We start from the raw sequence: 56,256 nt of genomic DNA, 5'->3' as shown, positions 1-56,256 counted from the left end.
CAGCGAAATCGGTCAAAAGCGCTGCGAAATGGGTCTCATCAAAATCCGGCCACATCACGTCGAGAAAAGACAATTCGGCGTAGGCCGATTCCCAGAGCAGAAAATTGGAGAGGCGCCGCTCGCCACTGGTGCGCACAATGAGATCTGGGTCAGGAAAGGTCGATGTCTGCAGGTGATCCCTGAAATCCTGCTCTGTAAGCGATGCGGGATCGATTTCCCCCCGGACCGAGGCCAGCGCAAGACGCTGCGCCGCAGCAAGCATGTCATGCCGGGCGCCGTAGGAAAGCGCCAGAATGAGTGTCAGGCGCCCATTGCGGGCGGTAAGATTTCTGGCGCGCTCAATCTCCGCCCGCAGCCCGGCATCGAACCGGGACAGATCGCCGATGAATTCGAGCCGGACATTCTGCTCATGCAACTCGGCAACCTTATGGCGCAGATAGAACCTCAGCAGGGAGGTCAGGTCAGAGACCTCTTCTGTCGTCCGCTGCCAGTTCTCGGAAGAAAACGCGTAAAGCGTCAGATAGCGTACACCCGAGAGGATGGCGGCCTTCACGCAACGTTTGACGGCTTCAGCCCCAGCACGATGGCCAGCCATCACCGGCTTACCACGTGCGCGTGCCCAGCGCCCGTTGCCATCCATGATGACAGCAACGTGACGCGGCACAATGCCGGGCGCAGGGTCCGCTGCTGCGGCAGGAAGGGTGCGTGAGGAGGACACGGCGCCTGATCAGACTTGCTTGATTTCGCGTTCCTTGTCCGCGAGCATGTCATCGACCTTCTTGACGTATTGATCCGTCAGCTTCTGCACGCCATCGGACCAGACCTTCATGTCATCCTGGCTGATTTCGCTTTTTTTCTCATGGGTCTTGATCTGATCCATGCCATCGCGGCGCACGTTACGCACGGCGATCTTGCCGTTCTCGGCATAACGACCGGCAGCGCGCGCCAGCTCATTACGACGCTCTTCGGTCAGCTGGGGAATCGGCACACGTACCGTCTGCCCGTCTGCCGCAGGGTTGAGGCCCAGACCGGAATCACGAATGGCGCGCTCAACGGCACCAACGAGCCCGCGATCCCAGACCGACACCGTCAGCATACGGGCTTCGGGAACCGCAATCGACCCGACCTGAGACAGCGGCACATCGCTGCCATAGGCCTCGACACGAACCGGCTCGAGCAGGTTCGGGCTCGCACGGCCCGAACGCAGACCGGACAGGTCGCGGCGCAGGCTTTCCATGGCGCCATCCATACGGCGGGTCAGATCTTCGAGCAGGTCGTTCAGCTCAGCAGGCATTGTTCTCTCCTTTACGGATATTCAAAAGGGGGGCGTCTGATGGCGCCCAGTTCAAGCCGTTTCGATAATCCGGGTGAAACGCCCTTCGCCGCGCATCACGCTGGCAAAGGCTCCCGGTGCATGAATATTGAATACGATAATTGGCAGACGATTCTCGCGAGCGAGCGAAATGGCCGTCGCATCCATCACGCTCAGATCGCGCGAGAGCACATCCATATAGGACAGTTCATCATAGCGCTCGGCATCGGGCACGCGGCGCGGATCGGCAGAATAGACGCCATCGACCTGGGTGCCCTTGAGCAAGACGTCGCATTCCATCTCGTTGGCACGCAACGCTGCCGCCGTGTCTGTTGTGAAGAACGGATTGCCGGTTCCGGCTGCAAAGATGACCACGCGCCCCTTTTCCATATGGCGCACGGCACGACGACGGATATAGGGCTCGGCGATCGAGGACATCTGAATGGCCGACATGACGCGCGTATCGATCCCGGCTTTTTCGAGCGCGTTCTGCATCATCAATGCATTGATGACCGTCGCCAGCATGCCGGCATAGTCGCCCTGGGCACGATCCATGCCCTTGGCCGCCGCTGCGACACCGCGGAAGATATTGCCGCCGCCGATAACAAGACAGACCTGCACGCCACTACGCGAGACCAGGGCAACATCATTCGCGATCTCTTCGACGATCTGCGGCTCGATGCCGAAAGAGCCCTTGCCCATGAGGGCCTCGCCCGAAACCTTGAGAAGAACGCGCTTGTAGCGTGCAGGAGTTTCGGTCATCGCATCCTCTTTCGTTGCAGCCTTATGAAGGCCATTTTACAACCCGCGCCCCTCTTATAGGGCGCGGCCTGTCCTCACAAGAACTTCTCAGGCGTCATCCAGACCGATAGCCCGCAGTCTGGCCTTTTCCTCATCCCAGCCGGCGCGCTCGCGCACGTTGAGGAAAAGATGGCAGGGCCTTTCAAGCAGACGCCCCAGATCAAGACGCGCCCGCTCGCCGATGCTGCGAATCTTGCGACCGCCCTCGCCAATGAGAATGGCCTTGTGCCCCGGACGCGACACGTAGATCGTTGCATCGATACGCACTGAGCCGTCGGGCCGCTCCTTGAAGCTCTCGGTCTCGACCGTTGCCTGATAGGGAATTTCCTCATGCGTCTGCATGAAGATCTGTTCACGCACCAGTTCGGCCGCCAGCAGACGGTCGGGCAGATCAGTCAGATCATCTTCAGGATAGAGATAGGGCCCCTCGGGCAGTTCTGCCGCCAGATGGTCAAGCAGATCGTCCACACCATCGCCGGATCGTGCACTGAGCATGAAGACATGCTCAACCGCCAGCTGATCTGTGATGGCCTTGGTGAGAGGCAGAAGCTGCTGGGCACCAATCAGGTCGGTCTTGTTCAGCACCAGCCAGACGCGGCGCTTCTGCTTGGCGAGGGTCTCAATGACAGCCTGCGATTCTTCGCGAATACCCGCCTTCGCATCGATCAGCAGGAGCGAAATATCGGCGTCCTGTGAGCCGGTCCAGGCTGCGGCGACCATCGCACGATCCAGCTTGCGCCTTGGCTTGAAAATGCCAGGTGTGTCGACAAGCAGAATCTGCGTTGTCTGGCGCATCAAAATACCGAGAACCCTGAAGCGCGTTGTCTGCGCCTTCGGGCTCACGATCGACAGCTTCGTGCCGGTCATGCGGTTGATCAGGGTTGATTTTCCGGCATTCGGTGCCCCCACAAGGGCGACGAAACCACAACGTGTCGTCATTTCTTATCCTTCGTGCCTTTACGGCTACGGTTCAATCGCCGGAGGAGGGCTGTCGCCGCTTCGCTCTCGGCCTGGCGTTTGCTTCCTGCAACACCCTCACCTGCCTCACCCATAGCAGAAACCGCAACGGTAAAGCGCGGCGCATGCGATGGGCCTTCCATCGACAGGGTCTCGTATTCCGGCAAGGCGGAGCCGCGCGCAAGCACAAATTCCTGCAAGGCCGTCTTTGGGTCCTTGGGCGGGGTTATCTGCGACAGGAGCAGATCTTTCCATTTTTCGCGCACGAGACGGCGTGCGGGTTCGAGCCCGCCATCAAGATAGATGGCGCCCAGCAGGGCCTCCATCGCGTCGGCCTGCACATTGGCAAGGCTGCGGATATTGGCCTGCTCCTCGTGTTCGGCAATGCGCAACGCCCCGGCCACACCGATACTCTCGGCAATAGGAGCCAGCGCGTTACGGGACACGAGAGACGCATGACGCGGCCCCAGTGCCCCTTCGGGCTCATTGGGGAATTGCTCAAGCAGCCACTCGGCCATAAGCAACCCGAGAACGCGGTCACCCATAAATTCGAGCCGCTCATTCGAAATGGCGTCGACCGGCTTGGTTCCGCCGCGAGGCGCGCGCCGTCCCTGTCGCGACGATACGGCAGAGCGGTGGGTCAGGGCCTGACGCAGCAGGCCTTGATCAGCAAAGCGATGACCGAGAGCCTTCTGCAACGCGTCGAGAGTGTCGTCATGACCCGTCATGACAGAGCCTCAATGCATGGTCGCAAAAAGATGGCTCCACCGTATCTCGAACGGCCATTGCCAGAACTGCCAGAGCGGATGCACGGCCTCATAAGAGAAAAACACGAAACGCGCCTTTCCGACGAGATTGACCATCGGCACGTACCCAAGATCCTGCCCGTTATCGCGCTGGAAGCGGCTGTCGCCGCTATTGTCCCGATTGTCGCCCATCGCGAAGAAATATCCCTCGGGCACGACATATTCGCGGGTATCGTTCTGCTCACCCTCATCGGTCTGCTTCAGGATCTGATGGGTCACGGTCGCCGCGCCACCGCTGCCGGGCAGGGATTCGAGATAGCGTATGCCCGTCTGGGGCATGCGATTTTCATCCATGACCGAATAGGGACCAAGCGACTGGCGCGGCACCAGAGTGCCGTTCAGATAAAGCTCACCCGCGCGCATCTGAATGTGATCGCCAGGCAGACCGATAATGCGCTTGATATAGTCGATCGAATTGTTCTGGGTGTAGCGAAACACCGCCACATCGCCGCGATGCGGTGTCGTACCCCAGATACGGCCATCGAAAAGATGCGGCGAGAACGGCATCGAAAAACGTGACCAGCCATAATCGAACTTCGTAACGATAATATAGTCACCGACCTGAAGGGTCGGAATCATCGACGCGCTCGGAATATTGAAGGGCTCGACCAGCACCGTTCGTATCACCATCAACACGATGATCCAGATCGCGACGAAGCGAACGATTTCCAGAGGGGTGTCTTCTTTTCGCTTGGAGGGCGAAGCCTCCGGATTCATTTCGGTCATTTCCGGTTCTTAGCGCAGATATGGGGGATTTGGCGACAGCCTATCACAAATGCTGCGAGACTGACTGCACGATCACATAGGCAATTGCATAAGGGGTCTCGTCACTGAGACTCACCTGAATATCGGCACGCTCGCCCGGCAGGGCCATCGCATTCAGGCAGTCAGCTGCCTTGCCGGTAAGATGCAGCAGCGGCTTGCCGAGCGGATCGTTGCGCACCTCGATATCGGTAAAGTGCAGACCATCACGAAATCCGGTCCCGAGAGCCTTTGCGCAGGCTTCCTTGGCTGCCCAGCGTTTGGCCAGAATGCCCAGACGCCCGTCGCCCTTGCGTGTATTGGCATAGGCGATCTCGGCAGGTGTAAAGCTGCGCTCCAGAAAGCGATCTCCCGAACGCTCCAGCGCGCGGGCAATACGCCGCATGTCGCAAAGATCCGTGCCGATACCGCGTATCATGAGGTCAGGTCAGTTCTTCGTACGCTCGACCTGCATGACCCCCTGCGCTGAACGCAGCGCGGCGATCATTGCAGAAAGATGCCGCACATCGCGCACTTCCAGATCGACGAGGATTTCCATGAAATCGAGCTGCCGGTTGAGAATGCGCAGATTGACCACGCTGCCATTATGCTTCGAGGCCGTGTTGGTGAGGGTTGTCAGCACAGAGGATTCATTGGCGGCGATGACACTCACACGTCCGATATGCGGTGCGCCACGTTCGCCCTGCGCCAGGGCCTCGTAGTCCCAGTCGACCTCGAGGAACCGCTCAGGCGTAGACGAGAACGCACTGAGATTCTGGCAATGACGCTGATGGATGGTCACGCCCTTGCCCTGCGCGATGATCCCGACAATGGGGTCGCCCGGCAGCGGGTGACAGCACCCGGCGAAATGTGTCGCGATGCCCGAGCCAACGCCATTGATGATCGAACCGCTCTTTGCCCCGTAGCGCGCGGGCGTACCCAGACCGCCGCCGAGGCGACCCGACAGGCCCGGCACCATGCGCGGCGCACGATGGGTCTGACGCAACTCGGGGTAAGCCGCATTGACGACGTCACGGGGGCCGATCTGCCCCGTACCAACGGCAACGTATAGATCCTCGATGCTAGGCTGGCGCAGATCGCGCAGCAGGGTCTCGAGCACTTTTTCGCTGCCATCGGCACCTTCCTGACGGAAAGCCTTGGCCAGGGCAGTCCGCCCCGTGTCGAGATTGACCTGGCGCTGTTGCAAGGCAACATAGCGGCGAATACGCGCGCGCGCCTTGCCAGTAACGACAAAGCGTTCCCACGAGGCCGACGGCGTGCCACCACGCGCGGTCATGATCTCGACCTGATCGCCGTTCTGCAATTCATGCCGCAGCGGCATCAGGCGACCATTGATCTTCGCCCCCACGCAGGCATCACCGACCTGGCTATGCACAGCATAGGCAAAATCGACCGGCGTCGCGCGGCGTGGCAGGGAAATGAGCTGCCCCTTGGGGGTGAAGCAGAAAACCTGGTCCTGATAAAGCTCGAGCTTCGTGTTCTCGAGAAACTCGTCCGGCGCCTCGGAATCCTCGAGAATTTCGAGAAGATCCTGCACCCAGCGCAGCTTGTTGAGTCCCAGCGCTGCAACTTCGCTGTTCGAGGCCTGCGCAGCGTCACGTTCCTTGTACGCCCAGTGAGCGGCCACACCGTTTTCGGCGAAGTCATGCATATCAGCGGTGCGGATCTGGACTTCGATCTTCTGATTGCGCGGCTGACGAAGCGTGACCCCGGTATGGAGGCTCTGATATCCGTTCGCCTTGGGCGTCGAGATGTAATCCTTGAACCGCCCGGCAATCATGGGATAGGCGCCATGAATGGCACCCAGGGCGGCATAGCAGGCATCACGTGTCGGCACGATCACGCGAAATGCCATGATGTCGGAAAGCTGCTCAAAAGCGACATTGCGCTTTTGCATTTTCGCCCAGATCGAAAAAGGCGATTTCTCACGCCCTGTCACATCGACATGCTCAAGGCCGACTTCTGCACAAAGCTCTTTCAGCTCGGTACGGATCTGCTCGATGATATCGGCGCCATGGCCACGCAGAAAGTTCAGACGTGCCCTGATCGTGGCGTCGGCTTCGGGCTCGAGTTGCTCAAAGGAGAGATTCTGCAGTTCCGTCTTGACCCGGTCCATACCGATGCGCTCGGCAAGCGGCGCGTAGATGTCCATGGTCTCGCGCGCGATACGCAAGCGGCGGTCCTGCCGCTGGACATAATGCAGCGTGCGCATGTTGTGGAGACGGTCGGCCAGCTTGACGATCAGCACGCGGATGTCGCGTGACATTGCCAGAACAAGCTTGCGGAAATTCTCGGCCTGCTTGGTGCGATCTGACTGAAGCTCAAGCCTCGTCAGCTTGGTCACGCCATCAACAAGGCTTGCGACCGTCTCGCCGAAGCGCTCTTTCAGAAAAGCTTGGGTGATGCCGGTATCTTCGACCGTATCATGCAGCAGCCCCACCATGATCGAAGGCACATCCATGCGGAAACCCGCAAGGATATTGGCCACTGCAATCGGATGGATGATGTAGGGCTCGCCATTATCGCGCTTTTGCTCGCGATGCGCCTTTTCGGCGACGGCATAGGCTTCTTCGACGCGGGCTAGATCCGCATGGGGGTCATAGCCTGCAATGCGGCGCAAGAGACCGGAGATCGAGGGGACCGAAGCTGCCATTTCGGCGCCGGGGAGAAGGGTGTCAGACATGCCGGTACTCTCTCCCAATCCTGATCACATCCGGGCCCCATCAGACCCGGAGACAATACCGGACCACATAAAGGTCCGGCATCGCAAGAGATTAGCGGCGACCGCGTCCTCCAAATTCCGCCTCGAAGGAAGCCTCGAGCTCGGCAGGAGACATCGTTTCAGCCATGTGGGCGTGTTCTTCTTCGGTGGAGACGTCCTGCAGACCGAAGATATTCTGATCGGTCGGGATAAGATCCATGACTTCTTCGTCAACAGGCTCGGGCTCGGGAGCGCGGGCGAGAGAACGAACGATACCGTCCTTGAGCGCGCTCAGATTGACCTTTTCTTCAGCAATCTCGCGCAGGGCAACGACGGGATTCTTGTCGTTATCGCGATCAAGGGTCATTTCCTCACCGCGCGAGAGGCCGCGGGCGCGCTGGGCAGCAAGGAGAACGAGGTCGAAGCGGTTCGGAACCTTTTCGATGCAATCTTCAACGGTTACGCGTGCCATAGACTCTTCCCAACCAATATCCGCAAATCCACGAGAATTGGATCGGCTAGCACAAATGCCCTCCCCGGGCAAACATTCCTTCGTACCAGCACTATCCCAGATATCGCTGCTGCGAGCGGGCTGAAGCAGCATCACAAATGCAATGAACGCAGCAATATGATGAGAAATGGCTATAAAGCAATGATATCACTATATTCTGAATTCAGAATTCGTTAAACCACAGTTTGAGATTATTCCTGCTGCGACATCGTAAAGTGTTGCAGTTTTTCTGAAATGGGTAAGAGATGCTCGATGAAAACGAGAGAACTGCCGTATTTATAGATGGTTCGAGCCTCTATTATACCGCGAAGACCATCGGCTTCGAAGTAGATTACAGAAGGCTCCTACGGTATTTTAAAAGCAATACAAAACTCTTGCGCGCCCACTATTACGCCGCAATACCAGAGACTGAAGAGTATTCGCCGCTCAAGCCGCTCACCGACTGGCTTGCTTATAATGGCTTCATGCTTGTCACCAAAAATGCGCGCGAATTCACTGATCAGTCCGGGCGGCGCCGTCTCAAGGGTAACATGGATGTCGAGCTTGCCGTCGACCTGCTGGAACTGGCTGACCGCATCGACCATGCCATTATCTTCAGCGGAGATGCCGATCTGCGACGCGCCGTCGAGGCAATACAGAGACGCGGCGTAAGGGTAACAGCCGTATCCTCGCTGCGCTCTTCTCCCTCTCTTATCGGCGACGATCTGCGCCGCCAGGTCGATCAGTTCATCGAACTGGCCGATATCGCGGGCGAATTCACCCGACGCCAGGGAGACGCTCCGGTCCGGACACGCTCGGCACCCGTCAGACATCCGGCCGATATCGTCTCTGATGACGATCTCGACGACTGATACGATGACAGAGGCTTGATGACCTTCTCGACATGGCCAGAAAATTTTCTCCCTCCCAGGATGCCTGCATCCTTATTGTCAGTCTCGCGCCCTTCGCAGCCGATCAGCGCCTGGCGGTTGAAGAGCGCCTGCATGACGAGATACCCGAGACGATAGGGGCGAGCTTGGCCTTCCACCATCTGGGCGGGACAGATCTGCACCACGCAGATCCCTCCCCCATGCAGCCGACAAATGTCGCTGTTCTGGCCGAACTGCTCGGCATACTCACCAACCTTAAGCTGGTCATCACCTTCGGGGTCGCGGCCCATCTGTCGACAATCGATGCTTACGGCATGGGCTGGGCCCGGGTGCCTTTCCGCCCCGGCCAGATCACCGCCCTACCCGACGGATTGGCCCTGGCGAACTTCCACGCCAGTTGCGGCAGGCATATTGAGACCATAGCACCACTTCTCACCCAGACAGTTCCGGCCCTTACTGCAGATCGGACAAGCTAGGCATCGGGAGCGCAACCGGTGTCATGCCAGTGCTTTAATCAGGTACATCATGCGCATAGAGGATGTAACAGGAATGACTCAACAGACGATCGGCTTTGTAGGCTATGGCGCCATGGGCGCACTCATGGGGCAAAATCTCAGAAAAGCCGGCTATGGCGTCAGTGCCTACACACCGTCGGGTAAACAGCAGGATGCTGACACCCCCGTCGTGAAAACGGCCTCTGCGCTCGCCGCGCTGTCCGACATTCTGGTTCTCTGCGTACCCAATGATTCTGCTGTCTTCGCCTCTGCCGAAGGTGCGGAAGGGTTTCTGGCCGGAGCCCGAGCCGGTACCATCATCATCAATACGAGCACGATCTCGCCCGAGGCCACGGAGAAGCTTCACGATCTCGCCAACGCAAAGGGGCTGCGTTTTGTCGATGCGCCCATGTCGGGCAGCACACCCGAGGCCGAAAAAGGCGAACTCGTCATGCTGGTGGGGGCGTCACATGACGACCTAGAAGCCGCGCGCCCTGTGCTCAGCGCCATCGGCAAGCTCAGCATCCATGCAGGTCCCGTCGGGGCCGGAACGCGCCTGAAGCTCGTGATCAACGGCATCATGGGTGCCACACTCAACGTCATTGCAGAAGCTGTCGGCTATGGCCTGTCGAGCGGACTCGATCGCTCTATGCTCTACGAAGCCCTCGGTCAGGTGGCGGTAATTTCCCCGCATCACAAGCGCAAGCTCGCTTATGCCGAACGTGGTGATTTCAGCGCGCAGTTTCCGACGCGCCTGATGTCCAAGGATATGGGATTGCTCATTTCCGCAGCACGCAGCACCCACAGCTTCTGCCCGGCCATTGCCATCGCTGATCAGGCCCTCGCCCTCGCCAACAAGCGCCACGCGAATGATGATTATTCTGCGCTGCTCTCTGCCATTGAAAAGAGCGTCGTCCATTCGCCGGAGCCGTCAGAAAAAGCCTGAGCTCACAAAAAGGCCGACGGGTTGACGAAACCCGTCCGGCACCATAGCTGCCTTGGAAGACCAAGCAGCTCCGCTTTGTCCTCACCATGATAGTCCAGGAGACGCACCATGGCTTTCGAACTGCCGTCCCTTCCCTACCAGACCAGCGCGCTCGCCGCTTCGGGCATGTGCCAGGAAACTCTCGAGCTGCACCACGGCAAGCATCATCAGGCCTATGTCACGGCGCTGAATGGCTTTGTCGAAGCCAAGCCGGAGCTTCAGGGCAAGAGCCTTGAGGAAATCATTTTCGCCGTTAAGGGCGACGCTGCCCAGGCGCCCGTTTTCAACAATGCTGGCCAGCACTGGAATCATATCCTGTTCTGGAAGAACCTTGCCCCGAATGGCGGTCAGGTGCCTTCAAAGCTCGCTGCCAAGATCGACTCCGATCTCGGTGGTCTCGATGCCTTCAAGGCCGCCTTCAAGCAGGCAGCTATCTCGCAGTTCGGTTCGGGCTGGGCATGGCTGGTTCTGGGCACCGATGGCAAGCTCGCCGTGACCAAGACCGCCAATGGCTCCAACCCGCTGGCAGAGGGCCAGGGTCGCGCCCTTCTGGGTCTGGATGTGTGGGAACACGCCTATTACCTGGACTTCCGCAACCGTCGTCCGGACTACATCACGAACTATCTCGACAAGCTCGCCAACTACGAGTTTGCCGAAGCAGAGCTGCTCTCTGCCTGATCACTGTCAGGTCGAACAAAAAAACCGGCTTCCTCACGGGAGCCGGTTTTTTTATGTCCAGTTTTCAAGCCGGATTTACTTGGCGGGCTTGGCGCCGTCATTGGCAGGCTTGGCAGAGCTGGTCAGCACCTGCGACACGTTTTCACGCATCAGCTGGACCTTCACGCCGGGAGCGATCTCGACTTCGACTTCCTTGGTTCCTTCGCGTGCGAGCTGTACCGTGCCGATGATACCACCACTGGTCACGATACGATCACCACGACGCAGCGCGTTGAGCTGGGCCTTGAGCTCCTTCTGGCGCGCCTGCTGCGGGCGAATGAGCACAAAATAGAACACGACGAACACGAGGATCATCGGGAGGAGTGAGATAATCCCGCTGTTGGCGAGCATGCGTTTCTTCCATATGTCGATAGGTCAGGGAACGGACGCGCCCGAAAGCCAGCCCGATTGGCCCGGACCATAATAGGTCGCGCCCGCTCGTCAAGCATAGCCACGGAGCAAGGGACATACCCATGGACGCCGTTCTGATCGAAAAACTCGAACGCATTGCCAGTGCGCTCGAGCGCCTCTCACCCGCTCCGGCCAGCCCGGCAACACTCGAAGACAGCGATGCCTTCATGTGGCAGGGAAGCTCTGCGACACTGCGCGCCGTAGCCCGCGTTCAGGGCGTCGATCTGTCCCTGCTGCGCGGCATAGACCGCCAGACGCGCCTCGTGCTGGAAAACACACGTCATTTCGCCCAAGGTCGCAGCGGCAATAATGTCATGCTCTGGGGCGCGCGCGGAATGGGGAAATCCTCATTGGTCAAGGCCTGCTTTGCCGAGGCCAATCGCGATCTTCCTCATGCTCTCGTGCTGATCGAAATACAGCGCGACGACCTCTCCACCCTGCCCCGCCTTCTCGATATCCTGCGTGCCCAGCCAAGACGCTGCATCGTGTTCTGTGACGATCTCTCCTTTGAGACACAGGATGCAGACTATAAATCGCTCAAATCGGTGCTCGATGGCGGCATCATGGGCCGACCGGAGAATGTGCTGTTCTACGCCACGTCGAACCGTCGCCATCTGATGCCGCGCGACATGGTGGAAAACGAGAGCGGCAGCGCCATCAATCCTCAGGAAGCGGTCGAAGAGAAGGTCTCGCTCTCAGACCGCTTCGGCCTCTGGATCGGCGTTCATGGCTGCAACCAGGAAACCTATCTGGCCATCGTCGATGGCTATGCGACGCACCGCAAGCTGGAAATCTCGAAAGAGACCCTGCACCGTCATGCGCTCGAATGGGCCATGGAGCGCGGTGGTCGCTCGGGGCGTGTCGCCGCCCAGTTCATTGATCATTTGAGTGCGACGCTCGGCTGAAGCATGGCAGACAAAAAAACCTGACTGACAAAATGTCAGTCAGGCCTGGAAAAGTATTCTGAAACGATAGCGTCATACGGGGTCCGGTCAGTGGGCCCCGCATGTCAGGCACGGATCAGAAGGTCGCGTTCAGGCGACCGTAGTAATAGGCGCCGTAGATCGGAATACCGGAGGAATCGGTGTCGTAGATCTTCGGTCCCAGATAGTTGGTGATCGGATTCACGTGACGCGGACGCTGGTTGAAGATGTTGTTGGCACCAATAGCGAAGTGCCAATGTTCGGTGAAGCGATACCCCACTTCAAGATCGGTCAGCCATGCCGGGGTATTCTTGAACTCGGCCCATTCGGTGTTGGAATACTTGATTGCAGTCGGCGCCAGATCTTCATAGGTGAGCAGCGACTTCGTCTCGCCATAGCGGGTCTGACGCAGGTTCACATCCCACTGGTGATATGTCCAGTACGCATTCAGGATCAGCTTGCTGCGCGGTGAACCCGTGGTGAGGTAGCCCACCGTCTGCGCATTGGCCGCGGGGTCGCCAAACGCATTGGTGTTGATATGGCTGATGCGGGTCCGATTAAGGTTGAGCATTGCGCTCAGGTTGAGCGTGCCAAAGCGATGCAGATGCAACAGGTAATCGGATTGCAGGTCGAGACCCTGCGTACGCGTGCTGGCCACGTTTGCGAAGTAATTGGCGGTCACGTTGTCCAGTTCAATCCCGCTCGGCAGGTTCACGCCCGTTAGAGCGATAGCATCAAGCGCCTGCTGACCATTGACTGTCGCCGAGCCAATGATTCTGTCACGGATGTTGATCTGATAGACGTCAACCGAGACGTGCCAGTCCTTAAGCGGCTCGGCGATGATGCCACCTTCAGCGCTGGTCGATCTCTCAGGCTTCAGACGTTGCGCACCAATGGTCTTGCCAGCAGCGCCAACCGTCTGGAGCAGCCCCGAAGCACCGGTCGGCGACACGTTAAGCGCCGAGTAATATTGCTCGGGCATGGTCGGCGCACGGAAACCGTTGCTGATCGTGCCTCGGATCGCCAGCTTGCTGGTGATGTCATAGCGCGTCGTAACCTTGCCGTTTTCGGTGTTACCCATATCGGTGTAGTGCTCGAAGCGTCCGGCGAAATCGAGATCCCAATGCGGCAGTGGGTGGAAATCGCCATCCAGATAGCCTGCCCAGATATTACGCTGCCACTGGCCCGCGTTCTGAGGTGTCAGACCGGCGAAGCCCTGCGTACCGCCCAGCTCATACGAAGCCGGCTCGCCCGCCTTGATCTTGTACATCTCCAGACGATGCTCCGCACCAAATGCCAACGTCATCGGCACGACATCGGCAATGCGGAAATTGCGTCGCGCGTCAAAATTGCTGGTCCACTGCGCAAGTGAATAGCTCTGCGCGCGCACGGTGGTAGGCGAGAAGCCATACGCCTTGTAGTAATTCGGGTTGAAGGTGTTCTTGTTCCCGATATCGTCGTCATCCTGACCGTAGAGCGTGCTCAGATCCCAGCTGAAGCCGAAAAGATTATCGCCCTTGATGCCGAGATTCGCCTGAAAATCATTCTCTTCAATGGTCTCGAGCGGCGAGAACCCGTAAGGAAAGGCGCTCGGTGCGACGGTGGGGGTACGGTAGTTCTCGTAGGCCTCGGAGTGACGATGGGCATAGGTGATCAGACCATAGGTCTCGATGCCCTCGGTGATGCCCTTACCCCATTCGATGGAGAGGTTTTCGCGGGTTTCCTCGGGGTTGGAGAGGATCTTGTTGGAGTTTGCGGGCCAGCTTGAGGTCGGGGTCCAGCGATGATCGTTGGTGCTTTTGAGATTCGAGACCCAGTGATCGGTGTGATAGACCTGACCACTCAGATGGACGAAGCCGTCATTACCCCATTTAAGGCCGCCATCGGCGCCAATCAGATACTGCCAGCCATCGCCATTATAGGCATTGGCGCCGGTCTGGGCGACAGTATTGATGCCATGACTGGTCTTCTTGGTGATGATGTTCACGACGCCCGCAATGGCATCCGAGCCATAAAGCGCGGCCGCGCCATCACGCAGGATTTCGATGTGATCGATGGCCCCTGCCGGGATCATGTTCAGATCGACGGGCGTCGAGCCCTGCTGCGGACCGTTATCGGCATAGATATTGGCAGTCGTGTTACGACGCTTGCCGTCGACGAGCACCAGCACTTCGTTCGGGTTGAGACCACGCATACGGATGGCTGAGGTCAACGCACCGGCATCGGCACCATTGGCCGTAACCGTGATGGACGGATCAACGCGGGTGATGGCGTCTGCAAGATTGAGCTGACCGGAACGACGCAGGGTCGCCGATGAAACGACTGTTACCGGCACCGCGCTGTCACGCGCCTTGCGATTGAAGGCGTGCGTGCCGGTCACAATGACAGATTCACCGCTGTCGCCGCTCGCATCGCGGGCCTTGCGCGTGCGGATTTTAGGGACGGAGGCAAGCGCCTGCGTCGAGCCGATCGACGTCCTGCTATGGACAGAGGCGGCTTTTTTCGCTTTGGGCGCGGTCTGTGCAGCTGGCTGGGTGGCAGCCTGAGCATAGGTGAACCCGAAAGGAAAGGAGAGAAGGGTCGCTGCCGCAAGTATTCTTCGTTTTGTGAACATCGTTCGAGCTGTCTCTCCATGGGAACTTCAACAGGAGACAGTCTATGCAGTAATGAAAAATCGTTACAACAGCGGAAAGGATTTTTCTTTCGGTATCGGATTGAATGCGACAAAAAAAACACAGTTTGTTGCACAAGGCCAGCGCAAAACGCCTCGAAAACGCAAGATTCTTTCTCTCGAATCTCGACGCACGCATGAAACTTACCCTCGCACGACCTGCGCCAGAAAGGCGCTGTTCCCCTATACGACAAGCCTGCTAGTGTCTGGCTGCGCATCATCATGCTCAATCTCAGGACCCAGACTTTCGAGGGCATGTCCTTCTGAAGTCACCGGTCAGGAGGAGGTCACGACAGGAATACCCATGACGGAAAGCCTTACTCTCGACACCGCCCCCCACAAACTGGCCGAACAACGCTGTTCGGACGCCATGCGCCTTGGCAAGGACACGGTCGATCTGAGGCGGGTCAAATGCGATCCGAATTACTGGTACCCTGTCGCCTGGTCACATGAACTCAAGAAGGGCAAGACCATCGCCACCCGCTTTGCGGGTCAGCCCATTGCCCTCGTCCGCCCGCAGGAAGGCAGTGTTTTCGCGCTTGAAGATCGCTGCGCCCACCGTCAGGTGCCACTCAGCAAGGGTCGCGTCGAAGGCGAGGCCGTGCAGTGCTGCTATCATGGCTGGGCCTATGGCCGCTCGGGACGCTGCATCGACGTGCCCTATCTCGGCAAGGGCAAACTGCCCAATGGCGTGCGCACCTATCCCTGCCGTGAAGTCGAGGGGCTGATTTTCGTCTTCCCCGGCGATGCCGAAAAAGCAGAGACCACCCCCTTCCCCAAGCTCGGTTCAGTGGCCGATCCGGCTTACAAGACACGGCGCTTCGGCGAGAAGGTGAAATGCCATTACAGCTTCATGCATGAGAATCTGATGGATATGAATCATCAGTTCATGCACTCGAAGCAGATGGGCAAGATGAAGCCCCGCTATCTGGGCGGCGAAAACGAACCCCGCATGGTTGAGGCGCGCTACAGCTTTGCGCGTGTTGGCGGCAAGCAACCCTGGGGTGAGGCGCTGATCTTCGGCGAGCGTCGTGATGCGAGTGCCAAATTCGCCCACCGCGATGTCATGACCATCCGGACCGTCTACCCCTACCAGACACTGCATATCCGCACCGAAGACGAGCCGCCGGTCATGGATCTCTGGATCGTCTACGTGCCCCAGGATGAGGATCACCTCACCTGCCGCGTATTCGGCCTGCTCTCGATTCGTCGCCCGAAGCTGAAGGGAGCGCTCGAACTTGCCTGGCCGCTTCTGGTCGGCTTCACGAACCGCATCTTCGCCGAAGACCGCGAAATTGTGGAACTCGAACAGAATGCCTGGCGCGAACTGGGCGGTGACCGCAATCAGGAAGTCTTTCCGGTCATCAATGCACTGCGCGACCTTCTGCGGCGCGCGGGCATCCAGCCGGACAGCGCAGCAGCGGAGTGACGCTCCGAATGAGTCTTTCGCTCGACGTCGCCCCCTATACGCTTCGCCCCCTCTGCACTGGTGACGGTGCAGCGGTGCATCGTCTGGTCAATGACTGGAGCGTGGTGCGCATGCTCAGCCACCTCCCTTTTCCCTACCCGAGGGAGTTGGCCGATCAATGGATTCTAAGCACGATTGATCGCCAGACAGCGGGCACAGCTTGGCATTTCGCGATCTGCGAGGGCGAAATGCTGATTGGCTGCATCGGCCTCTCTCTTGGCCATCCCAATCAGGGCGCCAAGATCGGCTACTGGGTCGGGCGCCCCTATTGGCAGAAAGGCGTCGCAACAGCCTGCGTGCGCCCGGTTGTGGAATGGGCCTTCGAGACCCTGCCCATCTCCCGTATCCTAGCGGATGTCGCTGACGACAATCTGGCATCAATCGCCTTGCTGGAAAAGATGGATTTCCAGCGCTCTGGCACGACGCATGTGCCATTTCTTTCACGGGGCCCGGATCCATATCCCGTACTGACCTATTGCAGGGAACGCGACACCAGTATGGATACTACCCGGACCGATAAAGCTGCCTCACGCATTCTGCTTGTCGTTGCTGGCGTCCTGATAGACGGCGAAGGTCGCATCCTTCTGGCGCAACGCCCACCGGGCAAACCCCTTGCGGGGCTCTGGGAGTTTCCCGGCGGAAAGGTCGAGCCGCATGAGGCACCGGAACAGGCGCTGATTCGTGAAATGCATGAAGAACTCGGCATCGACATCGCGTCTGGCTGCCTTGCGCCTTTCACCTTCGTCTCGGAGAATATTGGCTCGCGCCATCTCCTTATGCCACTCTACGTGTGCCGACGCTGGCGTGGCCAGCCCGTCGGCAAAGAAGGACAGGCGCTGGCCTGGGTTACCGCAGACCAGCTTGATGCCTACCCGATGCCAGCTCCTGACCGGCCACTCATTCCTTTGCTCAAGGAACTTATTCTAGGCTGACAGGGCGATACGATGCTGCGGCAAGCCCGCCTTGTCAGAACGGAAGGTGAAAAGGCTGCCCGATTGCGGCTGGGCAGCAAGCGCCTCTTCTGAAACATCCTTGCGGGCAGTCGTCACATAAGCTGTCTTGCGATCATCGCCACCAAAACAGACCTTTGTCACATTGGCTGCGGGAATACGGATGGAGAAACGCTCTGCACCTTCCGGTGTGAAACAGCGCACATGCCCTCCGCTCCATGTCGAGCACCACACATTCCCCTCGCAATCGGCCACTACGCCATCGGGATAACCTTCCTCTTCGGGAAGACGAAGGAAGACCTGCTTGTTCTCAAGCTCACCCTCGTCCGTGATATCGAAGCGATAGATGACGCCATTCGGCGTATCGCAGGCGTAGAGATGCTTGCCGTCAGGTGAGACGGTGGGGCCATTCGATACCACATAGCCCGTATCGTGTTTTCTGAGCACGAATCCGCCAACCTCATGCGTCACGCTGTAAAGCGAGCCTAAGGGCGCCTCTTCAGAATCATCCATCGTCCCGAACCAGCCTCGCCCGTGCAGATCGACGCAGCCATCGTTCAGACGATTGCCTGGCAATTCAGCCTCGACCTCCAGTGCTTTCACAAAGCTTCCGTCTGTAGGGTCGAAGCGATAGAGCCCGTCCGGGAGCCCCGCGAGAAAGCTGCCATCATCAACCGGCATGAGAAACGCAACCTTGCCCGGCGCTGCCCAATGACAGGCCTCGCCCTGAGCCGGGCTGAACCGATGCACCTTACAGTCGTTGATATCGACGAAATACACGGCGTTTTCGCCGGAGATCCAGACGGGGCCTTCACCGAGTTCGGCACGCACGTCGTAAGCGCATGACGCGCAAGCCTCGACATTGGGTTCGGCCATTTCTGTTCTCCCGCGAAAAAGTCATCGATTACTCGAGGTTTAACGCAAAACAACACTGTATGGTTGTCGATGTTTCCATTCCTCGTCACTCAGAGGGACCCAGTCATGACTCCTACCGCCTGCCTCCTGGTTATCGGCAACGAGATTCTCTCAGGCCGCACGCAGGACGCCAATATCCGCTTTATAGCAACCGGCCTCGCTCAGGCCGGGATCGCCCTTGAGGAAGTGCGCGTCATCCCCGATAAAGCCAGAAAAATCGTCGAAACTGTTGCGACTTGTCGCGTCCAGTTCGATCACGTCTTCACGACGGGGGGCATCGGCCCGACCCATGACGACATCACGGCCGGATGCGTCGCTGAGGCCGTCGGCGTTCCGCTCGAATGCCATGAAGAAAGCTATCGTGAACTCGAGGCCTATCTCGGCAAGGAGAAATTCAACAAGGCCCGCCAGCGTATGGCGTGGCTGCCACGAGGGGCCGTTCCGATACGCAATACGGTGTCGATCGCACCGGGCTTCAGCATCGCCAATGTTCATGTCATGGCCGGTGTCCCCTCGATCATGCAATCGATGTTCACCGCGTTGCTCCCCACACTAGAAGGTGGCGCGCCGCTCTGCTCGGTCGCCTGGCATGCCGATCTGCGCGAGGGGACGCTGGCCGAGGGGCTGGAAGCCATACAGCACGATTTCCCCGAGCTCGATCTCGGCTCCTATCCTTTCGAAAGACCCGACGGGCGCAGGGGCGTGTCTCTTGTGGCCAAGGGATATGACAAGGAAAAAGTCGAAGCCGCCGGTGAGAGTATCAAGGCGCTGATCGAATCGCTGGGCGTCACTCCGATCCCCGGTGAACCCGCCCCCTGAAACGACAAAACGCCCGACCTCTCGGTCGGGCGTCTGTATGCTTTATCTTAATGCGTGGATTGCTTCGCTCGCGCGCGCCTAGAGCGCCTCGCGCCCCATGGCGAGAAACTTCTCGCGACGTTTGGCAACCAGGTTTTCGCTTTCAAACGGCAGAAGCTCGCCAAGCATATCGCCGATAGCATCACCCACCGACGCAATTGCCTCATCCGGGAAGCGCTGGGCACCGCCGATCGGCTCGGGGATGATCCGGTCGATAAGACGCAGCTTCAGCAGATCCTGAGCCGTCAGCTTGAGGGCCTCGGCAGCAGTCGAAGCCTGCTTCGGGTCGCGCCAGAGAATCGACGCTGCACCTTCAGGGGCAATGACCGAATAGATCGAATGCTCGAGCATGAGCACGCGATCGCCCGCGCCCAGAGCCACAGCACCGCCGGAACCACCTTCACCGATGATGATGGCAATAAGCGGCACAGGGGCACGCAGACAGCAATCGGTCGAACGGGCAATCGCCTGGGCCTGACCGCGCTCTTCGGCATCGATACCCGGCCAGGCGCCAGACGTGTCGATAAAGGTCAGAATCGGCAGCCCGAAACGTCCGGCCATTTCGACAAGGCGCTGTGCCTTGCGATAGCCTTCAGGCTTGGGCATGCCAAAATTGTGACGCAGGCGCGACTCCATGTCGAAGCCACGTTCGGTGCCGATCACCATCACGGCCTGACCGCGGAAACGGGCCAGACCGCCGACGATGGCCTGATCGTCATGGCCGAGGCGATCACCGGCAAGCGGCGTATATTCCTCAAGCAGCCCCTTAAAGTAATCGAGGGCGCGAGGACGCTGCGCATGACGCGCGACCATCACCTTCTGCCAAGGCGTCAGCTTGGTATAAGCTGCCCGAAGCTGCTTTTCCGCCTTGTCGGAGAGCTTGCCGATTTCGTCGGCAATGTTGATGCCTTCGCCGTCCTTCGCCATCTGACGAAGTTCGGCAATCTTGTTTTCAAGCTCGGCAACCGGCTTTTCGAAATCGAGATACTGACGCATGACCCGCCGATAGCACGGCTTCCATCCCGACAACAATCCGTTGCGTCACGAGACCGTCTCATCAGAGAGCGGATGATGCTGGGTAAGCACCTGCCTGAGCCGTTCCTGCATCACATGGGTATAGATCTGGGTCGTGCCGATATCGGCATGACCGAGCAGCATCTGCAGCGCCCGCAGATCGGCGCCGCGCTCGAGCAGATGGGTCGCAAAGGAATGACGGAGCACATGCGGCGAGACCAGATCGGGGTCAATGCCAGCCCTGAGCGCAACCTGCAGAAGAATCTTGTCGAATCCCTGACGTGTCAGGGGCTTTGAAGGGTTTCGCCCGGGGAAGAGATAAGGGCTGTCGATGTCCCGGTCGTGATGCAGCAGGGCGAGCGCAGCCTCTCGTGCCGCATGAGACACAGGAATGAGCCGTTCACGCCCCCCTTTGCCTCTGATCAGCACCATGGGGGCGTCGCGCATGAACACCCTCCCCGGCAAGCCGAGTAGCTCGGAAATGCGCAGCCCGGTTGTATAGAGCAGTTCAAGCGCGGCGCGGCTCACAAGGTCACGCCTCGGATCGTCATGTCCGTTGCAGCCCAGATCGATCAGGGCTGTCACCTGATTTTGCGAGAGCAATCTGGGCAAGGCACTCTTGTGCCGTGGCATGGCGACTGTCTCGGTGGGGTCGACAACACACCACCCCTCCCTCAACGCAAAGCGAAAGAACTGCCTGAGGCAGGAGAGCCGACGCGCCGTGGTGCGGGACGAAAGCCCCGCCTTGCCCTGCACAGCCGCATAGGCCGCTATCGCCGCACGATCGGCATTCAGAAGGGCGCCACCCGGTGAGGCATGACGCAGAAAGGCCACGAAATCTTCCAGATCCGCCGCATAGGCCTGACGCGTACGCGAAGCGGCGTTGCGCTCTGCGAGAAGCATTTCGAGAAAGGCCTCGGCCGCTGGCGGCAAGGCGCTCTCCCGTTTCGTATGAGAGCGGGGCTTCAGTGCTGGAGCGTCGGCGCGGCGACCGGCTCGGGCATGGCAGGCAGCGGCTGGCCAGCCTGGGGCATCGCCTGTGTCTGTGTCACCGCGAATTGTGTACCTGGAAGCTCTTTATGCACGATCGTCTGAACCGGCAGCGGCGGGTTCATGCCCAGCTTCAGAAAGGCGCCGCCCAGACCCAGAACGAGCAGAACGAGAAGGGCGAGGGCGATCCTCGGAAAGCTCAACGTAGACATGAGGGCTCCTGAACATAGGCGCGAAAACGGGATTTTCGACACGTCGCGCAACCCACACAGGGTCAGGTCGGTGGCGAGCGGCTTTCCTGTATGTTAGCCTTGCATGAATGTCACGCCCCACCTTTTTTTCTGATCGAAACCGAACGATGACCGACCTGCCTGATCCCGTCCCGGGATCGGTCTCCTCCCTGACCGCCTCCTCGCACGGAATTATTGTTCTTGTCGGGTTGATGGGGGCAGGAAAGACGACAATCGGTCGGCGCCTCGCCTCTCGACTCGGTCTCGATTTTGTCGATGCCGATCACGAAATCGAACGGGCTGCGGGGTGCACGATTGCTGAAATTTTCGCGCGCCATGGTGAACCTGCTTTCCGCGATGGCGAGCGACGGGTGATCCAGCGCCTGTTGCAAGGTGCGCCCAAGGTGCTGGCGACGGGCGGTGGCGCCTTCATTGACGCCCAGACGCGTGGACTCGTTAAAAAACACGCCCGCTCGATCTGGTTGCGCTGCCCCCTGCCCATTCTGGTCAAGCGCGTTTCAGGACGCACCGGGCGCCCCCTTCTCGACAAGGGCAATGTGGAGACAACTCTGGCGACGCTTCAGGCACAGCGTCACCCTATTTATGCAGAGGCCGATATCATCGTGGATTGTGGAGATGACAGCGTCGATCACGGCGCCCAACGTATAATCGAAGCCCTTGATTCCTATGCGCATCCCCTCAAGGTGCCAGTCACGCTGGAATCCCATCATTATGAAGTGCTCATCGGGTCGGATCTGATCAGCCGCGCGGGCGCTTACCTGGCACCGATCCTGCCGCAGAAGCGCGCTGTTGTGGTGACAGACGAAAATGTTGCCGTGCTGCATCTTCCCCGATTGATGGCGGCGCTCGCCGAAACCGGCATCGAGGCAAAATCCTTTGTCGTGCCAGTGGGTGAGGAATCGAAGTCGCTCACGCGTTATGCGCAGCTCATCAACGACATTCTCGACCACGGCATGGAACGCCGCACGGCAGTCATCGGCCTCGGCGGCGGTGTGGTTGGCGATCTCTCCGGTTTCGTTGCTTCAAGCATTCTGCGCGGTGTCCCTTTCGTCCAGATTCCGACCACCCTTCTGTCGCAGGTCGATAGTTCCGTTGGCGGCAAGACGGGGCTAAACGCTCGCGCAGGCAAAAATCTCGTTGGCGCCTTCTATCAGCCACAGATCGTACTGGCTGACAGCTCTGCGCTGGCAACCCTCTCACGACGCGAACGGGTCGCGGGCTATGCCGAAATCGTCAAGGCCGGGCTTATTGCCGACCCTGAACTGTTTGCCTGGTGCGAGACCCATGGGGCCGATATCTTGGATGGCGACCCTGCAGCACTTGCCGAGGCCGTGCAGCGCGCCTGCAGTTTCAAGGCGCGTGTCGTCATGGAGGACGAAAAAGAAACTGCAGCCCAGGATGGACGCGCCCTGCTCAATCTGGGCCACTCTTTCGGCCACGCCCTTGAGGCCCATTACAAGTATGACGGCCGCCTTCTTCATGGTGAGGGGGTTTCAATAGGCCTTCACCTGGCCGCTGCTCTTTCAGTGGCGCTTGGTCACTGTCCGGAAAGTGACATGCAGCGTCTGGATGCCCATCTGCGCGGTCTGGGCATGCCCGCCGGCCTCGACTGGCTCGACGAGACACTAAGCGCGGAAGAACTCATTGCTTCGATGGCACGTGACAAAAAGGTTCAGGACGGACGGCTGTCATTCGTGCTGATGCGCGGAATCGGCAAGGCATTTACCAGTCGCGATGTTGAAATGGACACGGTGCGTGACGTTTTGGTGCAAGCCGGATGCCGGGAGTAACGGAACCGGACCTGTTTCGCGATTTTCCTTACGAATCAGTCAGTCACCTCACGATCCGTTGATGACACGAATCAGAAAAAACCCCGTTAGAACGAGGCACTGCATAAGAAATTGTTAATCGGACGGAATGAAGTGTTGCAGTTTGGACACGGCTATTTCGTCTAATCGTCAAATACCTATGGAACTCACTTCCTGAACCGGAACTGACGGCTCTATACGCACTTATGCATCGCGCTGAGCTTGTTGTTGCTTCGCCTCTTCGGGGGCAACGAGGCAGGCTTGAATGGATGAATTTATGAGGACGAAACTAATGCGTCTCCGCACGGCACTTCTGGCCATGACGTCGATGGCAGCCGCCCCGACGATCGCCATGGCGAGCACCATCACCGGCCCGTATGTCAATATCGGCGGTGGCTATAACCTGGCTCAGACCCAGCACGCGCACTTCTCCCCGACGACGCAGGCTGACGGCACGACCAGCGATAACGGCTCCAGCTCCAAGTTCCGTCACAAGGACGGCTTCACGAGCTTCGGTTCGTTCGGCTGGGGCTTCGGCAACGGCCTGCGCGCTGAAGTCGAAGGCGTTTACAACTACTCGCAGATCAACCACCGCAACCCGACGGGTACGCCTGGTTCGACCAGCGGTTCCGACCAGTCCTATGGCGGCTTCGTCAACGTTCTGTATGACATCGATCTGGCTCAGTTCGGCATCAACCTGCCGGTCACGCCGTTCGTTGGTGTCGGTGCAGGCTACCTGTGGCAGCACTACAACCCGATCACCACGTCCTACACCAACGGCGCGACCAACCGCGTTGGCGGCACGCAGGGTGGCTTCGCCTACCAGGGCATCGTCGGTGCAGCCTATGACATCCCGGGCGTTCCGGGCCTCGCCCTCACCGGTGAATACCGCATGATCGGCCAGACCTTCACGGATGGCGCATACCGCTCCACCTCGTGGAACCGTACGGGCGTGCACAAGGGTAACGTGAACTTCGGTGACCGCTTCCAGCACCAGTTCATCGTCGGCCTGCGTTATGCATTCGACACGGCTCCCCCGCCGCCGCCGCCGGCTCCGGTCGTCGTTCCGCCGGCAGTGCAGCCGGCCCGCACCTACCTGGTCTTCTTCGATTGGGACAAGTCGAACCTGACGGGTCGCGCTCGTGAGATCGTTGCCCAGGCAGCTCAGGCTTCCACGCACGTCCAGACGACGCGCATCGAAGTCAACGGCTACACCGACAACTCTGCTGCACACCCCGGTGCTCGCGGCCAGAAGTACAACCAGGGCCTCTCGGTCCGTCGTGCGCAGTCGGTCAAGGCTGAGCTGATCCGTGACGGCGTTCCTGCCGCTGCGATCGACATCCACGGCTATGGTGAGCAGCATCCGCTGGTCCCGACGGGTCCGAACACCCGCGAGCCGCAGAACCGTCGCGTCGAAATCATCCTGCGCTGATTTTGGCCTGATCTGATCGCTGCTCAGGCGGCTTTCAGGTTGGTTCAGGAACAAAGGCCCTTGGCAGTCATGCCAAGGGCCTTTTTCTTTGCCTATCTGCCATGCAATCAGCACAACACATTACGTGCGTGTAATCCGTTATAAGAGAGTCGTGTCATCAATCCCGGAAAAGGGAGTTTGCCATGACCCAGATTTCTCATTTCAGCGATGCGCCGAACCTGCACCGTTCCTCAATGGATCATCGTCAGGAAGGCATAGGCCTCACCATGGGGGCCATTCTCGGCGGGTTGATTGCTCTAGGCACGATCGCCTTGCTCATGATGTGAGGGGCGTCTGTCCACCATCGGTCTCGAGGCTCGCTCTTTGGCCTGCAGACTGGAAAACCATACTGACTGACCGATAGGAGCCTTCTTCACCTAGGCGCAGCGCAAAAAAAAGCCCCGGTAATTCCGGGGCTCTTTCCCAGTTCTGAGATCAGGATCAGACGCTCAGGCCGATCTGTTTGATATCGTGAAAACCGAGATCGGTATTCATTTCGACCGTGCGGCGCATCATGAAATTCGAACTGGCGAGAAACACGGGATCGCCATCCAGATCGTCAGCCATGGCCGAGCGATTGACCATGGAGAACGCCTCGATCTTGGCGCGCTCACCCGTTACCCACCGGGCAATCGTATAGGGCGTCGACTCAAAACCGATAGCAACCCCGTACTCTCCCTGCAGACGCGACTGCAGCACATCAAGCTGCAGGGTGCCCACGACGCCGACAATCGGCGGCAACCCGTCCTGTGGACGGAAAAGCTGCACAACCCCCTCTTCCGCCAGTTCGACCAGAGCCTGACGCAGCTTCTTGGCTTTCATGGCATCGTCCAGCCGCACACGCCGCAGGATTTCAGGCGCAAAATGCGGCACGCCTGTGAAGCGCAGTTCTTCACTCTCTGAGAGTGTGTCCCCAATACGCAGGGTCCCATGGTTGGGAAGTCCCACCACGTCACCCGCGAAAGCCTCCTCGGCAAGCTGTCGGTCACGCGCAAAGAAGAATTGCGGGGTGTGCAGAGCAAACTGCTTTCCTGTACGGACATGCTTCAGACGCATGCCACGCGTCAGCTTGCCAGAACAGATACGGGCAAAAGCCATGCGGTCACGATGGTTCGGGTCCATATTGGCCTGAATCTTGAAGATCAGTGCCGTTACCTGCTCTTCATCGGCCTTTACTTCTCGCGTCTCGCTGGGTTGCGCACGTGGCTCGGGGCCATAAGCCACCAGTGCGTCGAGAAGATCGGTAACGCCAATCTCCTTCATCGCACTGCCGAAAAATACCGGCGTCAGATGACCGGCGTCAAAAGACTCACGATCAAAGAGCGGCAGAGCCGCTTCAGCCAGTTCCAGCTCCTCCGAGAGCGCGACCATGCGGGCATCCGACTGGGGCAGATCGACCGCTTCACCGCGTATCTCACGTGTGCGCATGTCATACGTGCCAGCGAAATGCCCGGCGCGTCCGATAGGCCAGGTCGCCGGAGATGTATCGAGCGCCAGTGTCGAGGCAATCTCGTCCAGCAGGCCGAAGCAATCCTGCGCCTCACGATCCATCTTGTTGATGAAGGTCACGATGGGAATATCGCGCAGGCGACAGATCTCGAACAGCTTGCGTGTGCGATCCTCGATACCCTTGGCAGCGTCGATGACCATCACGGCGCAGTCAACAGCCGTAAGGGTACGATAGGTGTCTTCGGAGAAGTCTTCATGGCCCGGCGTATCGAGCAGATTGAAAACGCAGCCGCCATATTCGAAGGTCATGACCGAGGTAACGACCGAAATGCCGCGATCGCGCTCGATACCCATCCAGTCGGATTTGGTGCGGCGGCGTTCACCCTTGGCGCGCACATTGCCCGCGAGCTGGATGGCACCACCAGCGCGCAGGATGCGCTCTGTCAGGGTCGTCTTGCCGGCGTCAGGATGCGAAATGATGGCGAAGGTCCGGCGACGCCGGATCTCGCTGGCAAGGCCGGTGGCAGAAACGGGGGCGGACGCGGCTTCGGACATCGAAAAAGACCTTCGGTAAAACGGCAATTACCTGAAACGACAAATGCCGGACCGGGGGTGAACCCGATCCGGCATTGGCCAGAAACACCCGGTAGAAAAACCGGCGTTTAGCGCGAGTAGAACTCGACCACGAGGTTCGGTTCCATCTGCACGGGGTACGGCACATCGGACAGACGCGGGCTGCGAACGAACTTGCCCTTCATCTGGCGATGATCGACCTCGATGTATTCCGGCACGTCACGCTCAGCGGACTGGGCGGCGTCAAGAACAACAGCAAGCTGCTTGGACTTTTCGCGCACTTCGATCACGTCGCCATCGCGAACCAGATACGAAGGGATGTTCACTTTGCGGCCATTGACCGTCACGTGGCCGTGGCTCACGAACTGACGGGCAGCAAACGGGGTGATCGCGAACTTGAGGCGGTAGATCACCGCATCCAGGCGACGCTCCAGCAGGTCGATCAGGTTCTCCGACGTATCGCCCTTGCGACGCACGGCCTCATCATAATACTTGCGGAACTGCTTCTCGCTGATGTTGCCGTAGTAGCCCTTGAGCTTCTGCTTGGCCATCAGCTGGATCGAGAAGTCGGAGGGCTTCTGCTTGCGGCGCTGGCCATGCTGACCAGGGCCGTATTCCCGCTTGTTGACCGGCGACTTGGCGCGGCCCCACAGGTTTACGCCCAGACGGCGATTGATTTTATACTTGCTCTCTTGGCGCTTGCTCATGTGCAAGAACTCGCTTCGACTTCGGGCTGCCCTATGCTGCGTGGCAACCGCATGTTGCGCCGGTAGGCCTTCCCCCGAATTAGGAAAGACGGGCGCATTCCTCGAACCGCAACCTCGGGATGCAGATCCCGGTCTGGTAACGGCCGGCATGTCCACGTTCCCGGCAATAGCGGCGGCAGGTATAGGACCCCCGCCACGCTGTCAATCTAAATCGACCCCACAGTAGGATACCTCACCAGGGCAAATCGGGTCAGTGAGGGAACAATCACTGGACTGATACGTCAGCAGAAATACGATGGGCATAGCCTGCGGCAGCGAGTCATCTGCGCAGGACGAAGAAAAAGGGAGCCTTCTCATGGCTATTTTCAAATTCAACCGGGCGGCGGGTCGCAAGCTTAATGACAAGGCGGAGATCGAGGCGATCAATCCCGCAGGGGCACCGGCGCCGCGTGCGCCCCATGAGAGCCTGATCAAGCGCGCCTTCAAGCAGTACGGGCTTTCACAGCTTTCCGTATCGCATATCACGGTAAGAGACACGACGGTGGCGGTCAAAGCCAAGGCCGAAAGTGCTGCCGAGCGTGACGCCATCATTCTTGCCGCGGGCAACATCGCCGGTATCGATACCGTCCACGCCGATATCACGGTACCGGAAGGAACACCCGAGCCGGTCTTCCATCAGGTCAAGCCGGGCGAGACGCTGGCCGCCATCGCGGAAAAGACGGATGCCGACGTCACGGCGCAGGATCTGCACGAGGCAAACAAGGACGAACTCGCCCATAGTGAGGGTGTCTATCCCGGACAGACCATCCGTATTCCCGAGGCCTGAATCATACCCTTCACGCCGGATCTGCGAGCCCTTCCCCCGGAACGGGCTCGCCAGAGCCGAGTTTGCGCCTGAACGTGACGGCGAGACGTATCGACAGCAGAAACGCCAGGATACCGAGCCCCGTCGCAAGACCGATCCACAGACCGATCGCGCCGTATCCCCCCTTGAAGGCAAGCCAGTCGCCACCGAAAATCGAGACAGGTACGTAGGTCAGTACCATCAGCACCATCGGCATGAATGTGTCGTGACAGCCACGCAGGGCACCGGCGCAAACGCACTGCACGCCATCCAGAATCTGGAAAATACCGGCAATCTTCAGCAGCGACACCGCAATCGGCATGACCTGGGCCGCATCTGCGCTTCCCGAGCGCAGATAGAACCCGGCAATATATTCAGGAAAGACGAGCAGCACGGTCGCTGTGAAGCTGGTCCAGAGCAGCACCAGAAAAAGAGCACCGAGCGTCGAGCGCAAGGCGGCACGGGGTGAGCCGGCGCCCAGCCAATAGGCAACACGGATATTGACCGCCTGTGAAACGGCGAGGCTGATCATAAAAGCTGTACTTGTGACGCTCAGCGCGATCTGATGCGCGGCAGAAGAGACCGCCCCCAGGGCCCCCGCATGCAGCCCCGTCATCTGGAAAGCCAGCAACTCTGCGCCGGTTGCCCCCATCATGGGCAGCCCCAGACGCAGCATCTCGCCCATCGCACGCGGGTCAGGGCGCGCTACGCGCAGATGGCGCTTCAGATGGGCCTGCCGACGGGCCAGCACCACCAGAAGCAGCGCAATGGACCATCCTGTCACGATCGTGGCGCAAGCCGAGCCCCATAGCCCCATCTCCGGCAGTCCGAAGCGACCATGGATCAACCCGGCATTGAGGAAGCCATTCATGACGGCCATGCCCGGCATGGTCCATAAAAGCAGCCGCTCGCTTCCGAAGGCAGGCAGAATGATGCGCAACAGGCCGATGATGACCAGATTGGGGAGCAGCGCCCAGAGCAGCAAATGCATGAAGCGGCTGCCCTGGGTGACGATCTGCGACGGCTCATTGAAAAATGCCAACAGAGAGCCTGCAGGCAGAAGTATCACCAGCACAGGAAGGCAGAGCAGCAACGCGAGGACCACGCCTGAAGAGACGATTCCCGAAAGATCTTCCAGCGTGTTCTGCGCAGCAAAGGCCCGTCCCCTCGCCCGGGAGATCAGGATGCTGCCCCCCCCAAGGGCCGCCTGAAACGTGATGAAGGTGCAGAAGAAAAGATTGGTGGTCATGCCCCCAACAGCAAGCGCCGTCGCACCGAGACTGCCCAGCAGCACCGTATCGGTCACATTCATGGCCATCTCGCTCAGCTGCGAAAAACTGAGCGGCGCGGCTATTTTGACCAGCGCGCGCAAATGCTGGCCCCAATGCGGCACCGTGATGGAAGAGCGAAGTTCTGTCATATTGTTCTGCTTATACCACGAGGGGCAGAAAACCAGCGTTCAAAGCCGTAAAATAGAGTTGCGCTAGGCGCAGGGCTGACGCATCTACTCTGGATCATGGCCAGCCCTTCCTATTCCCTGTCCCTTCATGACAGCCAGACCCGGCAGAAACAGGTTTTCGTGCCGCTGGATCCTGCCAATGTGCGCGTCTATTACTGTGGGCCCACAGTGTATGATGCCGTGCATATCGGCAATCTGCGCGCCATGCTCAGCGCCGACATCCTCGTTCGTCTGCTGCGTCGGCTCTATCCGACGGTTACTTTCGTGCGCAACATCACCGATGTGGACGACAAGATTACTGCGCGTGCGCAACAGAATGGTGAAGATATTGCAAGCCTGACGGCACGCACCACCATCGCCTTTCATGAAGACGTGGCGGCCCTCGGCATTCTGCCGCCCGATATCGAACCGCGCGCCACGCATCATATCGATGACATGTTAAGCATGATCGCCCAGCTTGTCGCCAATGGTCATGCCTATGAGGCCGAAGGGCATGTGCTCTTTGCCGTTGATCGCTGCGCCAGCTATGGCAGCCTCTCCGGCCGCAGCCCTGACGATCTTCTGGCAGGCGCACGCGTCGAGGTGGCTCCCTACAAGCGCCATCCAGGCGATTTCGTCCTGTGGAAGCCCTCGACACCCGATCAGCCTGGCTGGGACAGCCCGTATGGGCGTGGCCGACCGGGTTGGCATATCGAGTGCTCGGCCATGTCGCATCGCTATCTCGGCGAGAGCTTCGACATTCATGGCGGCGGCGACGATCTGATGTTCCCACACCACGAAAACGAACGCGCCCAGTCGCTATGCTGCCACCCCGGCAGCAGCTTCGCACGCTACTGGCTGCACAACGCCATGCTGCTCTCCAATGGCGAGAAAATGTCCAAATCACTGGGCAATTTCTTCTCCATTCGCGAGGTTCTGACGCGCGCACCCGCAGAAGCTCTGCGTCTGCTTATTCTGGGCACGCATTATCGTTCGGTGCTCGACTTTACCTGGGAGAAACTCGAGGAAGCCAAGCGCATTCTCGACCGGTTTTATCGTGCCCTGGAAAAGACCCCACCAGCAGACACCGGAATAATACCCGATGCCTTCATGCTGGCACTGTGCGATGACATGAACACCCCCCTCGCCCTTGCCTGCCTCCATCCGCTTGCCGATGCAGCCCTTGGTGGTGATGCAGAAGCCTCTGCCTCTCTCAAGGCCTGCGGTGCCCATATCGGCCTTCTGGAAGCCACACCGGATGAGTGGTTTCGTTCGGGCTCCGAGGATACTGCCATCGATGCGCTGATCACCCAGCGTGTTGCCGCGAAAAAAGCGCGAGATTTTTCTCTTGCGGACAGTATCCGCAGCCAGCTTGCCGAACAGGGAATCATTCTTGAAGACACTGCCAATGGCACGACATGGAGGCGCGCATGACAGGTCGTGACGGCGGCGCCGATATCGGGCCGATCGGGGAATTCAGCCCCGTTGTTATTCTCGTCCGGCCGCAGCTGGCCGAAAATGTCGGTACGACAGCACGCGCCATGGCCAATGGCGGGTTGTTTCATCTGCGTCTGGTCGCCCCGCGCGATGGATGGCCGCAGGAGCGCGCATGGTACGCGTCATCAGGCGCCGATCGCATTCTCGATGCGGCGCAGGTTTTCGATACGGTCGATGAGGCCGTAGCAGACCTGCACCACGTCATGGCTACCTGCCCGCGCCCGCGCCACATCGTAAAGACTGTCATGACCGCCCGTGGCGCAGCGTCGGAACTCCGCGCCATTGCCAATCGGGGGCTGAAAGCCGGATTGCTCTTCGGCCCCGAGCGCGCCGGTCTCGATAACGAGGACATGGCGCGCGCCGATGTACTGATACGCTATCCGCTCAACCCTGATTTCATGTCGCTGAACCTCGCCCAGGCCGTATTGATCATGGCGTATGAGTGGTGGATGGCCTGCGAGACCACCCCGCCGCGTACGCTCATGACGAACGAAACCCACGTGGCGACAAAGGGCGAGCTTGAGAACTTCCTCGGTCATCTGACACGCGATCTGGATGAATGCGGTTTTCTGCGCAATGAGCAGAAGCGCCCCGGTATGGTGCGCAATCTGCGCCACCTCTTTCAGCGTGGTGAAGTGACAGAGCAGGAACTGCGCACCATGCATGGTGTCGTCACCGAATTGTCCAATGGCCGCAAAGCCCGTCAGCAATAGGTCTCAGACGATGTTCACCTGCGTCCATCACATCGCAATCATCACATCCGATTATCAGAAATCCCGCAGCTTCTACACCGAGATCCTTGGGCTGAGCATCATACGTGAAGTCTGGCGGGCCCAAAGGCAGTCATGGAAATGCGACATTGCCATCGGCGATACGCAGATCGAGCTGTTCTCCTTCCCAACCCCGCCTTCACGCCCGACACAGCCAGAGGCCGCCGGGCTGCGTCATCTGGCATTTGGTGTCGATAACATGCAGGAAGCGGTCGAGCATCTCGAGCGCCATAACGTAACCTGCGAGCCGGTACGAACGGACCCTTATACCGGCAAGCTTTACACCTTCTTCAGCGATCCCGACGGTCTCCCCCTGGAGCTCTATCAGAGCTGATCGGCTATCCGGGCTAAGGAGTAGTGAGGAGAACGGGCCGCAATCAGACGGCGCGCTCCTCCTCCCGGGCATAATATTCGGAAAGCGGTGGCGCGACCTCTTCCAGTGAGCGGTTTTCGGCATCCACGCCCCAGATCCAGGCCACTGCGCTGGCAATCAGCATCAGGATCGCTGCGACGACATAGCCCATGACAAGCAGGGAAAGCCGTCCGGTGCCGATCAGGTGCCCGAAGATGACGGGTGCCGCAACGCCGCCGAAAAGCGTGCCGACCGCATAGAACACCGCGATCGCAAAAGCCCGCATTTCGAGGGGAAAGAGCTCGCTTGCAGTCAGATAGGCCGACGAGGCCGCTGCCGAGGCGAAAAAGAAGATACAGCACCAGGAGAGTGTCTGACTGGCGGCAGTCAGGGCATGAACGCCCATGGCATAGGCCACAGCCATCATGAGTACGCCCGAAATGGCGTAGCTCAATCCGATCATCCGTCTGCGACCCCAGGTATCGAACCAGCGTGCCAGAATGAGCGGGCCGAAGAGATTGCCGATGGCGAGGGGCAGAATGTACCAGCCAACTGCGCGCGGTGACACGCCATGATATTTCGTCAGCACCATGCCATAGGTAAAGAACACAGCGTTATAAAGAAATGCTTGGGAGATCATCAGGACCAGCACATAGAGCGAGCGTCCGCGATAGCGCTGCACCATGATCCGGATCATTTCGGCCGGGCTGAATACCCCTGCCGGGTAGATAAGGACGGTTGGCAGCTTCTGCCCCCAACCGCCTTCAGGCTCAACACAGTGGGATTCCACATGGCTGACGATGGCATTGGCCTCTTCCACGCGGCGATGGGTCATCAGCCAGCGCGGGCTCTCAGGGACGAAGGTGCGGAGAAAAAGCACCGCCACACCGAGGAGCGCCCCCAGTGCGAACGCCACGCGCCATGCGAGCCAGACTGGAATGATCGCAGAGTTGAGTAACCAGACCGAGCCGATGGCGCCAAAGGCAGCGCCAGCCCAGAATGTCCCGTTGACCATCACGTCCACACGGCCGCGTAGTCGCGCCGGAACAAGCTCGTCAATTGCGGAATTGATCGCCGAGTATTCGCCACCGATACCCATGCCAGTCAGAAAGCGGGCCACGGCGAAGCTGGTCAGATTCCATGAGAGCGCCGAAGCGCCAACACCAACGACATAGAGAGCGAGAGTGAGAAAGAAGATCTGCTTGCGCCCGAGCTGATCGGTCATCCAGCCGAATACAAGCGCCCCCAGCACTGCCCCCGCGACATAGGAGGAAGACGCAAAGCCAATGCCATCGGCTGACAGCCCAAGCGTATCGTCACGCTGCAGCGAGGGCGCCAGCGAGCCGATAATGGTGACCTCAAGCCCGTCGAGGATCCAGGTGATGCCGAGCGCCACAACAATCAGCATGTGGAACCGTGACCAGGGCAGCCGGTCGAGACGCGCAGGAATATCCGTCTCTATGGGCCGGCCATGAATCTTCTTACCGGGCCGCGCGTCTCGATCAGTGGAAAGCTGCAAGGGGCGCCCTCTCTTCTATTACAAAATATTCACTCTCATCTTTTCATGACGCATGGAGGCGGCCAAGGTTCACCGCCTCACAAAACCCTGAGCAGGACCGCCCTATTTACGACTGAACCAGCCGTGACGGATCGCGCGCCTGACAATCAACAGGCCGATGACGACCAGCGGTGCCCAGACCACAGCCTGAATCAGGAAATCCCACAGATCTGCCAGCGTCTCACTAAGAAGCGCACCGCTATCTTTCCAGCGCTGACGCAGGGGCCCTAGATTCTCATGTGCAGACCTATAGGTGACATTGACCTCTTCCGTATCCACCTGACGGGAGAGATCCTTTTTCTCTTTCAATGCGCTTTCCAGCGTACTCTGCGCCTCTGAAAGCTCTTTCGCCACTTTGATGAGGTCATCCGTCTTGCCTGCACTCTGGGCTTCAAGCACCTCGAGACGGTCACGATAGGCGGTCATCTGGGCCAGACGGCGATCGACATCGGTGACTTCTCTATTGAGATCACGCTCACTGGTGCGCAGGCTCTGGGTGACGACAGCATCTGCGGTTTCCCCTGCCAGAGGCGCCGCGGCAATTTTGAGAAACGCCTCGACCTTGTCATGAGGCAAACGCGCCGAGAGCCTCGCCGAACGGTTTTCACTCCCCTCATTCTGGTCTTCTGCATCTTCCGATGCCGAGACCAGCTCACAGCCCTGCTGCGCGAGACAGTAATCACGCAAAGTCGCCAGATGGGCGCCGACCTTGTCTGCCGAAACACGCAAGGCGAGGCTATGCTCATAAGCAATATTGCCCTGACCGACCTTACCCCTCATGGAAAATCGCATCGCTGCGGGGATCGGAGAAGGCGCGTGTTGCAGTGAGAATGACCCGTAGCTCATCTCTGTGCGACGGTTTTCACCATGCCTGTGCTTGCAGCCCGCAAGACTGGCCAGAACAACGCCAAGCACAACCGGTCCCGCCAGTCGCCGCAGGCTGTACCGTATTTTTTGCTTCATCATCAGATTTTCCGAATTGCCAGATTAGGCAAAGAGGATCACGTCCGGGGCCTTTTGGGAAGGTATCGCTCAGCATGACGCGTTCGCGCGACAGCGCACGGTTCCTCAGGCCTGCCGCAAGACAGGAAACTTATCCCCAGATTCGAGGAACAACTCTGCGGATCAGCCTGTGCATAAGCTGTTGACGACAAGGGATAATCCGACGCCCACAGGCGATTGGATCGATCCATAAACTGCTCATGAATCGATCCCTGCACTGACAAAATTCAGGCGCCACGGGCTTTCAGCGACGCCAGAAGCTTGCCCATTACAATCTCCGGAGTGCCAGCACTGTCCACAGTGATGACATTCTCATCCTTGCCCGGCGGCTCCAGTGTTGCAAGCTGGCTTGGCAGGAGGCTTGGGGGCATGAAATGGCCGATACGCTGCTTCAATCGCTCGGCAATCGTGCGTTCGCTCGTCTCGAGATAGACGAATGTCACATCAAGCCCGTTGCGCAGCGTATCACGGTATTTGCGTTTGAGCGCCGAGCAGGTCAGTACGCCCCCGGTCTGCGCATGCATCTTCAGCCATTCATGACAGATCTGAAGCCAGGGCGCCCGGTCGGCATCGTCGAGCGGAATACCGCTATGCATCTTGGCGACATTCGCCGCCGGATGCAGGTCGTCCCCTTCCTGGAAAGGCGTACCAAAATGCTGAGCAAGCCCCTGGGCCACGGTCGTCTTGCCGCAGCCAGAGACACCCATGACGACGTAGAGGCCGGGACCGGCCTGATTTGTCGCCCCGCTCATGCTTTCAGCCTTTGCAGACCGGCCGCGCCGGCCACCAGAACTTCCGAGGTGATATCAAGGAAAAGACCGTGGTCCACGACACCTGTAATGGAGATGATGTGGTCTGCCAGACCGCGCGGATCCTTGATGCACTCGTAATCACAATCGATGATGATGTTGTGATTATCGGTCATGTAAAGTGAGCCGTCTGCATTACGGCGCGGAACGCAGGCTTTCGCGCCTGTCTTGCGCAGCAGGTTCTCGACGCGCTCCCAACCCCAGGGAATGATCTCGACAGGCACGGGCATATGCGTGCCCAGATCGGTGACGATCTTGCTCTCATCGACAATCACAATGAACTTGCGAGCCGAGACGGCCACGATCTTCTCACGCAACAGCGCGCCGCCCCGCCCCTTGATCAGGAACAGCGAGCCCGTCTGCACCTCGTCGGCGCCGTCAATGGCGACGTCGAGATATGGATCATCAGCAAAATTCGTGATGGGGATATTCAGGCTCTGTGCCTGAGCCGCGCTGGCCTCCGATGTCGGGATAGCGCGTATCTTGAGCCCTTCACGACGGACGCGCTCACCGAGCGCATCGATCATGAATTTCGCCGTGCTGCCCGTCCCGAGGCCCACAGCCATGCCATCCTGGATATAGGAAATGGCATGAGTAGCAGCTTCACGTTTCAGTTCTGCGACGCGAGCAGCGGCGTCTTGAGCGATCTCAACCATTCTGAAGCTCTCCTGCAGCGGCCTTGTCGACCAGGAACACAACCTCACCTTCGGAGGTGATATGCGATGCCGGAAGCGATTCATCGCCGCTGCGAACCCGTGCCAGCATCTCGGCCTTGCCTGCCCCCTCGATCAGGAACACGACATTGCGGCTCGAATGGATGGCGGGATAGGTCAGCGAAACACGGTCATGAGGCGCGTTATCTGGCGTGCAGGCAGCGACCCATTTCGTCTTTTCCTGCAGGATCGGCTGACGCGGGAAGAGCGAGGCGGTATGCCCGTCAGGGCCCATACCCAGCATGACGACGTCAAAAAGCGGCTTGCCCGGGGTCAGATGATGGCTGCCATACAGGTCCTGCAGAGCGCTCTGATACCAGACCGCATCCTGCTCGGCCGTACCATCGGCAGGAATAGGGTGTGCATTTTCGGCAGGTAGATCGACATGCTCAAGCAGCAGCTCGTCCGTCATGCGATAATTGCTGTCGTCATGCGTGAAGGGCACATGACGATCATCGCCGAAGAAAATATGGGTCCGGCGCCACGGGAATTTCGAGGCATAAGCCGGCTCAGCCATGATCTTGAACAGACGCTTGGGCGTCGAGCCGCCCGACAGCGCCACGACGAAAGGCCCGTCGGTCTTGGCCAGAGCCTGATCCAGCAGCCACTGGGCCATCTTCTGGGCGACGGCTTCGCCATCCTCCAGAACGACCACGCGGGCTGAAGTCACATCGTGTCCACTCATCTTATCATTCCTTTATGTCAGGCCGCGCCGGGGGCCCTGGGAAGGACGAAGCGCCGCATGGCTTCTGCCCATCCATCTGCATCGTTGTGCCCTGTTGTCACATGGGCATGCGCACTGACCTCTTCGGTCGCGTTGCCCATGGCAATCCCTAGCCCGGCGATTTTGAGCATCGGCACATCATTGGACATGTCGCCGATGCAGGCAACCTCACTCATCGGGATGCCCAGACGCTCGGCCAGAGCACGCGCGGCAAAGCCCTTGTTCGCATCCTTGTGCGTGATATCGAGATAATAATTTGACGACCGGTGTACGCTCGCCTCGCCCTTGAGCATGGCGCCGATCTCAACTTCCATGCGCTGCAGCAACGCGAAATTGCTGCTGGCGGCCATGATCTTGCCAACGCCCTCGCGAAACGGCTTGAAGTCGGGCACGACGACAGGGTCGATACCGACCGATCTGCGCTCATGCTCGACATAATAGGCGCCAGGATCGCGAATCAGCCATTCGTGACCACGGAACAGCCAGGTATCCACCTGGTGCACCGAAAGCGTGTCGCACGCCGCATCGACGCAGGAGGCGGGGAGTGACAGGGTCGAGAGAATCTCGTCGTCCGGTCCCACGATCAGCCCGCCATTTAGCGCACCGAATGGCGTATCGAGACCTAGCTCCCGATGATAACGCAGCATGCCCTCAGCCGAGCGCGAACTCACGAGGCAAAGCTTGATGCCCGCCTCGCTGAGCTGCTTCGCCGCCTGTTGCGTCGATTCTGCCAGGTTCTTGTCAGGACCGATCAGCGTGCCGTCGATATCCGAGACAACCATGCGAATGGTGGATGCCATGGGCGGCAGGGCTGCGTGGATGGCATCCAGATCATGTGTCATGGGAGTTCCTGTCTTGGCGCGAAAGTGCGTCAGTTGTTCAGATCGAGCCAGCGACGCCCGCTGCGTGCCAGCAGTTCATCGGCCTCACGCGGGCCATCAAGGCCACCCGGGTAGAAGCAGAGCGGCGATTTATCGGCGATGTTCTCCTTGAAGGCGGGTTCGACGATACGCCAGCCCTCTTCAATGGTATCGGCGCGCTGATAAAGCGTCTGGTCACCGATCATGCAGTCATAGATCAGCGTCTCGTAGCCCGTGCTCGGCCCCTCGCTGAACCAGTCGGAATAATCGAATTTCATGCGCACACCGCCGAGACGCACCGACGGACCAGGCACCTTGGCCGAGAACTGCATGGTCACGCCTTCAGTCGGCTGGATGTGCAGCACCATGATATTGGGCGTGAGCTTGTCGACGGGCGTGTCACGGAAGAGAGCGAACGGCGCCTGCTTGAAGTGGATCGCGATTTCGGTCTTGCGACGACGCAGGCGCTTGCCCGTGCGCAGATAGAACGGCACACCAGCCCAACGCCAGTTATCGATACGCAGCTTCATCGCGACATAGGTCTCGGTCTGACTGCCCATCCCGACATCGGGTTCTTCACGATAGCCTCGCAGCGCTTCGGCCTCATCGCCCACGCCGAACGAACCGCTGACATACTGCCCGCGTACCACTTGGCTCAGATCGATTGGCTGGATGGCACTGAGCACTTTGGCCTTCTCGTCACGCACGGCTTCGGCGTCAAACGAAGTCGGCGCCTCCATGGCGACCATCGACAGCAGCTGCATCAGATGGTTGGGGACCATGTCGCGAATGGCACCCGTGCTTTCGTAAAAGCGACCGCGACGTTCGACACCGACCGTCTCTGCTGCCGTAATCTGCACGTGGTCGATGTTCTGCCGGTTCCAGAGCGGCTCGAAGAAGCCGTTCGAGAAACGCAGGGCCAGGATGTTCTGCACCGTCTCTTTGCCGAGATAATGGTCGATGCGGTAGATCTGGTTTTCATCGAGCGAACGCTGGAGACGCGCATTGAGCGCCTTAGCCGATTCCAGATCTGCACCAAAGGGCTTCTCGATGATGACGCGACGCGAGACCGTATCGGTCTGTTCGGCAAGACCGGATTCCCCGAGGAGGTCGACAATGGGACCGAAGAAACGCGCGGCCACAGCGAGATAGAAAACAGCAGAGCGATCGCCCAGCTTTTCCTTCAATGCCTGGAACGTTGAGATTTCCTCGAAAGAACCGCGCAGATAGGTGATGCTCTTGGAAAGGCGATCCCACACATCCTGACGCAGCACTGTGGCGCTGGTCCCGCGCTTGCTGACGAAATCATCAAGGGCAGCGCTGAGTTGCTCCAGCAGCCCTTCTGTCGTCATCTCGGCCCAGTCGACCACGATGATGGAGAAATCCTCGCTGAGCAGACCAGCCACGTCCAGATTATAGATAGCCGGAACCAGAAGGCGTTTCGTCAGATCGCCGCCACCGCCGAAAATGACCATGGAGCCCGGAGGGGCCGGGCGTACGCCGCGCGGCGCCTCTGAATTGGACAGTGCCGCACGCGCTGAAGCGGAAATCTCGACCATATGCCAAACCTTTTTAGTCGATAAACTGAAAGCCGGAGTGCAAGCAGGAGCGTTACGGCTCCCGCTGACATTCTGGCCAAGAGTGTAGGAATAAAAAAAGGGCCGGGACCAGAGCGGTCCCGGCCCGAAATGTCACTTCTTCTCGACGTGACCGCCGAAGCCGAAGCGCATGGCAGAGAGGATCTTCTCTGCGTAGTTGTTGCCGCTGCGCGAGCGGAAGCGTGTGAACAGCGATGCCGTCATGACCGGAACCGGCACCGACTCTTCGATGGCCGCTTCGATCGTCCAGCGACCTTCACCGGAATCAGCCACTTCGCCCGAGAACTCGGAGAGGGATTCATTCTTGGCGAGCGCATCGGCCGTCAGATCGAGCAGCCAGGACGAGACGACACTGCCACGACGCCACACTTCAGCGATATCGGCCATGTTCAGGTCGAAGCGCTGGTCTTCCTGCAGGACGGGGGAGTTCTTGGACTTCATGACGTCGAAGCCTTCGGCGAAGGCCTGCATCATGCCGTATTCGATGCCGTTATGGACCATCTTGACGAAGTGACCCGAACCAGCCGGACCACAATGCAGATAGCCTTCCTCAGCGCGGGGATCGAGGCCTTCACGGTCGCGACCGATCGTGCGCACGACGTCACCCTTGCCGGGTGCCAGTGCCTTGAGGATCGGGTCGATATGATCGGCCGAGTCCTTGGTGCCGCCGTACATCATGCAATAGCCGCGATCGAGGCCCCAGACGCCGCCCGACGTACCGACGTCAATGTAGTGAATGCCCTTTTCCATCAGCTCGTGCGCACGACGGACATCGTCCTTGTAGTAGCTGTTGCCACCATCGATCACGATATCGTCCTTACCGAGCAGGCCGCGCAGTTCCTGCACGCAGGCTTCAGTGATCTCACCAGCCGGAAGCATGACCCAGACGATCTTGCGCTCTGCCGTCAGCTTGCTGACCAGATCGGCGACAGAGTTCGAGGCGATCGCACGGCCCTTTTCGGCACGGTCGAACGTCTTGGTCACAACTTCAGGCGTGCGGTCGAACAGCACGACGTCATGACCATGACGGGTCAGGCGCACTGCAATGTTGCCGCCCATACGGCCAAGGCCAACAATACCGATTTGCATCTTCAAAACTCCTGCACAGTCTTCCTGTGCCCTCTAACTACCACGTCAAAAAACAATCCGCCCCGTTGGAGCGGGGCGGATTGCGTCAGTCTCAGACGGCTTTCTTGATGACCGCTGCCAGTTCGGCAAGGCCAGCTTCGAGCGGTCCCTTGATGTGCACGCGCAGGGCACGGCGGCCACGTTCGGAAAGCACATCGAAATCGCCACGTGCCTGAGCAGCCTTCACCACACTGAAAGTGAAGCGTTCACCAGGGACGCTCAGATCGGCATGATCGTCAGCCGTGATCTGCAGGAACACGCCACTATCCGGGCCGCCCTTATAGGCCTGACCGGTCGAGTGCAGGAAGCGCGGGCCGAACTCGGCAGCCGTTGCAACCTTCAACTGGTCACGCAGATCGAGGCGAACGTTCTGGATCCACTCGCGTGTCTTCAGATCGCGCTCGACATAAGCCAGAACACCCACATAATCGCCCGCCTTCACGCGGCCGAAATGGGCCTTCAGGATCGCCAGCGCATCGCCGCCGCCAAGCGCCTTGGCGTTGGCATCGTCAGCAAAGAACTCGAACGCACCCGAGGTTGCGAACGGTGTCTCAGGCGGAAGCTTGCCCGTCTCGTTGAAGGCAGTCGTGAGCTTCTTGGTCTCGATCTTGCTGAATTCCACATCCGGCTGATCAAACGGGTCGATCGCGAGAACCGAACCGGCAACTGCCGTGGCATATTCCCAGTGGAAGAAAGCCTGAGCGATATCGAGCTTGTCGGCCAGATCGATCGTCACAACCGGCTCACCTGCTTCCACGAGAGCGGCGATTGCCTTCTCCTGGTTGGGGCAGGCTTCACCCTTCAGACGCAGATAGGCGAAGACGCGATCCTTGCCATAGACGGCAGGAGCCCCGAGGGTCTCGTCGTCGATGGGAATCAGGCCCGTGCCCTTCTTGCCGGTCGATTCAGCCAGAAGCTGCTCGAGCCAGGCGCCGAGATCATAGATCGCAGGCGATGCGATGATCGTCACCTTGTCGCGGCCGAACTTGGTTGCGGCAGCGCCGAGGATGGCACCGAGCTGGAGCGCAGTGTTCTGCGCGGGCGGGGTGCTGGCCGAAGCTTCTTTGACCGAACGCAGCGCTGATTCGAGGAATGCGCGCACGTCCAGACCGGCAGCAGCGGCAGGAACCAGACCGAAATTGGACAGAACCGAGAAACGGCCGCCAATCTGCTTTTCGCCGTAGAAGATCTTCCAGAAGCCATCCTTCTTGGCCACTTCTTCCATATGCGAGCCCGGATCGGTCACGGCGACAAAATGTGCGCCAGGAGCCGAGCCGAGTGCCTTTTCGGCAGCAGCGAAGAAATAGGCCTTCAGAATGTTCGGCTCAAGCGTACCGCCCGACTTGGACGAAACGATGAACAGGGTCTTCTTGAGGTCGACGGCATTTTCATACGTCTTGACCTGCTGCGGGTCGGTGCTGTCGAGCACATGCAGCTTCGGGAAGCCTGCGATGTGACCGAAGGTCTCGGCAATCACTTCCGGACCGAGGCTCGAACCGCCCATACCGAGCAGCAGCACGTCGCTGAAGCCCTTGGCCTTCACCTCGCTCGCAAACGCCTCAAGCTCAGACACATGGGCCAGACGCTCATCGACAATGTCGAGCCACTTCAGCCACTTGGCTTCGTCGCCGCCGGTCCATACCGTCGCGTCCTTGGCCCAGAGCTTGCGGCCCTTGCCGGTCTTGCGCCAGTCTTCGAGCACCGCATCGGCTGCGGCTTTCAGGTCGGCTGGAAGCTCGGCCTTCTGCTCAATCAGTTTGGACCCGAGAAACGTGGCCTGCTTGTTTGCTACCGCCCCAAGCAGCTGGTCGAAAGCGTCGCAGAACGAAGCGCAGCCTTCTGTTACGAGAGTCTTGGTGACACCGTCGAGGTCGAGACCCAGCTTGGCCTGCTGCTCGATCACCTTGAAGGCGTCTTCGACGTTTTCGGTCAGGCTGGCGCGCAGCTTGCCGTGATCGCGGAAGGCATCGAAAGTTGCCGGCGGAATGGTGTTGACCGTGTCGGCACCGATCAGTTCTTCAACATAAAGAACATCGGAGAAGGTCTTGTCCTTGGTGCCCGTCGAGGCCCAGAGGAGACGCTGCGGCTGGGCACCAGCGGCGGCGAGCTTCTTCCAGCGCTCGGAAGCAGTGACTTCCAGATAATGCTGATAGGCAACCTTGGCGTTCGCGATAGCGACCTTGCCGCGCAGGGCCTTGAGGGCTTCTGCGTCCTTGTCGCCTTCCTTGACGCGACGATCGATGGCGCCATCGATCTTGCCGTCGATGCGCGACACGAAGAACGAGGCAACGCTGGCAATCTTGCTGATGTCCTTGCCCGCTGCATGGCGGATTTCGAGGCCCTTGATATAGGCTTCGAGGACATTCTTGTAGGCTTCGAGCGAGAACAGCAGCGTGACGTTGACGCTGATGCCTTCAGACGTGACTTCCTGGAATGCCGGGATCCCTTCGGGCGTGCCCGGGATCTTGATCATCAGATTTTCTTCGTTGACGGCGGCCCAGAGGCGACGGGCTTCGTCAGCCGTAGCCTTGGTCTCGAATGCGAGATAGGGCGACACTTCAAGGCTCACATAGCCGTCGAGACCCTGGGTCTGAACGAAGACCGGGTGCATGACCTTGGCGGTAGCCTGAATGTCGGTGATGGCAAGCTTTTCGTAGAGTTCGCCGGGAGAGAGGGTTTCGGCGGCCAGCAGATCCTTGATCTGGGCGTCGTAATCCGTGCCGTAGCCCATCGCCTTTTCGAAGATGGCCGGGTTTGACGTCACGCCACGCAGGCCGTCTTCGTCCACCAGCTTCTTGAGGCTGCCATCGGCAGTATAGGATCTCTGGATGAAGTCCAGCCAGGGTGACTGGCCAAAATTGGAAAGATCACGCAGCGGGTTCCCGCTCGTAGCGGCACCCTGCTTCTGTTCGACGTCCATGACGTACTCCTGTCTGTCCACCTGACGGGCTCCCTGTGGACACCCGTCTCAGCTCAGGTCGGCCTTCCGACCCTGACCTCATGAGAGGGGGCCATAGCACGCTGTGGCCCCAGAGGCCTGACCGCCGAGGAAGCGGTCAGGCCCCGGTAGTCGTCTTACTTGCGAGCAGCCTGCTCACGCGCTGCGTCATACACCTTCTCCGGCGTGAAGCCGAACTTGGTGAGCAGCGCCTTGAGCGGAGCCGAAGCACCGAAGCTGTTCATCGCAATGATCGAACCGCCGATGCCGGTGTAACGATCCCAGCCGAAGGCAGCAGCCTGCTCGACAGCCACACGTCCCTTGACGTCCGGCGGCAGCACGCTGTCCTTGTAGGCCTGATCCTGCTCTTCGAAGAGATCGAAGGACGGGAAGGAAACGACACGCGCCTTGATGCCTTCTGCGGTCAGCTTCTCATAGGCGTCGACCACCAGAGACACTTCCGAGCCCGAAGCCATCAGGATCACGTCCGGCTTGCCTTCACAGCTGGCGAGCACATAGGCGCCCTTGGCGAGGTTGGAAGCGCAGGCATACTTGCTGCGATCCAGCGTCGGCAGGTTCTGGCGGCTCAGGATCAGCACGGCGGGCTTGTGCGTCATCGGCATCAGGGTGCGCCAGGCTTCAGACACTTCGTTGGCGTCTGCCGGACGAATAGTCATGATGCCAGGTGTTGCACGCAGCTGAGCAAGCTGTTCGATCGGCTGATGGGTCGGACCGTCTTCACCAACGCCGATCGAGTCATGCGTGAAGATGTAGGTGACCGGCAGTTCCATGAGAGCCGACAGACGGATCGGAGCCTTCATGTAATCAGAGAAGATCAGGAAGCCCGAACCATAGGCGTGCAGACCGGCCAGCGCCAGACCGTTGCAGATCGAGCCCATGGCATGTTCGCGAATACCGAAATGGATATTGCGACCCGCATAGGTGCCACCCCACTGCGGCGGCTGGAACGACCCTGCACCCTCAAAGGTGAGGTTGGTCTTGGTCGACGGCGAAAGGTCAGCCGAACCACCGAGCATCCAGGGGACGTTCTTGGCAACGGCGTTGATGACCTTGCCCGAGCTTGCGCGCGAGGCAATGCCCTTGGCGTCTGCATCCCACTTCGGAATATCCTTGTCCCAGCCTTCTGGCAGGCGACGTTCGAAGATGGCGCGCAGCTCTGCGGCTTCCTTCGGATATTCGTTCGTGTAGCGGTCGAACAGGGCATGCCATTCTGCACGCGCCGTAGCGCCACGCTTGCCGAGACCTTCCTGGAAATGCTCCAGAACGCCTTCCGGCACATGGAATGCGTCGGTCCAGGGCCAGTGATAGGCCTTCTTGGCACCGGCGATTTCTTCTTCACCCAGGGGCTCACCATGGGCCGAAGCCGTACCAGCCTTCTTGGGGGCACCGAAACCGATGATCGTGTGCATGATGATCAGGCTCGGACGGTCCTTGACCGAACGGGCTTCTTCAAGCGCCTTGCTGACAGCGGCGATGTCATTGACATCGTTGACGGTCACAACATGCCATTTGTAAGCGTGGAAGCGCTCGGCAACGTTCTCGGTGAAGGCAAGGTTGGTCGAGCCTTCGATCGAGATCTGGTTCGAATCATACAGCCAGATCAGGTTGCCCAGACCCAGATGACCGGCCATGGAAGCTGCTTCGGACGAAACGCCTTCCATCATGTCGCCGTCACCACAGAACACGTAGGTGTGGTAATCGAACAGGTCATAGCCAGGGCGGTTGTAATGGGCTGCGAGATATTTCTCGGCCATTGCCATACCGACCGAGTTGCCACAGCCCTGGCCCAGCGGGCCGGTCGTGGTCTCGATGCCCGCCGTGTGGCGGTATTCCGGGTGACCCGGGGTCTTGGAGTTCAGCTGGCGGAACTGCTTGAGGTCTTCAAGGGTCAGCGACGGGCTGTCGAGAACCTTGTCCTTCACCACATCGCGGATGCCGGTGAGATAGATCGTCGAATACAGCAGCATCGAAGCATGACCAACGGACAGCACGAAGCGGTCGCGTGCCGGCCAGAGCGGATCTGCCGGATCATATTTCAGGTCGTTCTGCCAGAGCGTGTACATAACAGGAGCCAGCGCCATCGCCGTTCCCGGATGGCCTGAATCGGCCTTTTCCACACCATCCATCGACAGGGTGCGGATAGTGTTGATGCTCAGCTGCGCGATGTCAGAGACATTGGCGCCGGCCGCTCCACCTGTTTCCGCGCCAAACGCGGACGGGTTGCTTAAAGAACGCATCAAAAATCGACCTCCGAATTAACTCTCTGCGATGGAAAACCATCCGCCGGACAGACATCAATGTTCAAGACCGGTTTGCTGCCTGAGACAACCCCACCAGGGATCCTTTTCGCATAGGCGACCACGCAGAATTGGCGACCACTCTCACCTCTCATGGCCTGGCCACGGGGAGAAGATCACCAGAACACCCTGAACATACGCCTGCGTGATGACGATGTTCCGCTGCGCCGCACATATTGCCTCAAAATCCCGACAGCATTGACACCAAACTGAAACCTACCGGCCCGGCAATACATTGCGTTGCGCATAAGACGCCTATTGCCCACATTGTGCTAGAGCCAAACTCTTCACGACTGCTCGACCACACGAAAATTTGCAGGATTTGCGGTGAAGCCTTTTCCAGAATCCGATCATTGCGACGGCCGGAGTTTTCATAACCCGGCCTCTTATCGCCTTTCCCCTCCCTTGCAGGCTCCCCCGGAACGCCCGTCGGTCGAACCTGACTTCACGAGTATCCTCTCCTGGCAAAGAAGCCTGCGGCTCCGATGGCCGAACGATGTTCCGACTTTCTCACCCGAGCCTTTTCCCGAACTTGCGCCGGGCGAGATTTCTGCCAGCTTCATCAACCATTCGAGCTTTCTGATCCGCATCGGTCGGGCGGGAGAACGCCCACTCGCCATTCTGACAGACCCCATCCTGTCCGAACGCTGTTCCCCTTTTCGACATCTCGGCCCCAGACGGGTGGTGCCTCCTGGGCTGGCTTTCGACGCCATACCGGCGATCGACATCATTCTCGTGTCTCACTGTCACTACGATCATCTCGATCGCCCGACACTCAGACGATTTGGCCGGCGTGACAGGCCGCTTTGTATCGCGCCGCTTGGCAATAGGCGCCATCTGCGTGGTCTGGGCTTTTCCGCCGTCGCCACGCTCGACTGGTGGCAGGAATTTCGTATCGACCCGATCACAATAACGGCAATTCCGGCCCTGCACGGCTCGGCCCGCACACCATTCGACCAGAATCGGGCGCTATGGAGTGGCTTTCATATTGGTACAGGGCTGAAGAGCCTGATTTTTGCAGGCGACACGGCCCATGGCCATCATTGGGCCGAGATTAACAGCCGCCTGGGTGCGCCGGATCTCGCCCTGCTTCCAATTGGCGCTTACGAGCCGATCTCGCTCATGCAGCCGGTGCATATGACGCCCGAGCAGGCCGTCGAAGCCGCCATGCTGCTTGAAGCCCGTCATGCGGTTGCCATGCATTTCGGCACATTCCAGCTTACAGATGAAGGATACTGGGAGCCGGGAGGCCGTCTAGAACGCTGCCTCAAATCCACGGGCAGAGACCTCTCCTGGTTCAGCTTGCCGGAGCGAGGGCAGAGCCTGCGCGCGCCCTGACCAGCCACAGGCAGGGCGAAAGGCCGCATATGAAGAAAAGAAATGCCTGAGCTTCCGGTTCTACGGACGCTCGGCTATTCTGGAAAGGATATGACAGCTTCAGGCTTTTCCATGACCGAAATGATGCCGGCAGGCAGTTTTTCGCCCGAGCAGATAACGGCGCTTTTCATCGATGCGGCACGCATTGGCGACACCGATATGCTGACCCAGTTTCTCGATGCCGGAATGGCGGTCGATGCGCAGGATAGCCGCGGCTATACGGCGCTCATCGTCGCCGCCTATAACGGGGTCCTGCCGGCTACCGCCCTGCTTCTGGAGCGTGGCGCCGACCCGAACAGACAGGATGCCAAGGGGGCAACGGCCCTTTCGGGTGTTGCCTTCAAGGGTCATCTGGCCGTGGCGGAACTGCTCGTCAGCGCTGGCGCCAAACTCGACATCCCGAGCCATCTCGGACGCACCCCCCTCATGTTTGCCGTCATGTTCGGCCGACAGGATATGGTGAGCCTTCTTTTGTCTCATGGAGCAGACCCCGACCAGCGTGACGCCGAGGGTCTGTCTGTTCGCGACATCGCTGAAACCCATGGCCAGAAACATCTCTTCACTTCTGACATGGCGAGTTCCTCATGAGCCGCTTCTGGAACCCCCTCGTAGCGGATCTGCATCCCTACATCCCGGGCGAGCAGCCGCAATTCACCGATATTCTGAAGCTCAATACGAACGAGCTTCCCTATGGTCCCAGCCCGGCCGCCCTTGAGGCGATGAAGAACGGCTGCGACGACACGCTGCGTCTTTATCCCGACCCCACGGCACGGGAATTGAGGTGCGTCATTGCCGCAACCTATGGCACGACTGAAGACCGGGTATTCGTCGGCAATGGCTCGGACGAAGTGCTCGCCCACGCCTTCCGTGCCCTGATTTCGCCCGATGCCCCCATGCTTTTCGCCGATGTGAGCTATGGCTTTTATCCGGTTTATTGCGGGTTGTTTGGCCAGCCCTATCGCGAGATCCCGCTCAATGAGCGCTTCGAGATCGATATCGAGAGCTACACCATTGCCTGTGGCGGCATTGCCATTGCAAATCCGAATGCCAACACCGGCCACGCAGTGTCGCTCGAGGCCTTGTCACGCCTTGCGATGCTTCAGCCGGACCGGACAATCATCATCGATGAAGCCTATGTCGATTTCGGCGCTGAATCCGCCATCCGACTGACTGACGAACACGACAATATTCTCGTCGTGCAGACACTCTCGAAATCACGTGCGCTGGCGGGGCTTCGGGTAGGCTACGCCATCGGCCATCCCGATCTGATTGAAGGCCTTATCCGCGTCAAGGACAGCTTCAATTCCTACCCGCTCAGCCGCCTTGCCCAGGCGGGCGCTGCCGCTGCCATCGCCGATGAGGAATGGCTCGAGCACACAACGGGGCAGGTCATGGCGACGCGAGGACGTTTTGTGCAGCGCATGGCCGGGTTGGGCTTTGACATTCTGCCGTCCTGTGCCAATTTTGTTCTTGTGCATCACCCCGCCCACCAGGCCAGCACGTTGCTGGCGGGTCTGCGGGAGCGCCACATCATCGTGCGACAGCTCAGTGCGCCACGCATTCGCGACTGGCTTCGCATCACGATCGGCACGGATGAAGAAATGAACCGGCTGATCGAGGCACTTGCCTCCATGGGTCTGACGTCGCGCTGAAATCAGGCGCGCGTCCTGCCCTTCCAACATGACCGCAACCGGACCCGCCCTGACGCCAAGCTGCGCCAGACGGATTCCGGGTAACGACACACTCTGGCCTGTACCAGAGCAGAATAAAGAGACTCGACCATGCGCTCCTACACAGGACAGCTTTCCGACAACCAGCCAATCCGCCGCAACCTGGCCGAGAAGCAGAAGCAACTGCGCGACCTCAAGGAAACCCTGGCCACAATGAAGCCGCATACCTCCCCTTCCCTGAAGGAGAGCGTCCAGCGCCGCATTCGTGAACTGGAAGTGGAAATCCGCACGGCGCCACGCGATGAAAAGCCGGCCAGCCGCGACAAGGCACCCCGTCAGGAACGCCCGCGTCGCGCCCCGCGCCGCGCTCATCACGCCGAGACATTCGGCGAATAAACAATCGATCAGGCGCCCCAATCGAGCCAGAACGGGCGTTGCCCGCCAGGAGAAAACTGATGTCTGAAACCACCCTGCCCTTCGCCGAACGTCTCGACAGACTCGGCGAGGTTGCGATCAGAATCGGCCTCAATCTTCAGCCCGGACAGGAGCTGGTCATTTCAGCCCCGCTCGAAGCCGTGCCACTGGTGCGGCGCCTGACCGAACACGCCTATCGCGCCGGGGCGAGCCTCGTCACGACGCAGTACAGCGATGACGAGACAACCCTCGCCCGCTATCGCTTTGCGTCAGATGAAAGCCTCGACACAAGTGCCGCCTGGATGGCGGACGGTATCGCCCGCGCCTATCGCGAGGGCGCGGCCCGCCTGGCCGTTACGGGGGCCAACCCGACCCTGCTGAACGGTCAGGATCCCAAAAGAGTCTCACGCGCCAGCCGCGCCGCATCGCATGCGAATCGCGAGGCGATGGAAATCATCACCCGCTTCGATACCAACTGGACCATCGTAGCCTATGCCACGGCCAACTGGGCGGCGCAGGTCTTTCCCGATCTCTCCCCGGACCAGGCTCAGGCACGTCTGTGGGATGCGATCTTTGCCTCATCCCGCCTCGACACGCCCGACCCGGTTATTGCTTGGAAACAGCATAATGCGACGCTTCACGCGAAGGCCGCGATGCTGAATGAACGTCGTTTCGACTCTTTACACTTCACCGGTCCGGGTACCGATCTGCTGGTGGGGCTGGCCGATGGCCATGCCTGGGCTGGTGGCGCAGAGCACACCACCAACGGCATAGAATGCAATCCGAACATCCCGACAGAAGAAGTCTTCACAACGCCCCATAGCCATCGTGTGAGTGGCCATGTCGCCAGCACGAAGCCGCTTTTTCATCAGGGTACGCTCATCGACGATATCCGCGTGACCTTTGCCGATGGACGGATCATCGAGTCTCACGCCGCCAAGGGCGAAGACGCCCTGAGACGTATTCTAGAAACCGATGACGGTGCAGCACGACTGGGCGAAGTGGCGCTCGTTCCCCACGCATCCCCCATCTCGGATACGGGCATCCTGTTTCGTAACACCCTGTTTGACGAGAACGCGTCGAGCCATATCGCCTTGGGTCAGGCCTATACGAAGTGCCTGTTTGATACCGAAGGGGCGACGCCGGAAGAACTGGCAAGACGCGGTGCCAATACGAGCATGATTCACATCGACTGGATGATCGGTTCGAACGAAATCGATCTCGATGGCGTTCATCAGGACGGCGCACGCACGCCACTCATGCGAAAGGGGGAATGGGTCTGATGACCAGAATCGTCGCAATAGCCGCCGCCCTCGGCATCCTGGGGACACTCACCCCATCGGCCTTTGCCCAGAGTGCACAGCAGCAAACCCTCTCTCCTGTCATGAAGCAGGATATCGAGGCGGGGCTGCGTTATCCGCTACCGGCCGACTTCTTGCCACGCGCCGCCGAAACCCTGCAGGCGCTTCAGGCGGCCAATATTCGCCCGCCCAACTCGACACAGCTCTCACTGCAGCAGACAATTGGTCAGATTGCAGCAACCCCCGGTGTACCAGCGATCCTGAGCGCCCATGGCTTCACACCCGAGAGCTTCACCATGGGCATGACGGCGTTCGGCATGACGTTGGCGGCGACAAACGGACAGGCGCTGCCCGCCGGTCTGCCCGCGCCGAACGCTGGCAACGTTGCCCTGTTCCACGCGCATCCGGAGCAGGTTACCGCGCTCATGCAGGCGATGGGCACACCGCCCGGACAGAACTGAGACTGGAGTCGATCTGCCAATGCAAGAATTTGCGCTCGACCCAGCCACCTTGCCCGCCACCGACATTCTTGAGCTGGCCCAGGCAGGGCTCCTTTGCCGTGCCGAGCGGGAAACCCCATCCGGAGGTATTCCCGCTTTTGTCACCCGACAGGACTGGGATTGCCTTGCCGAACGGTTCGGGCGCGAAAAGGCAGCACCGGAACGCCTGATTGAGGCGGTCGAGGCTGCAGCTTGGCGCCTCCTGAGCCACGCCGCAGCCACTCTCAGCAAGCAGACGCCAGGTGCGGTCAGCGCAACGATGAGCACCCGAACCGATCTCTTCTCAGATGATGGCGAAACCTATCTCTCTTTTGTGCGTGATCGCACGCACCCGGTAGCCTGCGTTATAATCGGCACTCGCCCCTGGAGCGCCATCGAGGCTGAGCGCCGCCTATAATACCTTGATGGCGATCCCGGGCAGCACATAAGGCCGATAAGTCGCCGCGAGACAGTCATTTCTTTTCACAACTCTCACTGCGCTCGCTAATCTCGCTTTGATCCCCCTTGGCAAGCATGAACACATGATAGGCCACAGCCACGTCGATCGCGACTTCGCGCTCGGCGCTGCGCGCCTTTTCAATGGCGCTTCTTGCCTTTGGTAACCAGCTGACGAACCCCTCTACAGCCTGATCACCGTCATTAGACATGAGTATGGCACGCTCGGCACTGACGATCTTCGCCTCCGCGTTTCTTCGCGTGAGACGAACGCCCGTTTCCCGCCGCAAAACTTCAATAAGTGCTTGGGCACGATCAAGCATCTCATGCCACCTTTGTATTTGCGTGTTTTGCTTGAGCCGCACGGCGCCTACTCTCGGTTCACAATCCATACCTAGTATTGACCGAATTTCAGTCGCGAAAAAATCCAAAAAAGATTGGAGGGCATCGTCCCTTCGCCCTATCCTCGACTTTGGTTTGCTTTCTGATAACTTTATATCAATACAACCTATACGAGTATTGATCACCGAACCCTGGGGTACCTAAGGGGAATACCAGAAGCTGGTGTTAAAGAACGTCAACTCTCGCCGCAACTATGCGATAAACACAAGGTATGAGATAGCGTAACTCATTCAGAAAATCTGATTTTTTTGATGTAGACTTGTGTATCCACAAGAAAACCTTAGGATCAATACGTTAAAAACTCGTTACTAATTCGAGGAAATGTTTTCAGTGAAAGAAAGTATTTTGCTTGCCGACAGCAACCTTAGGTAGTACCAAACCATCATCAACCCAGGAGATTGATGAGATGCGCCTCCTTCTTGTGGAAAGCGATCAAGCTGCGGCTCATGCGCTGATCAAAACCCTCAAACAGGGCGGCATTACTGTTGATCATGCTCATACAGGGCATGAAGCAATCGATATGCTCCGCCATTACGATTACGATCTTGCCCTGACCGAACTGACTCTCGAAGACCTCGAAGGATACGAAGTCATCAGGCGCGTTCGAAAAACCCAAATACAGACGCCGATTATTGTTCTGAGTGGACTAAGCCGGGCGCAAGCCAAAATAAAAGCGTTTCACGCCGGGGCTGATGACTACATCACGAAGCCCTTCGATTCAGAGGAGCTTCTGGCTCGTCTTCAGGCGGTCTTGCGCCGCTCGCGCGGCTTCAGCACCACGGTCATGACGGTCGGCCCCCTCTCGCTCGACCTGAATGCCAAGAGCGCTTCTGTCGATGGCAACCCCGTGCAGCTTACAGGCAAGGAATATGCCATCCTTGAGCTTCTCGTATTGCGCAGGGGCAATGTTCTTACGAAGGATGCTTTTCTGAACCATCTTTACGGAGGCATTGATGAACCGGAGATGAAGATCATCGATGTCTTCATCTGCAAATTGCGCAGAAAACTGCAGCAGTTTGGCGCCGGGCATCTGATCGGCACAGTCTGGGGGCGTGGCTATGTGCTACGCGACGACAGCAAACCGCTTTTGCCTGACGCAACGACGGAACAGAACAAACTGACGGTATCGTCCCTTCAGCCTTCCTTCTGATGCATATGATTCATCGGCCGGGCGCTTCCTTTTCCAAAAGGTGGTGCCTGCAGGATTGCATGGCGGACATAAGCCCTGCTGCGCTCCACCGCCCGCTCTACGCCCTCGCCCTGGGCAAGGCACACGGCAATAGCACTCGCCAGGGTGCAACCTGTCCCATGCGTATGCAGCGTCTCGATCTTCCGGTCCCAAAACTGCCGTTCGTGCTGCTTTGAAAGCAGGATATCGATCACGTCCTCTCCTGGCAGATGCCCGCCTTTTGCGAGGATCCACGCAATATCCTGACTTTTCATGACCTCGCTTGCAGCCTCTCTCATCTCCTGTGACGTCGAGAGCGAATGTCCGCTCAGAACTTCGAGTTCAGGCAGATTGGGCGTCAACATGAAGCAATGGGCGTAGAGACGTCGGAATGCAGCCTCGCCGTCTTCAGTCATCAGCCGCGCCCCGCTGGTTGCGACCATCACCGGATCGATCACGCAGGGTATGGAAGGATAGCGCGCAAGCGTATCGCACACCGCCTCCATGATCTCGGCATTACCCAGCATGCCGAGCTTTATGACATCAGCCCCGATATCCTCAAGCACCGCCCTCATCTGATCGGCCACCATGCCAGGCGACAGATAGGCGATCGCATTTACCCCGCATGTATTCTGCGCGGTGACAGCTGTGATCGCCGTCGTTGCGAAGCCCCCAAAGGCACTGACCGTCTTGATATCGGCCTGAATCCCCGCGCCACCACCAGAGTCGCTTCCGGCAACGATCAGCACCCGGCCCTTCATCAGACCGCAACCGCCTTCTGGACCGCATCGCAGATCGAAGAGACGATCTCTTCAACCAGAGCCGGATCTTCTGCCTCCACCATCACGCGAATCAGCGGCTCGGTACCGCTTTTACGCAGGACAAGACGCCCCTGCGTGCCAAGCCGCGCCTCTGCCGCACGTCGTGCCTCGGCAAGGATTTCGGTCTGAAGTGGATCGCCACCCTGATAGCGGACATTGCGCAGCAATTGCGGATAGGGCTCGAAAACACGCAGGATCTCGCTTGCGGGGCGCCCCTCCTCAACGAGGACAGCAAGCACCTGAAGGGCTGCGATGAGCCCATCACCCGTTGTCGCGAAATCGGACAGGATCATGTGTCCCGATTGCTCGCCACCAAGCTTGATTCCACGCTCACGCATTTTCTCGACGACGTATCGATCGCCCACCGCTGTGCGATGAAGAGTCACGCCATGCTCGGCCAGCTTTTTTTCAAGACCGAGATTGGACATGATCGTGGCAACTGCATCATTACTGCCGAGACGGTCGCTTTTCTGCAGGAACAGGGTAATCAGGCCGAGGATCTGATCGCCATCGACGATCTGTCCTTTTTCATCGACAATAATGACGCGATCGGCATCACCATCGAGCGCGATGCCAAGATGCGCCTTATGAGCAATCACCGCCTCGCGCAGGGGTTCCGGACAGGTGGAGCCGCATTTTGCGTTGATGTTCACCCCGTTCGGCTCACAGCCGATCTTGATGACCTCAGCCCCTAGTTCCCAAAGGGCCGTAGGCGCCACGCGGTAGGCAGCGCCATTGGCGCAATCCAGCACGATACGCAGACCTTCGAGTCGTGACCCTTTCGGGAAAGAAGCCTTGGCTGCCTCGATGTAGCGACCGGCAGCATCATTCAGCCGCGAGGCACGCCCCACTTCTTCCGGCGGCGCCATCTGGGCTGTCAGATCCTGGTCCATGAGATCTTCGATTTCTGCCTCGACCTCGTCAGACAGCTTAAAACCATCAGGGCCGAAAAGCTTGATGCCGTTATCGCCGAACGGATTATGCGACGCTGAGATCATCACGCCCAAATCGGCGCGCAGCGAGCGGGTCAGCATGGCAATCGCAGGTGTCGGCAGAGGACCGACGAGAATGACGTCCATCCCGGCAGAGAGGAATCCCGAGACCAGAGCGCTTTCGATCATGTAACCCGAAAGCCGCGTATCCTTGCCCAAAACGACACTATGGCGATGGGCACCGCGACGAAAGTAGAGCCCTGCGGCCTGACCGAGACGCAGCGCCACATCAACCGTCATCGGAAAGCTATTGGCCGTCCCCCGAATACCATCTGTGCCGAACAGCTTACGCTCTGCCTTGCGCTCTTTATTCATGACAGTCCTTCTTCCCACTTGTCCGTGTCGTGAAACGACCTTCTTCAAGCATAGCCTGTATTACGAAAAAAGGGGGGCTCTCGCCCCCCATTTCTCTCTCAGTCCTGATCTTGGCTCACCCTGCCTGAGGTGAAGGATCAAGGGCGTCGGTTTCACCGACAGGTTCTGGCTTCACCGTCGGCACCGAGGCGCGGCGGTTATCCGGGGCGGAATCATCGACAGCCGCGCGCTCCACTGGCTCACCACGAATAACCTTGCCGACCTCGTCACCCGAGAGGGTTTCAAACTCGAGCAACGCATTCGCGAGACGATGCAGATCATCGATGTGCTCCAGCAGCAGGGCATGAGCCCGGCGATAGGCTTCGTCGACGAGTTCCTTCACCTCACGGTCGATTTCACGCGCCGTCTGTTCAGAGACATTCTTATTCTGCGTTACCGAATGCCCGAGGAACACTTCCTGCCCGTTATCGCCATAGGCAATCATGCCGAGCTTGTCGCTCATGCCCCATTCGGTAACCATGCGGCGCGCCAGATTGGTTGCCATCTTGATATCGCCCGAAGCGCCCGTGCAGACATTCTCGGCACCGAAAATGAGCTCTTCAGCAACACGACCGCCCATCGCCAGAACCAGATCAGCCTTGCACTGAGCCTTGCTCTTCGAATAGCGATCGCCCTCCGGTAGGCTCATGACCATGCCAAGCGCACGACCACGCGGAATGATTGTTGCCTTGTGCACAGGATCGCAACCCGGAGTCAGGATCGCGCAGATGGCGTGTCCACCTTCGTGATAGGCCGTATTACGCTTCTCTGAATCGCTCATCACCAGCGAGCGGCGCTCGGCACCCATGAGCACCTTGTCCTTGGCATTCTCGAACTCGAGCATGGCGACCGTACGCTTGCCGAGACGGGCAGCAAGCAGCGCCGCTTCGTTCACAAGG

The 56,256-nt window shown here is 59.1% G+C and carries 55 protein-coding genes (2 of these 55 running past the window's edge); 23 read left to right on the top strand and 32 right to left on the bottom strand.

From position 1 onward, the window contains the following. The 9 genes from uppS to rpoZ form a co-directional block, all read right to left on the bottom strand. On the bottom strand, window positions 1-640 hold the 5' portion of the coding sequence (gene uppS, locus IEV53_RS02125; protein WP_188425395.1) for a polyprenyl diphosphate synthase. Its footprint begins 50 nt before the window's first position; 640 of the gene's 690 nt are visible here — the first part of the coding sequence; its start codon is at window positions 638-640; its stop codon lies beyond the left edge, outside the window. An 87-nt stretch (window positions 641-727) separates the two neighbouring features. Further along, on the bottom strand, window positions 728-1,294 hold the full coding sequence (gene frr, locus IEV53_RS02120) for a ribosome recycling factor (protein ID WP_188425119.1): 567 nt from the start codon (window positions 1,292-1,294) through the stop codon (window positions 728-730). A gap of 51 nt (window positions 1,295-1,345) precedes the next feature. After that, window positions 1,346-2,074 carry a UMP kinase gene (pyrH, locus tag IEV53_RS02115; RefSeq protein WP_188425118.1) on the bottom strand — a complete coding sequence of 243 codons (729 nt, stop codon included), beginning with the start codon at window positions 2,072-2,074 and terminating at the stop codon, window positions 1,346-1,348. 87 nt (window positions 2,075-2,161) lie between these two features. Then, a complete protein-coding gene (gene era / locus IEV53_RS02110) occupies window positions 2,162-3,052 on the bottom strand; it encodes a GTPase Era (RefSeq protein WP_188425117.1) in 891 nt (296 codons plus the stop codon). Next, window positions 3,049-3,798 (bottom strand): ribonuclease III, encoded by a 750-nt coding sequence (gene rnc / locus IEV53_RS02105; protein WP_188425116.1) that lies wholly within the window; start codon window positions 3,796-3,798, stop codon window positions 3,049-3,051. The genes era and rnc overlap by 4 nt, the downstream gene beginning before the upstream one ends. Before the next feature lie 9 nt (window positions 3,799-3,807). Then, window positions 3,808-4,602 (bottom strand): signal peptidase I, encoded by a 795-nt coding sequence (gene lepB, locus IEV53_RS02100; RefSeq protein ID WP_188425115.1) that lies wholly within the window; start codon window positions 4,600-4,602, stop codon window positions 3,808-3,810. A gap of 43 nt (window positions 4,603-4,645) precedes the next feature. Next, entirely contained in the window at window positions 4,646-5,056 is a 411-nt protein-coding gene (gene acpS, locus IEV53_RS02095; protein ID WP_188425114.1) for a holo-ACP synthase, read from the bottom strand. Between the two features lie 9 nt (window positions 5,057-5,065). Then, window positions 5,066-7,321 carry a RelA/SpoT family protein gene (locus IEV53_RS02090; RefSeq protein ID WP_188425113.1) on the bottom strand — a complete coding sequence of 752 codons (2,256 nt, stop codon included), beginning with the start codon at window positions 7,319-7,321 and terminating at the stop codon, window positions 5,066-5,068. Window positions 7,322-7,412: 91 nt separating this feature from the next. Continuing rightward, window positions 7,413-7,811 carry a DNA-directed RNA polymerase subunit omega gene (rpoZ, locus tag IEV53_RS02085; RefSeq protein ID WP_188425112.1) on the bottom strand — a complete coding sequence of 133 codons (399 nt, stop codon included), beginning with the start codon at window positions 7,809-7,811 and terminating at the stop codon, window positions 7,413-7,415. A 284-nt stretch (window positions 7,812-8,095) separates the two neighbouring features. Here rpoZ and IEV53_RS02080 point away from each other — a divergent pair, with 284 nt between their 5' ends. From IEV53_RS02080 to IEV53_RS02065, 4 genes are all read left to right on the top strand, one after another. Beyond that, the gene (locus tag IEV53_RS02080; RefSeq protein ID WP_188425111.1) at window positions 8,096-8,701 is read left to right on the top strand and encodes a LabA-like NYN domain-containing protein; all 606 of its coding nucleotides are present in this window, start codon (window positions 8,096-8,098) and stop codon (window positions 8,699-8,701) included. Between the two features lie 32 nt (window positions 8,702-8,733). Next, on the top strand, window positions 8,734-9,195 hold the full coding sequence (locus IEV53_RS02075) for a uracil-DNA glycosylase family protein (protein ID WP_188425110.1): 462 nt from the start codon (window positions 8,734-8,736) through the stop codon (window positions 9,193-9,195). A gap of 73 nt (window positions 9,196-9,268) precedes the next feature. Beyond that, window positions 9,269-10,159, top strand: a complete 891-nt coding sequence (locus tag IEV53_RS02070; RefSeq protein WP_188425109.1) for an NAD(P)-dependent oxidoreductase — start codon at window positions 9,269-9,271, stop codon at window positions 10,157-10,159. A gap of 108 nt (window positions 10,160-10,267) precedes the next feature. Beyond that, window positions 10,268-10,876, top strand: coding sequence for a superoxide dismutase (locus IEV53_RS02065; RefSeq protein WP_188425108.1), 609 nt, complete (start codon window positions 10,268-10,270; stop codon window positions 10,874-10,876). 75 nt (window positions 10,877-10,951) lie between these two features. Here the strand turns inward: IEV53_RS02065 and yajC are convergent, their stop codons facing one another. After that, window positions 10,952-11,266, bottom strand: coding sequence for a preprotein translocase subunit YajC (gene yajC, locus IEV53_RS02060; RefSeq protein WP_188425107.1), 315 nt, complete (start codon window positions 11,264-11,266; stop codon window positions 10,952-10,954). A gap of 122 nt (window positions 11,267-11,388) precedes the next feature. Between yajC and IEV53_RS02055 the strand changes: the two genes are divergently transcribed. Then, window positions 11,389-12,231, top strand: coding sequence for an ATP-binding protein (locus tag IEV53_RS02055; RefSeq protein ID WP_188425106.1), 843 nt, complete (start codon window positions 11,389-11,391; stop codon window positions 12,229-12,231). 115 nt (window positions 12,232-12,346) lie between these two features. Here the strand turns inward: IEV53_RS02055 and IEV53_RS02050 are convergent, their stop codons facing one another. Then, a complete protein-coding gene (locus IEV53_RS02050; RefSeq protein ID WP_188425105.1) occupies window positions 12,347-14,863 on the bottom strand; it encodes a TonB-dependent receptor plug domain-containing protein in 2,517 nt (838 codons plus the stop codon). Window positions 14,864-15,290: 427 nt separating this feature from the next. Between IEV53_RS02050 and IEV53_RS02045 the strand changes: the two genes are divergently transcribed. Then, the gene (locus IEV53_RS02045; RefSeq protein ID WP_371869820.1) at window positions 15,291-16,349 is read left to right on the top strand and encodes a Rieske 2Fe-2S domain-containing protein; all 1,059 of its coding nucleotides are present in this window, start codon (window positions 15,291-15,293) and stop codon (window positions 16,347-16,349) included. Between the two features lie 8 nt (window positions 16,350-16,357). Then, window positions 16,358-17,320: a bifunctional GNAT family N-acetyltransferase/(deoxy)nucleoside triphosphate pyrophosphohydrolase gene (locus tag IEV53_RS02040; protein WP_188425101.1), complete on the top strand. Its 963-nt coding sequence runs from the start codon at window positions 16,358-16,360 to the stop codon at window positions 17,318-17,320. Here IEV53_RS02040 and IEV53_RS02035 read toward each other — a convergent pair. After that, entirely contained in the window at window positions 17,312-18,214 is a 903-nt protein-coding gene (locus tag IEV53_RS02035) for an SMP-30/gluconolactonase/LRE family protein (protein WP_188425099.1), read from the bottom strand. The genes IEV53_RS02040 and IEV53_RS02035 overlap by 9 nt on opposite strands. Window positions 18,215-18,319: 105 nt before the next feature. Between IEV53_RS02035 and IEV53_RS02030 the strand changes: the two genes are divergently transcribed. After that, window positions 18,320-19,072, top strand: a complete 753-nt coding sequence (locus tag IEV53_RS02030) for a competence/damage-inducible protein A (RefSeq protein WP_188425097.1) — start codon at window positions 18,320-18,322, stop codon at window positions 19,070-19,072. A gap of 78 nt (window positions 19,073-19,150) precedes the next feature. Here the strand turns inward: IEV53_RS02030 and IEV53_RS02025 are convergent, their stop codons facing one another. From IEV53_RS02025 to IEV53_RS02015, 3 genes are read right to left on the bottom strand one after another with little or no spacing between them, the layout of a single operon-like run. Further along, window positions 19,151-20,107 (bottom strand): acetyl-CoA carboxylase carboxyltransferase subunit alpha, encoded by a 957-nt coding sequence (locus IEV53_RS02025; protein ID WP_188425095.1) that lies wholly within the window; start codon window positions 20,105-20,107, stop codon window positions 19,151-19,153. Between the two features lie 45 nt (window positions 20,108-20,152). Further along, complete coding sequence (locus IEV53_RS02020) at window positions 20,153-21,058, bottom strand: tyrosine recombinase (RefSeq protein WP_188425093.1); 906 nt, start codon at window positions 21,056-21,058, stop codon at window positions 20,153-20,155. 32 nt (window positions 21,059-21,090) lie between these two features. Beyond that, entirely contained in the window at window positions 21,091-21,327 is a 237-nt protein-coding gene (locus IEV53_RS02015) for a hypothetical protein (protein ID WP_188425091.1), read from the bottom strand. A gap of 146 nt (window positions 21,328-21,473) precedes the next feature. Between IEV53_RS02015 and aroB the strand changes: the two genes are divergently transcribed. The 3 genes from aroB to IEV53_RS02000 all read left to right on the top strand — a co-directional run bounded on the left by aroB (window position 21,474) and on the right by IEV53_RS02000 (window position 24,932). After that, window positions 21,474-23,156, top strand: coding sequence for a 3-dehydroquinate synthase (gene aroB / locus IEV53_RS02010; RefSeq protein WP_188425089.1), 1,683 nt, complete (start codon window positions 21,474-21,476; stop codon window positions 23,154-23,156). Between the two features lie 310 nt (window positions 23,157-23,466). Beyond that, window positions 23,467-24,606, top strand: a complete 1,140-nt coding sequence (locus IEV53_RS02005) for an OmpA family protein (RefSeq protein WP_188425087.1) — start codon at window positions 23,467-23,469, stop codon at window positions 24,604-24,606. A 182-nt stretch (window positions 24,607-24,788) separates the two neighbouring features. Further along, entirely contained in the window at window positions 24,789-24,932 is a 144-nt protein-coding gene (locus IEV53_RS02000) for a hypothetical protein (RefSeq protein WP_188425085.1), read from the top strand. 154 nt (window positions 24,933-25,086) lie between these two features. Here IEV53_RS02000 and IEV53_RS01995 read toward each other — a convergent pair whose 3' ends face one another. Next, the gene (locus IEV53_RS01995) at window positions 25,087-26,649 is read right to left on the bottom strand and encodes a peptide chain release factor 3 (RefSeq protein WP_188425083.1); all 1,563 of its coding nucleotides are present in this window, start codon (window positions 26,647-26,649) and stop codon (window positions 25,087-25,089) included. Window positions 26,650-26,756: 107 nt separating this feature from the next. After that, the gene (gene rpsD, locus IEV53_RS01990) at window positions 26,757-27,374 is read right to left on the bottom strand and encodes a 30S ribosomal protein S4 (protein WP_023978552.1); all 618 of its coding nucleotides are present in this window, start codon (window positions 27,372-27,374) and stop codon (window positions 26,757-26,759) included. A 355-nt stretch (window positions 27,375-27,729) separates the two neighbouring features. Between rpsD and IEV53_RS01985 the strand changes: the two genes are divergently transcribed. Continuing rightward, a complete protein-coding gene (locus tag IEV53_RS01985; RefSeq protein ID WP_188425081.1) occupies window positions 27,730-28,200 on the top strand; it encodes a LysM peptidoglycan-binding domain-containing protein in 471 nt (156 codons plus the stop codon). Window positions 28,201-28,210: 10 nt separating this feature from the next. Here IEV53_RS01985 and IEV53_RS01980 read toward each other — a convergent pair whose 3' ends face one another. Continuing rightward, window positions 28,211-29,638 (bottom strand): MATE family efflux transporter, encoded by a 1,428-nt coding sequence (locus tag IEV53_RS01980; RefSeq protein WP_188425079.1) that lies wholly within the window; start codon window positions 29,636-29,638, stop codon window positions 28,211-28,213. Window positions 29,639-29,734: 96 nt separating this feature from the next. Here IEV53_RS01980 and cysS point away from each other — a divergent pair, with 96 nt between their 5' ends. The 3 genes from cysS to gloA2 are packed head-to-tail and all read left to right on the top strand — an operon-like array spanning window position 29,735 to window position 32,257. Beyond that, complete coding sequence (gene cysS, locus IEV53_RS01975) at window positions 29,735-31,090, top strand: cysteine--tRNA ligase (RefSeq protein ID WP_188425076.1); 1,356 nt, start codon at window positions 29,735-29,737, stop codon at window positions 31,088-31,090. After that, window positions 31,087-31,866 (top strand): RNA methyltransferase, encoded by a 780-nt coding sequence (locus tag IEV53_RS01970; protein ID WP_229719482.1) that lies wholly within the window; start codon window positions 31,087-31,089, stop codon window positions 31,864-31,866. Before cysS ends, IEV53_RS01970 begins: the two co-directional genes overlap by 4 nt. A gap of 10 nt (window positions 31,867-31,876) precedes the next feature. Continuing rightward, window positions 31,877-32,257 carry an SMU1112c/YaeR family gloxylase I-like metalloprotein gene (gene gloA2 / locus IEV53_RS01965; RefSeq protein WP_188425072.1) on the top strand — a complete coding sequence of 127 codons (381 nt, stop codon included), beginning with the start codon at window positions 31,877-31,879 and terminating at the stop codon, window positions 32,255-32,257. A 43-nt stretch (window positions 32,258-32,300) separates the two neighbouring features. Here the strand turns inward: gloA2 and IEV53_RS01960 are convergent, their stop codons facing one another. The 10 genes from IEV53_RS01960 to tkt all read right to left on the bottom strand — a co-directional run bounded on the left by IEV53_RS01960 (window position 32,301) and on the right by tkt (window position 45,863). After that, a complete protein-coding gene (locus IEV53_RS01960) occupies window positions 32,301-33,683 on the bottom strand; it encodes an MFS transporter (RefSeq protein ID WP_188425394.1) in 1,383 nt (460 codons plus the stop codon). A 213-nt stretch (window positions 33,684-33,896) separates the two neighbouring features. Further along, the gene (locus IEV53_RS01955) at window positions 33,897-34,799 is read right to left on the bottom strand and encodes a DUF4349 domain-containing protein (protein WP_188425070.1); all 903 of its coding nucleotides are present in this window, start codon (window positions 34,797-34,799) and stop codon (window positions 33,897-33,899) included. A gap of 263 nt (window positions 34,800-35,062) precedes the next feature. Next, entirely contained in the window at window positions 35,063-35,587 is a 525-nt protein-coding gene (locus IEV53_RS01950; RefSeq protein WP_188425068.1) for a gluconokinase, read from the bottom strand. Beyond that, window positions 35,584-36,300, bottom strand: a complete 717-nt coding sequence (gene rpiA, locus IEV53_RS01945) for a ribose-5-phosphate isomerase RpiA (protein ID WP_188425066.1) — start codon at window positions 36,298-36,300, stop codon at window positions 35,584-35,586. Before rpiA ends, IEV53_RS01950 begins: the two co-directional genes overlap by 4 nt. Next, window positions 36,293-37,042: a 6-phosphogluconolactonase gene (gene pgl / locus IEV53_RS01940; protein WP_188425063.1), complete on the bottom strand. Its 750-nt coding sequence runs from the start codon at window positions 37,040-37,042 to the stop codon at window positions 36,293-36,295. The genes rpiA and pgl overlap by 8 nt, the downstream gene beginning before the upstream one ends. 17 nt (window positions 37,043-37,059) lie before the next feature. Then, entirely contained in the window at window positions 37,060-37,923 is an 864-nt protein-coding gene (locus tag IEV53_RS01935; protein WP_188425061.1) for an HAD family hydrolase, read from the bottom strand. A 29-nt stretch (window positions 37,924-37,952) separates the two neighbouring features. Then, the gene (gene zwf, locus IEV53_RS01930) at window positions 37,953-39,500 is read right to left on the bottom strand and encodes a glucose-6-phosphate dehydrogenase (RefSeq protein ID WP_188425059.1); all 1,548 of its coding nucleotides are present in this window, start codon (window positions 39,498-39,500) and stop codon (window positions 37,953-37,955) included. Between the two features lie 132 nt (window positions 39,501-39,632). Next, window positions 39,633-40,628 carry a phosphogluconate dehydrogenase (NAD(+)-dependent, decarboxylating) gene (gene gnd / locus IEV53_RS01925; protein ID WP_188425057.1) on the bottom strand — a complete coding sequence of 332 codons (996 nt, stop codon included), beginning with the start codon at window positions 40,626-40,628 and terminating at the stop codon, window positions 39,633-39,635. Window positions 40,629-40,719: 91 nt separating this feature from the next. Further along, a complete protein-coding gene (locus IEV53_RS01920; protein WP_188425055.1) occupies window positions 40,720-43,587 on the bottom strand; it encodes a bifunctional transaldolase/phosoglucose isomerase in 2,868 nt (955 codons plus the stop codon). 155 nt (window positions 43,588-43,742) lie between these two features. Next, window positions 43,743-45,863, bottom strand: a complete 2,121-nt coding sequence (gene tkt / locus IEV53_RS01915; protein WP_188425053.1) for a transketolase — start codon at window positions 45,861-45,863, stop codon at window positions 43,743-43,745. A 387-nt stretch (window positions 45,864-46,250) separates the two neighbouring features. Between tkt and IEV53_RS01910 the strand changes: the two genes are divergently transcribed. From IEV53_RS01910 to IEV53_RS01880, 7 genes are all read left to right on the top strand, one after another. Next, on the top strand, window positions 46,251-47,261 hold the full coding sequence (locus IEV53_RS01910; RefSeq protein ID WP_188425051.1) for an MBL fold metallo-hydrolase: 1,011 nt from the start codon (window positions 46,251-46,253) through the stop codon (window positions 47,259-47,261). A gap of 111 nt (window positions 47,262-47,372) precedes the next feature. Beyond that, a complete protein-coding gene (locus tag IEV53_RS01905; RefSeq protein ID WP_188425049.1) occupies window positions 47,373-47,888 on the top strand; it encodes an ankyrin repeat domain-containing protein in 516 nt (171 codons plus the stop codon). Then, window positions 47,885-48,952 (top strand): pyridoxal phosphate-dependent aminotransferase, encoded by a 1,068-nt coding sequence (locus IEV53_RS01900; protein ID WP_188425047.1) that lies wholly within the window; start codon window positions 47,885-47,887, stop codon window positions 48,950-48,952. Before IEV53_RS01905 ends, IEV53_RS01900 begins: the two co-directional genes overlap by 4 nt. Before the next feature lie 129 nt (window positions 48,953-49,081). Next, on the top strand, window positions 49,082-49,366 hold the full coding sequence (locus IEV53_RS01895; RefSeq protein WP_188425044.1) for a hypothetical protein: 285 nt from the start codon (window positions 49,082-49,084) through the stop codon (window positions 49,364-49,366). A 59-nt stretch (window positions 49,367-49,425) separates the two neighbouring features. Next, the gene (locus IEV53_RS01890) at window positions 49,426-50,667 is read left to right on the top strand and encodes an aminopeptidase (RefSeq protein WP_188425042.1); all 1,242 of its coding nucleotides are present in this window, start codon (window positions 49,426-49,428) and stop codon (window positions 50,665-50,667) included. Continuing rightward, complete coding sequence (locus IEV53_RS01885; RefSeq protein ID WP_188425040.1) at window positions 50,667-51,146, top strand: hypothetical protein; 480 nt, start codon at window positions 50,667-50,669, stop codon at window positions 51,144-51,146. The genes IEV53_RS01890 and IEV53_RS01885 overlap by 1 nt, the downstream gene beginning before the upstream one ends. A gap of 19 nt (window positions 51,147-51,165) precedes the next feature. Continuing rightward, window positions 51,166-51,582, top strand: coding sequence for a hypothetical protein (locus IEV53_RS01880; protein WP_188425038.1), 417 nt, complete (start codon window positions 51,166-51,168; stop codon window positions 51,580-51,582). Window positions 51,583-51,637: 55 nt separating this feature from the next. Here IEV53_RS01880 and IEV53_RS01875 read toward each other — a convergent pair whose 3' ends face one another. After that, on the bottom strand, window positions 51,638-51,943 hold the full coding sequence (locus IEV53_RS01875; RefSeq protein WP_188425035.1) for a hypothetical protein: 306 nt from the start codon (window positions 51,941-51,943) through the stop codon (window positions 51,638-51,640). A 485-nt stretch (window positions 51,944-52,428) separates the two neighbouring features. On the opposite strand from IEV53_RS01875, the gene IEV53_RS01870 reads away from it, so the two are divergent. Further along, window positions 52,429-53,172, top strand: a complete 744-nt coding sequence (locus IEV53_RS01870) for a response regulator transcription factor (protein WP_188425033.1) — start codon at window positions 52,429-52,431, stop codon at window positions 53,170-53,172. Here the strand turns inward: IEV53_RS01870 and thiD are convergent. From thiD to ftsH, 3 genes are all read right to left on the bottom strand, one after another. Next, entirely contained in the window at window positions 53,157-53,951 is a 795-nt protein-coding gene (gene thiD, locus IEV53_RS01865; protein ID WP_188425031.1) for a bifunctional hydroxymethylpyrimidine kinase/phosphomethylpyrimidine kinase, read from the bottom strand. The genes IEV53_RS01870 and thiD overlap by 16 nt on opposite strands. Continuing rightward, window positions 53,951-55,318: a phosphoglucosamine mutase gene (glmM, locus tag IEV53_RS01860; RefSeq protein WP_188425029.1), complete on the bottom strand. Its 1,368-nt coding sequence runs from the start codon at window positions 55,316-55,318 to the stop codon at window positions 53,951-53,953. The genes thiD and glmM overlap by 1 nt, the downstream gene beginning before the upstream one ends. A 115-nt stretch (window positions 55,319-55,433) precedes the next feature. Next, window positions 55,434-56,256, bottom strand: the final stretch of a protein-coding gene (gene ftsH, locus IEV53_RS01855; RefSeq protein ID WP_188425027.1) for an ATP-dependent zinc metalloprotease FtsH. The gene runs 1,100 nt beyond the window's last position; 823 of the gene's 1,923 nt are visible here — the last part of the coding sequence; the start codon falls outside the window, past its right edge; its stop codon occupies window positions 55,434-55,436.

It is taken from the genome of Asaia siamensis, assembly GCF_014635085.1.
Lineage (GTDB): Bacteria > Pseudomonadota > Alphaproteobacteria > Acetobacterales > Acetobacteraceae > Asaia > Asaia siamensis.
The sequence above is the reverse complement of the archived record's forward strand: the minus strand, read 5'-3'. Positions and strand labels throughout refer to the sequence as shown.

What these genes read in the sequence shown, in the direction of transcription:
- IEV53_RS02070 (WP_188425109.1), top strand. Translation starts at nt 9,269, where the DNA reads ATGACTCAACAGACGATCGGCTTTGTAGGCTATGGCGCCATGGGCGCA.
- IEV53_RS01955 (WP_188425070.1), bottom strand. Translation starts at nt 34,799, where the DNA reads ATGATGAAGCAAAAAATACGGTACAGCCTGCGGCGACTGGCGGGACCG.
- IEV53_RS01935 (WP_188425061.1), bottom strand. Translation starts at nt 37,923, where the DNA reads ATGACACATGATCTGGATGCCATCCACGCAGCCCTGCCGCCCATGGCA.
- IEV53_RS01960 (WP_188425394.1), bottom strand. Translation starts at nt 33,683, where the DNA reads ATGCTGATTGTTGTGGCGCTCGGCATCACCTGGATCCTCGACGGGCTT.
- cysS (WP_188425076.1), top strand. Translation starts at nt 29,735, where the DNA reads ATGGCCAGCCCTTCCTATTCCCTGTCCCTTCATGACAGCCAGACCCGG.
- IEV53_RS02000 (WP_188425085.1), top strand. Translation starts at nt 24,789, where the DNA reads ATGACCCAGATTTCTCATTTCAGCGATGCGCCGAACCTGCACCGTTCC.
- IEV53_RS02015 (WP_188425091.1), bottom strand. Translation starts at nt 21,327, where the DNA reads ATGTCTACGTTGAGCTTTCCGAGGATCGCCCTCGCCCTTCTCGTTCTG.
- gloA2 (WP_188425072.1), top strand. Translation starts at nt 31,877, where the DNA reads ATGTTCACCTGCGTCCATCACATCGCAATCATCACATCCGATTATCAG.
- IEV53_RS02050 (WP_188425105.1), bottom strand. Translation starts at nt 14,863, where the DNA reads ATGTTCACAAAACGAAGAATACTTGCGGCAGCGACCCTTCTCTCCTTT.
- thiD (WP_188425031.1), bottom strand. Translation starts at nt 53,951, where the DNA reads ATGAAGGGCCGGGTGCTGATCGTTGCCGGAAGCGACTCTGGTGGTGGC.
- IEV53_RS01880 (WP_188425038.1), top strand. Translation starts at nt 51,166, where the DNA reads ATGCAAGAATTTGCGCTCGACCCAGCCACCTTGCCCGCCACCGACATT.
- frr (WP_188425119.1), bottom strand. Translation starts at nt 1,294, where the DNA reads ATGCCTGCTGAGCTGAACGACCTGCTCGAAGATCTGACCCGCCGTATG.
- IEV53_RS01920 (WP_188425055.1), bottom strand. Translation starts at nt 43,587, where the DNA reads ATGGACGTCGAACAGAAGCAGGGTGCCGCTACGAGCGGGAACCCGCTG.
- aroB (WP_188425089.1), top strand. Translation starts at nt 21,474, where the DNA reads ATGACCGACCTGCCTGATCCCGTCCCGGGATCGGTCTCCTCCCTGACC.
- IEV53_RS02075 (WP_188425110.1), top strand. Translation starts at nt 8,734, where the DNA reads ATGGCCAGAAAATTTTCTCCCTCCCAGGATGCCTGCATCCTTATTGTC.
- rpoZ (WP_188425112.1), bottom strand. Translation starts at nt 7,811, where the DNA reads ATGGCACGCGTAACCGTTGAAGATTGCATCGAAAAGGTTCCGAACCGC.
- rpsD (WP_023978552.1), bottom strand. Translation starts at nt 27,374, where the DNA reads ATGAGCAAGCGCCAAGAGAGCAAGTATAAAATCAATCGCCGTCTGGGC.
- tkt (WP_188425053.1), bottom strand. Translation starts at nt 45,863, where the DNA reads ATGCGTTCTTTAAGCAACCCGTCCGCGTTTGGCGCGGAAACAGGTGGA.
- pgl (WP_188425063.1), bottom strand. Translation starts at nt 37,042, where the DNA reads ATGAGTGGACACGATGTGACTTCAGCCCGCGTGGTCGTTCTGGAGGAT.
- IEV53_RS01905 (WP_188425049.1), top strand. Translation starts at nt 47,373, where the DNA reads ATGACCGAAATGATGCCGGCAGGCAGTTTTTCGCCCGAGCAGATAACG.
- IEV53_RS01980 (WP_188425079.1), bottom strand. Translation starts at nt 29,638, where the DNA reads ATGACAGAACTTCGCTCTTCCATCACGGTGCCGCATTGGGGCCAGCAT.
- IEV53_RS01890 (WP_188425042.1), top strand. Translation starts at nt 49,426, where the DNA reads ATGTCTGAAACCACCCTGCCCTTCGCCGAACGTCTCGACAGACTCGGC.
- IEV53_RS01950 (WP_188425068.1), bottom strand. Translation starts at nt 35,587, where the DNA reads ATGAGCGGGGCGACAAATCAGGCCGGTCCCGGCCTCTACGTCGTCATG.
- IEV53_RS01870 (WP_188425033.1), top strand. Translation starts at nt 52,429, where the DNA reads ATGCGCCTCCTTCTTGTGGAAAGCGATCAAGCTGCGGCTCATGCGCTG.
- IEV53_RS01885 (WP_188425040.1), top strand. Translation starts at nt 50,667, where the DNA reads ATGACCAGAATCGTCGCAATAGCCGCCGCCCTCGGCATCCTGGGGACA.
- IEV53_RS02005 (WP_188425087.1), top strand. Translation starts at nt 23,467, where the DNA reads ATGCGTCTCCGCACGGCACTTCTGGCCATGACGTCGATGGCAGCCGCC.
- pyrH (WP_188425118.1), bottom strand. Translation starts at nt 2,074, where the DNA reads ATGACCGAAACTCCTGCACGCTACAAGCGCGTTCTTCTCAAGGTTTCG.
- IEV53_RS02090 (WP_188425113.1), bottom strand. Translation starts at nt 7,321, where the DNA reads ATGTCTGACACCCTTCTCCCCGGCGCCGAAATGGCAGCTTCGGTCCCC.
- IEV53_RS01895 (WP_188425044.1), top strand. Translation starts at nt 49,082, where the DNA reads ATGCGCTCCTACACAGGACAGCTTTCCGACAACCAGCCAATCCGCCGC.
- era (WP_188425117.1), bottom strand. Translation starts at nt 3,052, where the DNA reads ATGACGACACGTTGTGGTTTCGTCGCCCTTGTGGGGGCACCGAATGCC.
- IEV53_RS02045 (WP_371869820.1), top strand. Translation starts at nt 15,291, where the DNA reads ATGCGCCTTGGCAAGGACACGGTCGATCTGAGGCGGGTCAAATGCGAT.
- IEV53_RS02065 (WP_188425108.1), top strand. Translation starts at nt 10,268, where the DNA reads ATGGCTTTCGAACTGCCGTCCCTTCCCTACCAGACCAGCGCGCTCGCC.
- IEV53_RS02040 (WP_188425101.1), top strand. Translation starts at nt 16,358, where the DNA reads ATGAGTCTTTCGCTCGACGTCGCCCCCTATACGCTTCGCCCCCTCTGC.
- zwf (WP_188425059.1), bottom strand. Translation starts at nt 39,500, where the DNA reads ATGGTCGAGATTTCCGCTTCAGCGCGTGCGGCACTGTCCAATTCAGAG.
- IEV53_RS01900 (WP_188425047.1), top strand. Translation starts at nt 47,885, where the DNA reads ATGAGCCGCTTCTGGAACCCCCTCGTAGCGGATCTGCATCCCTACATC.
- IEV53_RS01985 (WP_188425081.1), top strand. Translation starts at nt 27,730, where the DNA reads ATGGCTATTTTCAAATTCAACCGGGCGGCGGGTCGCAAGCTTAATGAC.
- IEV53_RS02035 (WP_188425099.1), bottom strand. Translation starts at nt 18,214, where the DNA reads ATGGCCGAACCCAATGTCGAGGCTTGCGCGTCATGCGCTTACGACGTG.
- IEV53_RS01875 (WP_188425035.1), bottom strand. Translation starts at nt 51,943, where the DNA reads ATGCTTGATCGTGCCCAAGCACTTATTGAAGTTTTGCGGCGGGAAACG.
- IEV53_RS02080 (WP_188425111.1), top strand. Translation starts at nt 8,096, where the DNA reads ATGCTCGATGAAAACGAGAGAACTGCCGTATTTATAGATGGTTCGAGC.
- lepB (WP_188425115.1), bottom strand. Translation starts at nt 4,602, where the DNA reads ATGACCGAAATGAATCCGGAGGCTTCGCCCTCCAAGCGAAAAGAAGAC.
- IEV53_RS02055 (WP_188425106.1), top strand. Translation starts at nt 11,389, where the DNA reads ATGGACGCCGTTCTGATCGAAAAACTCGAACGCATTGCCAGTGCGCTC.
- acpS (WP_188425114.1), bottom strand. Translation starts at nt 5,056, where the DNA reads ATGATACGCGGTATCGGCACGGATCTTTGCGACATGCGGCGTATTGCC.
- IEV53_RS02025 (WP_188425095.1), bottom strand. Translation starts at nt 20,107, where the DNA reads ATGCGTCAGTATCTCGATTTCGAAAAGCCGGTTGCCGAGCTTGAAAAC.
- IEV53_RS02030 (WP_188425097.1), top strand. Translation starts at nt 18,320, where the DNA reads ATGACTCCTACCGCCTGCCTCCTGGTTATCGGCAACGAGATTCTCTCA.
- glmM (WP_188425029.1), bottom strand. Translation starts at nt 55,318, where the DNA reads ATGAATAAAGAGCGCAAGGCAGAGCGTAAGCTGTTCGGCACAGATGGT.
- gnd (WP_188425057.1), bottom strand. Translation starts at nt 40,628, where the DNA reads ATGCAAATCGGTATTGTTGGCCTTGGCCGTATGGGCGGCAACATTGCA.
- rnc (WP_188425116.1), bottom strand. Translation starts at nt 3,798, where the DNA reads ATGACGGGTCATGACGACACTCTCGACGCGTTGCAGAAGGCTCTCGGT.
- IEV53_RS01995 (WP_188425083.1), bottom strand. Translation starts at nt 26,649, where the DNA reads ATGTCCGAAGCCGCGTCCGCCCCCGTTTCTGCCACCGGCCTTGCCAGC.
- IEV53_RS01970 (WP_229719482.1), top strand. Translation starts at nt 31,087, where the DNA reads ATGACAGGTCGTGACGGCGGCGCCGATATCGGGCCGATCGGGGAATTC.
- rpiA (WP_188425066.1), bottom strand. Translation starts at nt 36,300, where the DNA reads ATGGTTGAGATCGCTCAAGACGCCGCTGCTCGCGTCGCAGAACTGAAA.
- yajC (WP_188425107.1), bottom strand. Translation starts at nt 11,266, where the DNA reads ATGCTCGCCAACAGCGGGATTATCTCACTCCTCCCGATGATCCTCGTG.